We start from the raw sequence: 57,671 nt of genomic DNA, 5'->3' as shown, positions 1-57,671 counted from the left end.
TCAGCCTCCGACTTGGGGGCGGGCGCGCCGAGCCGGCAGCGCCCAGAAGATTTCGAGAATGTGGAGCAGCAGCGCGCCCAGCATACCGGCCGCGAGAGCCACGAGGAGCGCAAGTCCCTGCGCCATGGTGACAGGCGCAAGCCCGCCAATCCCGGCCGAGCCGGTCAGAAGCGCCGCCCAGACAAGGTTACGCACGACCATGCCTGTGCGCAGCGGCTGGCGCAGCTCATCACCCCGGCAGCCGCAGTCGATATGCGCACGCCCACGGCTGATGTTGATGGCGATGGCCCCGGCAAAGAGCGTGAGCAGCAGGGCCGCACTGAAGGCCGCAAGCGAAGCCGTCAGCGGCACGAGAAGCGCTGCGGCGAGCACCAGTTCAACCCACGGGAGCAGCCCCGCCACCACGCCCACCAGGGGGCGCGGGAGCAGCTTGTAATTGGCGACCACGCCCGCGAAGGCCGAACGGTTGCGCAGCTTGGGAAGCGCAGCGCCCACGAAGAGCAGCGCCGTTCCGAAGCGCAGCCCCCCTGCTCCGGTGGCAAGGAGAAGGCCTGTGTCGAGCACGCTCATGGCATCGGAGTGACCGGCACGACCGATCCCACGTTGCTCACCGAGGTCTTCTCGCTGCGATCAAGCGCGTTGAGGACTTCCAGACCGCCATCCTCGGTGATGAGGTAGAGCAAGGGCTCGGCATCCTGGCTGACCTCAACCGAGGTTACCGGGATCTTGAGCGGCACACGCTCCACGACTTCACGCTTGGTCAGGTCGACGACCCAGAGCTGTGTCCCCTTTTCCTTCTGCGTCCAGTGCTCGCCCGGGTGCATCAGCACGAAGAGAAGATTACTGGCGTGGTGCCAGGCCGAAACCACGCCGCCGCCAGGACGCCAGGCCAGCTGCAGGTCATCAGGGCGCGCCAGTTCGAGCCCCGCAGCCTCCTGGATCGGCCAGGCGGCGAGTTCCTTTGCCTCGCCCAGAGACACCTCGTGGATGACCCCGGTGTAGGACAGGAACACCCCCTTGCCCGCCTTGGGATCGATCGCGGCTTCCTCGAAAAGGGGATCGTTCTCGGCATCGAAGAACGCGGCCGAGCGCTTGAGTTCCAGCGCCTTGGCCGTATCGACAGAACCGATCGAACCGTCGCCGCAGATGACCGCAAAGCCGGTCTTTCCCCAGGCCATGGCGTGGGCGCAGCCGGGGGTGTCGACCACCTGCACATCGCCGCTTGCAAGGTCCACCACGTTGACCGAGGCCGACGGATCGAAGTTGTACATGTAGGCGCGCGCACCGTCGGTGCTGATCGAGAAGTTGGTGCGGCGCGGAACCATGAAGACCCGGCCCGGCAGGGTGATCTCTTCCTGGAGGTTGAGCGTGCGGCCATCGTAGACGCTGATCATGTCCTGGCGGGTGCCGCGGTTGCCCTTGGTCCAGATCGTCTCGGCCACGTAGATGCGCGACTGGTCGGGCGCATAGGCGATGTTGGCGAGGCCACCGAGCGACACGGTGCCCAGGAGCTTGCCGTCCTCGCCGTCGCGGATCTGCGCGCCGCCCGAACCGAAGCCGCCCGCCAGCACCAAACGGTGCGGACCGGGCGCGCCCATGACCGCCACGTCGCTGACTTCCTCTTCGAGTGGCGGCGGCAATTGGCCTTGCGCGGCCATGGCCGCACCTGGGAGTGCAAGCACCAGAAGGGCCGATGCAAGGCGAAGTGATGTCTTGATGTGCATGAAACCCCCGTTCCTGCGAATGCGCCGAGTACACATCGAAGGCGGTCTGGTCACAAGACTGTTTTTTGCACTGCAACCAATATGAAATATTGATCATCCTCAAACCGTCACATAGGCTTGTCCCATTCCAGACAGAACGACTGGGGCCGCACCAGAACAGATAAGGCCAGTGCCCCTGGAACAGGGAGTTACCTTACATGAAGGACGAAGTAGGCGTGCGCCTGCGCGCCGTGCGCGAGCGCAAGGACATCAGCCAGAGGGCCTTGGCCAAACTGGCCGGCGTACCCAGCAGCACGATCTCGCTGATCGAGGGCGGACGCACCAATCCCTCGGTCGGATCGCTCAAGCGTATCCTCGATGCGATCGGCATGACGCTCGGCGAGTTCTTCAACCTCGACGTCACCGAGGATCGAAGCATCTTCTTTAAACGAAACGATCTTTCGGAAATCGGGCGCGGCGGCGTCAGCTATCGCCAGGTCGGCCAGAGCGGCAGTTCCTCGATCCAGATGCTCTACGAAACCTACCAGCCGGGCTCGGAAAGTGGGCGGGTGATGCTCACCCATGAAGGCGAGGAAGCGGGCGTCATCATCTCGGGCAAACTGGAAGTGACCGTCGATGACGAAACCCGCGTGCTGCAGGTGGGCGATGCCTATCTCTTCTCCAGTCAGCTGCCCCATCGTTTCCGCAATACGGGCAAGGAACCGTGCATCGTGGTGAGCGCCTGCACCCCGCCCAGCTTCTAGAAAAAAGTCCCGGGCGCTGATGCAACTTGCTCAATATGCTGATCGCCAAATTGCAGAAAAGTCTATTTTGCGGTGCATTGCCGCATGTTTTTTGCGACGCAAGAAATAGACTTGTCGCAATGCCGCAATTGCCATCACTCTGTCATCAATTGCTCAAGCATAGGATGCCAGTTCTGTGGACGACCTCGCGAATTTCTGGATGCCCTTCACCGACAACCGCGGCTTCAAGGCGACGCCGCGGCTGCTCGCCTCGGCCAGCGGCTGCCATTACCGCGATGCCAAGGGCAACGAGATCCTCGATGGCACCTCGGGCCTGTGGTGCGTCAATGCCGGGCACGCGCGCGGCCCGATTGTCGCGGCCATCCGCGAACAGGCCGAAGAGCTCGACTTTGCGCCGACCTTCCAGCTCGGCCACCCCAAGGTGTTCCAGCTCGCACAGCGGCTGGAGACGATCTTTCCCAAGGGCATCAACCGCTTCTTCTTCGGAAACTCGGGCTCGGAGGCAGGTGATACGGCGCTGAAGATCGCCTACGCCTACCATGAAGCGCGCGGCGAACCGGCGCGCAAGCGCATCATCGGACGTCAGCGCGGCTACCACGGCGTGGGCTTTGGCGGCATTTCGGTGGGCGGCCTGCCCAACAACGCGCGCGGCTTTCCGCTGCTTCCCGGCTTCAGCCACCTTTCCGCAACGCTCGACATCGCCAACAACGCCTTCACGCGCGGCCAGCCGGACACAGGCGCCGACCTCGCCGATGAATTGCTCGGCTTCATCGAGGAGTTCGGCGCCGAGACCATCGCGGCGGTCATGGTCGAGCCGATGTCAGGCTCGGCCGGGGTCCTTGTGCCCCCCAAAGGCTATCTCGAACGCCTGCGCGCGATCACGCAGGAGCACGGCATCCTCCTCATCTTCGACGAGGTGATCACCGGCTTCGGGCGTCTGGGCGCGGCCACGGCCTCGCAGCGCTTCGGTGTCACTCCTGACATTATCACCACGGCCAAGGGCCTCACCAATGGAGCGGTCCCGATGGGCTGCACCGCTGTGCGCCAGGACATCTACGAGGCGGTCACCCAGGCCGCGGCGCCGGGGATCGAGTTCTTCCACGGCTACACCTATTCCGGCCATCCGCTGGCCGCCGCCGCCGCGCTTGCCTCGCTCGATGTCTACGAGGGCGAAGGCCTGTTCGAGCGCGCCGCCTCGCTCGAAGGCATCTTCGAGGACATCTTCCACGCCCTGGCCGATGCGCGCCACGTGATCGACGTTCGCAACCTGGGGATGGTGGCCGGGATCGAACTGGTCCCGCGCGAGGGCGCACCCGGCGCGCGGGCGATGGAACTGTTCCACGCCTGCTTCGACGCCGGTGTCCTGATCCGGGTGACAGGCGACATCGTCGCGCTGTCGCCGCCGCTCATCGCCACGCCCGATCACTTCGAACGGATCGCGGTCACCATCGCCGACACGCTGGCGAAAATTCACTGATAAAAAAGCGAAAACAGCACTATGGCGTCCGACCGCGAGACAGAGGGTTGCGGTCGAAGGCTCTTGGGAGAGGCCTGAAACGGGGGGGAAACGCAATCATGCGTTCACCAAATACAAGGGAGCTGACATGAAGACGTATTTGGGTCGGACGGCAATCGGCGCGATCGTGGCTGCCACGCTCTGCGCGCCCGCCTATGCACAGGTATCCGAGAACGGGGACGGCAGCATCGTCGTGACCGCGCAGCGGCGTGAACAGAACGCGCAGGACGTAGGGATCGCGCTCAGCGTCATCGGCAGCGATGAACTGGAACAGCGCGGCGTCACCAACGTCAACCAGCTGCAGGACGCGACGCCCAGCCTCGAGATCGAGCCCGCCTTCGGCGGCGGCGCGGCGCAATTTCGCCTGCGCGGCGTGGGCTTCCAGGACTACGCCTCGAATAACTCGCCCACCGTCGGCGTCTACGTCAACGAAGTCGCCTACCCGGTGCCGGTGATGACGCAGGGGCTCATCTTCGACGTCGCGCGGGTCGAGGTTCTGCGCGGGCCTCAGGGCACGCTCTACGGACGCAACACCACGGGCGGCGCGGTCAACTTCACCACCAACAAGCCGACCGACCACTTCACCGCGGGCGGCATGGTCGAATATGGCCGCTTCGATGCCCTGCGCGGCGAGGCCTTCGTCTCGGGCCCGCTCACAGACGGCATCAACCTGCGCGTCTCTGGCGCCACGCAGCAGGGCGGCGCCTACCAGTACAACCGCGATACCGGCGAAGAGATCGGCGATGCCAACCGCTGGGCAGGCCGCGCGCTGCTCGCCATCGAGCCGGTGGGCAGCGGCTTTTCAGGCCTGCTCGACTTCCACTACGGGCGCGACAAGTCCGACGCCATCGGCCTCTATCTCCTCAATGACCTGCCCACGCAGGCAGGTGCGGGGCCAGTCATTCCCGCCGACACCGACCGCTTCGCGACCGGCTGGGGCCTCTCGCCCCAGCTCCTGGCGGACACCGAACTTTCGGTGGGCGACGTGCCGGGCGTCGACAACGAGACCTGGGGCGTTTCAGGCAATCTCTCCTACGACTTTGGCAGCGTGACGCTGACCAGCGTGACCGCCTACGACTGGCTTCACCGCGAACAGTTCGGCGACTGGGACTCCTCCGCCTCCGTTGAAGCGGACACCTTCTTCGGCAGCGACGTCGACGTGTTCGCGCAGGAAGTCCGCCTCAGCAATTCGCAACCCGGTCCGCTGACCTGGGTGGTGGGCGCCTACTATTCGCAGCAGAACCTCGACGAGCGCTACTACTCCGACTTCGTCGATGTCTACGGCACCTACGCCCGCGTGAACTATGCGCAGAAGGTGGAATCGATCAGCGGCTTCGGCCAGCTCGAATACGCCTTCTCGCCGCGCTTCAAGGCCATCGCCGGGCTTCGCTACGAGTATGAGAAGCGCCAGCTTCAGGGCTTCGGTTCGGCCTTCGGCGGGGCGCAGGCCCTCCCGCCGACCGACGTCACCACCTCGATGAAGCCGCTGACCGGCAAGCTGGCCTTCGAATTCACGCCGAGCGACGACCTGCTGCTCTACGCCTCGGCCAGCAAGGGCACCAAGTCGGGCGGTTTCACCACGTACAACACCGGCAACGAGAGCGGCATCGAGCCCTTCGCGCCCGAGACGCTTTACGCCTACGAGGTCGGCTTCAAGGCCAACCCCTCGCGCACCTTCCAGATCAACGGCTCGTTCTTCTACTACGACTACCGCGACCAGCAGGTGCTCTCGGCGGTCTGGGGCGACAACGGCGCGGTCGGACGCTTTGCCAACGCGCCCAAGTCGAGCATCTGGGGCACCGAGCTTGAAGTGGTCGTGACCCCCATTGAGGGCGTTACCGTCACGCAATACGTGGGCTACAAGAAAGGACGCTACCTCGAGTTCTTCGATCTCGACGTGCCCGCTTCGAACCTGGTGGGCGAAGCCGTCTACACCGACCGCGCGCACACCGACATCCCCTTCCCCAACCTCTCGCTGGGCGGCTCGATGCGCTACGCGATCCCGATGGGCGACTACACGCTGACCCCATCGGCGACCTACTCCTTCCGCGAGGAATACCCCTCGTGGCTGGGTGAGACCTTCGACATCGCGGCCTACTTCGTGGTCAACGCCGAAGTGCAGCTGGCACCCAGCAGCGGGCCCTGGACGCTCAGCCTGTGGGGCCGCAACATCTTCAACGAAGAGTACGACCTCACCCGCAACTACTTCACCAGCGCGGACATCGCCCAGCCCGCGCGTCCGGTCAGCTACGGCGTGCGCTTCAGCATCGACTACTGATCCGCACCCTTCCGCCGTCCCAACCCCAGACCCCGCATGTCCGCTGCGACATGCGGGGTCTGTTGCGTCTGGACATCTTCGCCCGACGCGCAGAAAGGCGTTGATAGACATGGGTTATGGGCTGCCCAAGTCTTGGCAGCACGGCCCTGGCCGCCTTCTGGTATCCCCTCCGCTTCCTCCTGCAGACCTACAAGGATGCCCCCGCCCGATGCTGAAAGCCTGGTTCAAGACCCCGCTCTGGAAACGCGTGCTCGCCGCCCTTGTCCTGGGCATCGCGGCAGGCCTTGTGCTGGGCGAGCAGGCGAACGCGATCCGCTGGATCGGCGATCTCTTCATCCGCGCGATCAAGATGCTGGTGGTGCCGCTCATCTTCTTCTCGCTGGTCTCCGGGATCACCGCGGTGGGCGACATCGGGCGCCTGGGCAAGGTGGGGGGACGCGCGCTCCTCCTCTTCATGAGCACCGCGCTCATCTCGGTCTCGCTGGGCATGGGGCTCGCCACGCTGGCCCAGCCGGGCGAGGGGCTGTCCATTGCCCTTCCCGCAGGCAGCGCGGTGCCCGAAGCGCCCGACCAGTCGCTCATCGCGATGATCGTGGGGCTCGTGCCCGAAAACCCGATCATGGCCATGGCGCAGGGCTCGATCCTGCCCGTCATCGTCTTCTCGGTGCTGTTCGGTATGGCCATTCTCGTCTCGGGCGAGGAGGGCAAGCCGCTCGCCAGGGCGATGAACGCGGGCTCGGTCGTCATGCAGAACATGACCATCTTCGTGATGGAGCTGACGCCGCTGGGCGTCTTCGCGCTGATCGCCTGGGTCGCGGGCACCTTCGGCTTCGAGGCGCTGGTGCCGCTCTCCAAGCTGGTCGGGCTCAATTACCTGGGCTGCGCGATCATCCTAGGCATCGTCTACCCGCTGATCCTCAAGAGCATCGCGCGCCTCCCCGTGCGCGATTTCTATCGTGGCATCATCGATGCGCAGGCCGTTGCCTTCTCCACCGCCTCCTCCAACGCCGCGCTCCCCGTCACGCTGCGCTGCGTCGAGCGGAACCTCGGCGTTTCCAACTCCATCGCCAGCTTCACCGTGGCGCTGGGCGCGACGATCAACATGAACGGCACCGCGATGTACCTGGGCGTCATCGCGCTGTTCGGCGCGCAGGCCTACGGCATCGAACTGAGCTGGTTCTCCTACGTGATGATCGCCCTTACCTCGACGCTCGGCGCGATCGGTGCTGCGGGCGTGCCGGGCTCGGGGCTCGTGATGATGAGCCTGGTTCTTTCCTCCATCGGCGTACCGCTGGAAACCATCGCCTTCGTCGCAGGGATCAACCACCTCCTCGACATGGCGCGCACGATGACGAACGTCACCGGCGATGCCACCGTTGCGGTGGCAGTCGGCCGCATGGCGGGCGAGATCGACGTCGAGGAATACATCTCGGCCGATGACGTCTGAAGCAGAAAAACCGGGTGACCTCACCTTCCCCAACCAAGGCGGCGCGCGAAAGGTGAGGTCGACAGTTCGGGGAGCCCGAGGGCAATGGCCCTCGGATTCTCTCTCTTACCCCCCTTCAGAAAAAGAGGCGCTGCATCCCCGTGGACGCAGCGCCTCTTCTTCTATGACCTGCCCGGTCTGGGGGTGGGTGGGGTCACGCCAGGCAGGCCACCGCCTCGATCTCGACATCCCCGGCGACAAGGCCGCTGATGACGGTGGATCGGGCGGGAAACGGTTCGCCGAAGACCTCACGGTAGACCGCGTTGAAGCCGGCCATGTGCGCCGCATCGGTCAGCCAGGCGGTCACCTTGACGACCTGATCGAGCCGCGCACCCGCCTCGGCGAGCACGGCCTCCAGGTTCGCCAGCGCCTGGCGCGTCTGGACGGTGATGTCGCCGGGCACGATCACGCCATCGGCGCCGCGAGGCAGTTGGCCCGAGGTGAAGACGAGATCGCCCGCGCGGCGAAAGCGGCTGAGCGGGGGACGGGGCGGCGTGGTCATGGGAAAAGTCCTTCTTTCAATGTATCTCGCGGTTTGCGGCCAGCACCTGCTCGGCGACCCGCTCGCCGCAGCCCGCCGCAAAGGTCCAGCCCAGCATGCCGTGCCCGATATTGAGGAATATCCGCTCGCCCGCGCGCCGCACTTCGGGCACGCTGTCCGGGCGCATCGGGCGCAGGCCTGCCCAGCCCCCTGCGACCTCGTCGTAGCGCGCGGCCTGGGGGAGCCCTGCGCGCGCGCCCTCGACCAGCGCCCGCAGGCGCGCCGGATCGACCGCCGTGTCGTGCACGCCGAGTTCGGCCAAACCGGCAATCCGCATGGTCTCGCCCAGACGGCAGAACACGATCTTGCGTGCGGTATCGGTGAGGCTGACGTGCGGAGCATGGGCACCGAGCGGGGCGGTAAAACTGTAGCCCTTCATCGGCTGGATCGCCGCGCGAATGCCGAGCGGGGCAAGATAGGCGGGCGCATCGATGCCCAGGCACACCACCATGCGGCGCGCCCGGATAGTTCGCGGCGAGCCCCTCTCGGGGATCGTCACGCCGTCGGGCGACACCATCGGCGTACCGGCGGTAAAGTCGAACTGCGCGGTGACGCCGTGGTCGCGCGTCAGCACCTCCAGCAGGCCTCGGCAGAAAAGATAGGGATCCCCCACTTCCTCCTCCGGCGTCCAGAGCGCGCCGACGAAATCTCCCGCCTCGGTGAGCGCGGGTTCGATCTCTCGGGCCTGCGCGGCCCCGACGACATGCTGTTCAAAGCCAGCCTCGCGCTTCATGTGCGACACCTCTTCGGCCCGCGCCAGCGCCGCGCCATCACGGAACAGGTGCATCTTGCCGGGACGCACGTGATGGAAGGCGAAGGGGTGGCGCGCGCGCAGCTCGGCAAGGGCGACCTGCGATTCCACGCCCAGTTCCAGCGCCGCCCAGGTCTTCCGGGAAAACCGCGCCCCGGTGCAGTTGCGCAGGAACGCGAGGCCCCAACGCAGGAACTCGGGATCGAATGAGGGGCGTACGCGAAACGCAGGGTCAAGCCCGGCCAGCATGCCCGGCAGCTTGCGCCAGAGCGAGGGCTGCGCCAGCGCGTCGGTATAGGCAAAGCTGAGCTGCGCGCCATTGGCAAAGGAGGTTCCCCGCCCCGGCTCGCCTGCACGCTCGACCAAGGCCACACGAAGCCCGCGCCGCGCCAGCGCGTAGGCCGTGCACAGCCCCACGACGCCCGCGCCGAGCACGGCCACATCGACCGGCGCGTCATCTTGCCGCGCCTTCGCAGCGCGCGCACGCGTCTCTCCCTTCGCGGATCGCGAATGGTCCATCTCGTTCCTCGTCCTATCGTATTCGGCCCCGGCTAGGGCCTGGCCGCGCGTCCTGCGCAGAGCGTGGCTCAGGCCGGGCACGTGCCCGGTGTCGGCGCGTGGCGCAGGGCCTTGCCCGCCGCGATTCCCGTCGGCTTGCCCTCGCGGATCGCCTGCTGGCCATTCACGAAGAGCGCATCGACGCCCACCGTCAGCTCGCGCGGCGAAACGTAGGTCGCAACCGGCCGGTAGCCTTGCGGATCGAAGACCACGACGTCCGCCTTGTACCCTGCTTTCAGATGCCCCCGATCGGCGAGGCCAAACATGTCGGCGGTGCGGCCCGTGCTTGAATTGATGAAAGTGGCGAGATCGATCACGTGCTCGGCCTTCACGTACTTGGCGTATTTCTGCGGGAAGTTCGCGTACATGCGCGGGTGGCCTTCCGAGCCGTCCGAACTGGTGACGACCCAGGGCTGGCGCATGAAGGCGGCGATGTCGCGTTCCGCCATGTTGAAGGAGACAAGCTTGCCCGAGCGGTCCCCGTCACGGATGATGCGCACTGCAGCGTCGAGCGGGTCCAGCTCCCAGCGCGCCGCGATCTCATCGAGACGCATCGCGGTCCATTCGTGGCCGGGATGGGTGAGCAGCAGCGCGTGCGGGCCGCCTCGGCGGCGCATGTTTTCGGTCATCTCCGCCTTGATCCGCCCCAGCGTTGCCGGATCATCGAGGCGCCTTAGCAGTGCTTCGCGCCCGCCGTCCTGCGCCCAGCCCGGCAGGAGCGAGGCTTGCAGGCTCGTCCCCGAGGCTTCCCAGGGGTATTGATCCGCGGTCACGTTCTGGCCCTGTGCGCGCGCCTTCTCGATCTGCGCGATGATCGCGCCGGAGGTCCCGTGAACGTCGACGCCCAGCACCTTGATGTGGGCGAAGTGAACCGGCAGCCCCGCCTCGCGCCCGATGGTGATGGCCTCCTCGACCGACTTTTCGATGCCGATGGTATAGGTGGCCTCATCGCGCTGGTGGGTGTCGTAGATCCCGCCGCGCTTTGCCGCCTCGCGGGCCAGCGAGGTCACTTCGCCGGTCTTCGAGAAGCTTTGCGGCGCATAGAACAGCCCCGTCGAAAGGCCGAGCGCTCCCTCGCACATGCCCTTGGCGACGAGCGCCTTCATGCGATCCAGTTCCTCGCCCGTGGGCGCGCGCGCATCATTATCCAGCACCGCGCGGCGCACCGGACCAAAGCCCACGTAAGCCGCGACATTGGTGCCGAAGGTGCGCGCCTCGACATCGTCGAGGAAGGCCTTCACCTCGGGCGTACCGCCCCCGTCGACGCCTGTGAAGATCGTCGTCACGCCCTGCATCAGCCAGGGCAGGTTGAGACGCCCCTCGCCCCCCGCACTTTCCAGGAAACGCTGGGCGTGGGTGTGCGGATCGATGAAACCGGGCGCCACGATCTTGCCCGTGGCATCGATGACGCGGGCACCTTCGGGCAGCCTGCGCGCCGGGCCGACATAGACGATGGCATCGCCGCGCAGCACCACGTCACCTGTCACGGGCGATATGGAAGCGCCATCGTAGATCGTCCCGCCCCGGATCACGGTCAGGGTGCCATCCGGCTCGTGCCCTTCCCCATTGGCGGCGAGCGGTGCAAGCGCGGCGGCACCTGCCAGCAGGCCAAGCGTGGCTTTACGCAGCGAGCGTGTCTTCATCGCGTCTTCCTTTCATCGCCGCGCAGCAGCACGAGTTCGCCCGAACGCCCCCGGCTGAGGGTCAGGCGCGCCGGGTCCCGGGTCGGGGCGAGCCGCATCGGACCTGCATGGAACACGCCGTCATCCTCGGGCGCAAAATGCAGTACGCGCGGGCTCTCCACCAGCGGCGAGGCGATGGTGACGGCAAGCCCCTCCCCCTCGCGTGCCAGCGTGTAGTCGGCGTTCAGTTCCTCGGAATGGTAGGTGCCCGATGCGGGCATTTCGGGCATGCCAGGGCGGCGCACATCCGCCGCATCCAGCGCCTTTTCCAGCGTTGCGCTCGCCTTCCAGTCGCCCCGGTTGCACAGGAGCGCAAAGGACTGCCCGCGGTCGGGAAGGCGCAGATAGGCGTGCTTGAAAGCCTGCGCCGAGCCGCCATGCGTCACGATCCGCTCGCCGCCCTTGCGCCCGATATGCAGGCCGCCGCCATAGGCCAGACCCTTGCCATCATCGATCACCCGGCCATCGACCAGTCGCCCCGGCGTCAGGAGAATTTCGGCGACTGCGGGTGTCCAGACAGCGCCACCTTGCGCGACTTCGCGCTCCCACGCGGCCAGGTCGGCCATCGAAAGCATCAGCCCGCCCGAGCCCGAAAAGCGCGGGAAGGTATCACGCACGACGAAGCGATCGCCCTCAGGCAGATAGCCGTGGGCAAAGGTCCCCGCCACAGGGTTCGCGTTGTCGAGGAAATAGGCGTTGGGCATGCCCGCCGGGCGGAAGATCGCCTCACGCGCATAGTCGGCAAAGGATTGTCCTGAGACGCGAGCTACGATCTCGGCAAGGAGCAGGTACCCCCCGTTCGAATAGCTATAGGCGCTGCCCGGCGCAAAGGCCGTATCCTGTTGGCGAAAGAGCAGGTCGAGCGCCTGTGCGCGGCTCGCCTTGCCGACATCTTCCATCCCCGCGAGGCGCAGCAGCGAGAGGAAGTCGCGGATGCCCGAGGTGTGGTGCATCAGCATGCCCACGCTTACCGGATGCGCATAGGCCGGCAGTTCGGGCAGATACCGGCGCACGTCATCCTCCAGCGCCAGTTTGCCGTCCACAACCAGCGTAGCGGCGGCGAGCGCGGTGAACTGCTTGCTGAGCGAAGCGCCATAGAAGAGCGTGTCGGCATCGAGTGCGCGATGCGTGGACAGATCGGCCTCCCCCTGCGTGACAAGGCGGACCATGCGGCCCTTTTCAAAGGCACCGAACACGCATCCCGGCTGCGCGCCTCCCGCCGCTTCGGCTCCGCCGGAAAGGACGGCGCGGATCGCGGCCTCCCCCTGCGGCTCAGCTGCCGCGCTATCTGCCCCCAGCAGCGCCAGAGCCGCACAGGTCACGTGTGCGAGCGCGGCGAAGCGGGAACGGGGCGAACGAAGGGCAGTCACATCAACACCTTTTACAGGCAGGTATAGCGGGTCTGGCGAGGGCACGCCGATGGTGTGCCGCCTCGTTGCTGCCAAGGCAATGTCGGCTTCTTGGCCGGGGCATAACCCATGTCTATAAGGCGACACCCGCAGGGGCTGCCTCCATCGCCTCGGCCATGACCGCGCGCATCTCCTCCACGAAGAGGTCGATCAGGGCCAGAGCTGGCGGATCCTCCAGCGTGATCGCGTTGATCGGCGCGCGGACATCAGGGGCCAGCGCATGAAAGGTCAGGTCCGGCGCGCTGAGCGCCGCGGCGGTGTAAGCGTCGGTCACCGTCACCCCTTGCCCCTCGCGCACAAGGGCAAGCGCGGTGTAGTAGGTGTGCGAGGTCACGATCTCGTTGGGCACGATCTCGAGCCGGGTCAGCTCGTTGACGAAAAGGTCGGCCAGCGGCCCGCTGTCGCGCAGGCCGATGAAGTCCCGCCCGTCGAGCACTTCCATCGCCACCGGCGCCGCCTCTCCCACCAGCTCACCCTTGGGCGCGACTACGACAAGTGCCGCATTTCCCACGGGAACCTGGCGCAAAGGGACCTGCCGCACGACCCGGTAACCGATGGCAACGTCGCACTCACGCTCGAACAGGCTGCGCTCCACTTCGCGGCTGTGGAGGGTAGTGATCTCGAAAGTCACGTCCGGGTTCGTGCGGCGCAGGCGCGCCACCGCACGCGGCGCGACGACGAGCCCCAGTGAGGGCAGCACCGCGACCCGCAGATGCCCGCCCTTGCGCGCGCCGATATTGCGCGCCGCGCGCGACAGGCGCCCAAGCCGACTATAGACCTCGGCCACTTCGGCGAAGAGCTCGTGCGCCGCCTCGGTCGCCACCAGACGCCCTCGGGTACGCTGGAAGAGTTCGTAACCAAGTTGGTCCTCGGCATGGCGCAGGACCTTGCTGACAGACGGCTGCGAGACGTTGAGCGCGCGCGCGGCCTCGCTGATCGAGCCCTGCTCGTAGACCGCGTGGAAGATCTCGATGTGACGCAAGCGCATGTCCGCCCTCCTTTTCCTGGCAACCGCCGCTCTTATAGACAACGGTTATACCCTAAGGAAAAGCCATCATTGGACCATCCCCGGTGAATCCCGGATCACCGTTGCAGATTTGTGTCAGCGCTGACGGACGGCCTGACCCGAACCAACATCCAGGGGGATAGACCATGCTCTTGTCTGCACGTTCACACCGGCTGCGCGCCAGCCTGCTCATCACCAGTTGCCTGGCCGCACTTCCGCTGGCCGCCCACGCGCAGGACACCGCGCCAGCACCGGCCCCGGACGACGCCATCGCCAACGAGATCGTCGTCGTCGGCTCGCAGATCAAGAACCTCAAGACCGCGGGCGAACTGCCGGTCTCGGTGGTAAGCGACGACGACATCAGCGCAATCGCACCGACCTCGGCGGCCGACCTGCTGCAAGCCCTGCCCGCCAACGGCACGATGAACTTCAACGGCACCGACACCGTCTCGGGCGGCGTTCACTCGGCGCGCGGGGACGTGGCCTCGGTGAACCTGCGCTCGATCGGTTCGGGCAACACGCTGGTCCTCCTGAACGGCCGACGCCTAGTCCAGCACCCGGGCACGCAGACCGAGGATTCGGTGCCGGTTTCGACCGTCAACATGAACACCCTGCCCGTGCGCGGGATCAAGCGCATGGAAGTGCTGCATGATGGCGCCTCGGCGATCTACGGTTCGGACGCGGTGGCAGGCGTCATCAACACCGTCCTCGACGACAGCTTCGAGGGCCTGCGTGTTGGTGGCGAGCTGGGCTTTGCCGAGAACACCGACAAGATGAAGTACTCCGCCGACCTGCAGGGGGGCTGGACCTTCAACGAGGGGCGCACCCACCTCTCGCTCGCGCTCAGCTACTACGAGGCCACCAAGGTCTGGGCGAGCGAGCTTGACTATGCGGGCGCCAGCGACCGGCGCGGTTTCGTGGCCGACACACCCTTTGCCGGCGACCTCAGCTTCGACAACCGCTCCAGCAGCACGCCCTGGGGCCAGTTCACCGCCGCCAACGCGGTGCCCGGCCTCACCAGTTCGGGCGGCGTGTTCCACATCCAGCCCGGCTCCATGTCCGGGTGCAGCGGCGCCCTGTCGGACGGTCTGTGCATTGCCGATGGCAGCCTCCAGCGCGATCTGCGCTATGACATCAACTCCTCGCGCACGATGTCGCCGGGGATCAAGCGCGGCAACGCGTTTGCCTTCATCACCCACGACTTCGGCGACTTCGAGTTCTATTCCGAACTCAGCTACTACCGCGCGCGCACCGATGAGTACCGCGGCGAGAGCTCGATCCTGAGTTCGGCCCGCTTCAACATCTCGCGCGATGCCTACTGGAACCCGCTGGGCGCCGCAGGCAACCCCAACCGCGTGTCGGGTTTCGACATTCCCGAAGAGGGCGTCGACCTCACGCTGACCAACTACCGCGTGGTCGATGCAGGGCTACGCCACATCCGGGTCGACAACGACAGCTTCCGCCTGCTGGGCGGCTTCCGCGGCGCCTGGGGCAACTGGGACTGGGACACCGCCGGTCTCTATTCCGAGGCCACGACCAAGGACGTGACCTTCGACCGCATCTCCAACACGCTGTTCAGCCAGGCGCTCAACCGCACCGATGCAAGCGGTTACAACCCGTTCAACGGCGGTAACCTCGCCAATCCCAACTGGGGCGATGCCAGCGTCAATTCGCCCGAAACCATCGATAGCTTCCTCGTCGACGTTTCGCGCTACGCCAAGACCACGCTGGCCCTTGCCGACTTCAAGGTCTCCAACGGCAGCCTGCTCTCGCTTCCGGGCGGTGATGTCGGGATTGCGCTTGGCGTGGAATGGCGCCGCACCAGCTTCAGCGAGGACTACGACGACCGGCTCGACGGAACCACCAACTTCATCGATGCGGTCACCGGCGAGATGATCAACCAGTCCGACATCATGGGCTCGAGCGTGGCGGGCGATGCCAGCGGGTCGCGCAACGTCTATTCGGCCTTCACCGAACTCGCCGTGCCGCTCGTCAGCCGCGACATGGACGTGCCGCTGGTGCGCGCGCTCAACCTTCAGCTGGCAGGCCGCTTCGAGCACTATTCGGACGTGGGCAGCGTGTTCCGCCCCAAGTTCGCGGCATCCTGGTACCCCTTCGACCAGCTGCAGATCCGCGGCTCCTATGCCGAGGGCTTCCGCGCGCCGAACCTCGAACAGCTCAACACCGACGTCACCACCCGCGTCAGCACGGTGATCGACTACTACGCCTGCCAGGCGAGCGTGAACAAGGGCGACATCGCGAGCCTGGGTGCGTGCGCGGGCAACGACCGCGTGGAAGAACGCCGCTTCGGCAACACGCAGCTCAAGCCGGAGAAGAACGCCAGCTACTCGATCGGCGCGGTCTTCACACCCGCCCCGCGCTGGACCCTGACGGTCGACTACTGGCACATCAAGCAGCGCAACCTCGTCGGCATCTTTGGCGCCGAGAACATCGCCGCGCTCGACTATGTCTCGCGCCTTCAGGGAAATGGCGGCCTCTCGGGCGTCCACCGCGCCGATCCCACCGCCGATGACATCGCTTTCTACCAGGGCAGCGGGCTCGATCCCCTGGGCGAAATGGTCCAGATCGACGACATCTTCACCAACCTCGACACGCGCACCAGTGCGGGCATCGACTTCGGGCTCTACTATCAGCCGCCCGAGACCCCGATCGGCAGCTTCGACATCAAGTTCAACGCCTCCTATCTCGACAAGGCGTATCAGGGCCTTTCACCCCAAGCGCAGCAGATCCAATCGGTGCTGGGCGCCGAAGTCCCGCTCGAGGCCGTGGGTGATCTCATCGAGCGCGACGGGCGGCCCAAGTGGCAGGCCTCGGGCACGCTGACCTGGAAGAAGGACGGCTGGGCCGCAGGCCTGTTCGGACGCTACGTCGGCTCCTACTACGACACCGGCGTCGTGCAGGACGAGACCAACGCGTACTGGAAGGTCGACGACTGGTTCACCATGAACGCCTACCTCCAGCACACTTTCCAGGAGGGCGCCCTTTCGGGCAGCCGCGTGCGCTTTGGCGTGCGCAACCTGCTCGATTCCAAGCCGCCCTTCCTCGATGCGACCTATGGCTACGATGCGAGCCTGGCGAGCGCGGAAGGCCGCTTCTTCTACACCTCGATCCAGGCGAGCTTCTGAAGACGCGCTCCAGCCTGAGCCCTTCCGGGCGCAACTTGCGCCCACTCAGGTAAAGACAGCCGCCGGAAAGTGTACCTTTCCGGCGGCTGTCCGCATCCCCTCGGCCCCGGCGCCCACTGCCGGTTCCTTGCCGAACGTAATGTTCTTTTGCTGCCCCTCTTTCCCGGTTGGATTCATCGCGGGCCGCGGATAGACTCCGCGCCAAATGCGGACCCTCGAAGAGGATTGAATTTTGGTAGCTGAGCGTTTGGGGTTCCGGCAGGCCGCAGTGTGGCTTTCGGAGATTGTCGGCCCGGATTCGGGCTATGTGAATGTCGGGATTGTATACACCGTTGCGATCAGCCTGCTTTCGCTGGCGACGCCGATCTCGGTCCAGCTTCTCATCAACAGCGTGGCGCGCACGGCGCTTGTCGCGCCCTTGTGGATTCTCTCGGGCGTTCTGTTCGCGCTGCTGCTGATCGTGGCGGGCCTCAGCGCCTTGCGCATCTACCTCCTCGCCATCTTCGAGCGGCGCATCTTTGCCCGCATCGTCGCCGAGATCACGGTGCGCGCGGTCCACGCGCAGAACCCGTTCTTTGCCGATGAGAACCGCGGCCACCTGTTCAACCGCTACTTCGACCTGGCCATCGTGCAGAAGTCGGTGCCCAGCCTTGTGATCGGCGCCTTCACCATCGTCCTGCAGGGCGCGGTAGGACTGATGGTGACGAGCTTCTACCACCCCTTCTTCCTCGCCTTCAACCTGGTCCTGGTGCTGGCCTGCGGCGGCATCTGGCTGCTCTGGCGGCGCGGTGCGATCACGGGCGCGGTCGGCGTCAGCCACGCGAAGCACAACGCCGCGCACTGGCTGGAGACGGTCGGCGCCTCGAACGGCTTCTACAAGTCCGCACGCCACCTCAACTTCGCGATGGACCGCTCCGAGGCGGTCACCGCGGACTACATCCGCGCGCACAAGAAGTACTTTCGCTACAGCTTCGCGCAGACGCTGGGCTTCTTCCTCGTCTACGCCTTCGCAGGCGCGGCGCTGCTGGCGATGGGCGGCAACCTGATCCTCGCCGGGCAGCTTTCGATCGGCCAGCTGGTCGCGGCCGAGCTGATCCTCTCGGGCGTCTTCTACGGCATCTACCAGCTGGGCTGGTACCTCGACACTTTCTACGATCTGGTAGCGAGCTCAGAGGAACTCTCGCTGATCTTCGCGATCCCCCAGGAGCGCATCGACCGCTCCGGAACCGCGCCGAGCGATGGCGCGGTCCAGATGCGCAACGTGGAAATCCAGGGCACGAAGCTCAACTTCGCACTGGAGGCTGGCGCGCAGGTCATCGCCGTCGCCGCGCCCGATGTCGAAAACCACATCGCCATGCTGCTCAAGCGCCACGCCCACCCCGCACGCGGCCTCATCTCCATTGGCGGCAGCGAGATGGGCACTTTCGACATGTACCTGCTGCGCTCGGCCGTGACCGTGCTCAACCGCTCGAGCATCGTCGAGGTCACCATCCGCGAATACCTCGCGCTCGCCCAACCCCAGGGGATCGATGGCGCGGCGATGATGCGCGTCCTCGAAACCGTCGGCCTGAGCACCCGTATCTCGAGCCTGCCCAAGGGCCTCGACACCCAGCTTGCCGGTTCGGGCTCCCCGCTCACCACGGTCGAGGTGATGCAGCTCAAGCTCGCCAACGCGCTGCTCAGCGCGCCGCGTGTCCTGCTCCTCTCCCAGCTTTACGACATGATGCCCACCGAACGGCTCAAGGCTTCGCTGGAGGCGCTGCGCAAGGAAGAGACCACCGTGCTCTTCTTCACCGGCCGCCCCGAGGCGATTACGCCGGACGCCTACTACTGGATGGGCGCGAACGAGCAGAGGCGCTTCGACACACGGCAGGGGCTGACCCACCACGTGGCCGCGCAGGAGGTCCGCTCGTGACTCTCGAAAAGGCGCAGATCGCACACTTTCCCTCGCTGACGAGCCTGAAGCCGCCGCGCGTGGTCAAGGTTGTCGCCTGGCTCATCGCGATGGGCCTCGTCCTCTCCGTCGCCATTCTCTTCGTGCCCTGGCAGCAGACCGCACAGGGGCCCGGACAGGTCACCGCGCTCGACCCCGACGACCGTCCGCGCCAGGTCTCCTCGCTTGTCAGCGGCCGGGTCGACACGTTCTTCGTCCATGATGGCGACTACGTCGAAGCCGGAGACCCGGTGGTGCGCGTGGTCGATGTCGACCCCGAATACCTCACCCGCCTCTCCGCCGAAAAGGCGCAGGTCGAGGCGCAGATCCAGGCCATCGAACAGTCACGCGCGGTCGCCTCGATCGACGTGCGCCGCACCCGCCAGCTTTACGACGAAGGCCTGGCTGCACGACGCGATTTCGAGCAGACCCAGATCAAGGTTGCCGACGCCGAGGCCAAGCTTGCCGAGGCGCGTGCCAAGCTCAAGCAGATCGAGGTCCAGCTCAACCGCCAGTCCGCGCAGGTCGTGCCCGCACCGCGCAGCGGCCGTATCCAGCAGCTGAACGGCCAGGCGCTGGGTGCACTCATCTCCTCGGGCACCACCCTCGCCTCCATCGCGCCCGAACAGATCGAGCGCGCGGTCGAACTCTATGTCGACGGGCGCGATATTCCGATGGTCGAGCCGGGCCGCCGTGTCCGCCTTGAATTCGAGGGCTTCCCGGTGATCCAGTTCAGCGGCTGGCCCTGGTTTGCGCTGGGCATCTACGACGGTCAGGTCCGCTCGGTCGACCCCACCCCGCGTGGTGACGGCCTGTTCCGCGTGCTGGTTGAGCCCCTGCCCGACGCACCCGCCTGGCCTGACCGGCGCTTCGTGCGTCAGGGCAGCAAGGTCCTGGGCTGGGTCCAGGGCGACCGCGTGACGGTGGGCTACGAGCTGTGGCGCCAGGTCAACGACTTCCCGCTCAACTTCGGGCAGGAGAAGGAGGCCGTGCCCTACGCGGCGGCGCCCAAGGCCTCCGCCGAGAGCAGCGACAAGAAGTGATCATGCGCCCCGGACTTACGCTGGCCGCGCTCCTGACCACGGCCCTTGCCATCCCCGCAGCTGCCTCGGCCCAGAACGGAAGCCCGGGAACAGACGCGCAGGCCACCGCGCCTGTGGCCACGCCCGTGCTCACTCTCAACGAGGTGCTGCGCGCCTCGGCCCGTTCGGCCCCGCAGATCATCGCCGCGCTCAACCGCACCCGCCAGGCCGAGGCCCGCGCGCTTTCGGCCGAGGGTGCCTTCGACCTCGTCTTCTCGGTCGATGGGCGCAGCCGCGTGGAAGGCTATTACGACGGCACCTCGATCACCGGCGAGGCCAAGCAGCCGCTGCTGGACAACGGCGGCTACGTCTATGGCTCCTACCGCAATTCGCGCGGCGAGTTCCCGATCTACGAGGACAAGTCCTACACCAACCGCGCGGGCGAACTGAAGGTCGGTGCGCTCTACTCGCTGCTGCGCGATCGCCTCATCGATTCGCGCCGCTCCAAGACGCGGCTTGCCGACAACGACATCGACATCGCCCGCTTCGAGGCCGAGGCCACCGCCATCGGCGTGCAGAGCCGCGCGGTCTCGGCCTACCAGAAGTGGGTCGCCGCCGGGCTCAAGCTGCGCGCCTACGAGGCTCTCCTTGACCTTGCCCGGACCCGCAGCCGCGCGATCACGCGCCAGGTCGAACTGGGCGCGCGGCCTGAAATCCTGCTTACCGAGAACGAGCAGAACCTGGTCAAGCGCCGCGCGCTGGTGGTGCAGGCCGAGCGGGACTTCCGGGGCGCGGCCAACCAGCTCTCGCTCTACTACCGCGACCTCAACGGCAATCCCGTTGTGGTGCCCGAAGAGCGCCTGCCCGGGCAGGATCATGCCTTCGATTCGATGACGGTGAGCACCGACTTCGCGCTGGAAGAACGGCCCGACGTGCAGATCCTGATGGAGGAGATCGACAAGGCCAGCACCCAGCTCGCGCTGGCCGAGAACAACCTGCGCCCGCGCCTCGATCTCAAGGGCGAAGTCGCCAAGGACATCGGCTCGGAAGGCTTGGGCGGCTACAGCCGCACACCGACCGAGGTGATCGTGGGCGTCCACTTCTCGGTCCCGCTCCAGAACCGCGCGGCCAAGGGCAAGCTTGCCGAAACCAACGCCAAGATCGACGAGCTCAGCATCAAGCAGCGCTATCTGCGCGAGCAGATTCAGGCCGAAGTCGCCGGGATTTCCATTGCCGTCGACACCGCGCTGCAACTGATCGACACCTCTTCGGTCGAGCGCGATCTGGCCCGCAAGCTGGCCTCGGCCGAGCGGCGCCGCTTCGAACTGGGATCGAGCGACTTCTTCCTCGTCAACCAGCGCGAGGAAACCGCGACCGACGCCGAGGTCAAGCTGATCGAGGCGCGTGCGCGCATTGCCGCAGCCTACGCCGAACTCGCTGCCGCGACCGCCGACCGCGAGGCACTGGGTCTGGCAGGCATGGGCCCGTCCCCGATCCCCTGAGCCTTGCGCGTCAGGTTCCGCTCCATGAACTCTTTGCGCGCCGCGCTGGCGCGAGCCCGGCCGTGCGTCCACACCGCCCGTCACCGTAGCGCGAAGGGAGACAGCACGTGGGCACGTTCATCAAGGGCCGGATCGATTACCTGAGGGGCGAGGAGCAGACCGGACGCGAGTGGTTCGAGATGATCGACCATGGTGAAAACGCGGGCCGGACCTTGCGCGCCTTTTGCGAGATGGACGATGTCGGCCTCTCGCGCGATGTCTCGATGCTCCTCGATGCAAACGGGCGCCCGCGCGATGCCTTTTGCCGCGTCGTCAAGCACGGCGCGCGCGCGGGCACGAGCCTCTTCCTGTGCGAAGACGGCCAGCTCGAATGCGAGGGCGAGATCGCCGCGACGGGCCGCCTGTCGCAGCGCGTTGCGGTCGAGGGGCAACTTGGTTATCTCGGCCTGCACCCGCTCGTGGGCGATGCTCTCGTGGCGCTGTCGCGCGGGACCGACGACGAGGGCACCTTCCGCACCGTCCATGGCCTTGCCAACTCGGTCGCGCCTGCGGGCGATGAAGGGCTCTACGCGATGCCCACCGCGATCGATGTCGCCTACCTCGGCGAAGAGAGCGTCACCGTTCCGGCCGGCACCTTCGCCGCACGCCGCTACGCCCTTCGCTGGCATCCCGAGTGGGAGCCAGCCCAGCTCTGGGTCCATGGTCCCGACGCGCTTTTCCTGCGCCTGACCTGGGACCAGATCGGCGCGGCCTACGAACTCGTCGAGTTGCACGAGGGCCGCTAGGGCCCGATTGCCTAGTCGATGACCCGCAGCGCCTGCTGCGCAAAGCCCCGGAAGCGCGCCAGCCTCTCATCCAGACCGTCACCGCCATAGGCCCCTTGAGTCTCGCGCGCCTCCACCCGTGAGGCGCGCGGTGGCACGTCGAGCGCGGCCGCGGTCACGAACCGGATACGCCAGGCCAGGGCCGCCTCGTCCACGCCGCCGAGCGCGGCTTGCAAGGCCGCGCTGACCCGCCGCACACCCTCGGCGAAAAGCGCCCACACCTCGCTTCCCAGATCCCCGCCTGCGCGCGAGAAGATCTCGTCCAGCACCACGATCGCCCGCTGCCCCGGCACATGCGCCGCAGGCGCCCAGAGCGGGACCACCAGCGCATCCACCCCGCCCTCGAAATCCGCGCCTGCCAAGGCCTCCAGAAGCTCTGTGCGGCGGTCCGCAATCCGGGCCGCGTTGAGATGTGCAAGGCGCGCCAGCAGCCCGTCGACATTGCCGAAATGATAGCGGATGAGCGCCGAGTTCACCCCGGCGCGCGCCGCGATGTGGCGTACGCTCAGGGCATGGACACCTTCCTCGATCACGATCTGCTCGGCCGCGTGCAGGAGCTTGGTAGGAGTAGCGCCGAGGGCGGCGGCGGAGGGTTCGCTGACTTGGGACATGGCCTCTCCTAGCAAGGCTGCACCACCGAAAGAAGCTGCGGCTTGACGCCTGCCCACAGCCCATTTACACATATGTGTAATTCATGACCTGTGCGAGAGAGCCAGGCCGCCATGGGAGAGAGGCGATGATGGAACGCCGCGATGTGATCAAGCTGGGCGCGGGCGCCTCGCTCACGCTGGGCCTGCCAGTCCGGGCATTGGCCGCCGATACCCGCCCGGTCGACTTGTGGGTTGCGGACAGCCGCTATCCGCTCGCGGGCGCGCCGATGGCCCCTGCCCTGCGCGCCACCACTATCGACGGCGACGTCACGCACCTGTGGCGCGACCTCGTCGATCCGCTCTGGCGCCAGCCGGGCACCGGTATTGCCGGGCTAACTGGACGCGATGCCCTTTTCGTTCTCGAACAATTGGCCTGGAGCCGGGGCCGACGCGTGGTCGAGCGCGCCAGCTACGCTCCCGAAACTGCCCGCCTACCCCAACTCGTGCGCTGGCGCATCGCCCCCCACCATCCCAGCGCAAAGGCCCAGCCATGAGCGTTCTGCCCCCTGATCTCGACGCCGCCCGCTTTGCCGAGGCCCTGGCCGAGATGCGCCAGGCCATTGGTCCAGACTGGGTGTTTGCCTCAGACGAGGACCTGGGGCCCTACCGCGACAGCTTCTCGCCGGTCTGGGACACCCAGCAAGAGCGCCTCGCCTCGGCCGCCGTCGCGCCCGCCGACGTCGCGCAGGTCTCGTCCATCGTACGCATCGCGGGGCGCTTCGGCATCCCCCTCTTCCCGATTTCGACCGGCAAGAACTTCGGCTACGGCGGCCCCTCACCCAATGTCCACGGCAGCGTGATCGTGGACCTGAAGCGCATGGACAAGGTGCTCGAAGTCGACGAGGCGCGCGCCTTTGCGCTGGTCGAGCCGGGCGTCTCCTATTTCGACCTCTACCGCACCATCGAGGAGCGCGGCCTCAAGCTCATGATCGACTGCCCCGATCCGGGCTGGGGCTCGCCCATCGGCAACAGCCTGGAGCGCGGCATCGGCTATACCATGGGCGCCTTTCGCGACCACTTCGGGGCGAGCTGCGGCATGGAAGTCGTGCTGCCCGATGGCGAGGTCATGCGCACCGGCATGGGCGCGCTGCCCGGCGCGAAGACCTGGCAGGAATACCGCTACGGCTTCGGGCCGGACCCGGCGGGTCTGTTCGCGCAAGGCAACTTCGGCATCGTCACCAAGATGGGCTTTCGCCTCTATCCCCGGCCCGATCACTACCGCACCGCTCTGGTCACGGTGCCGCGCCGACGCGACTTCGTGAAGCTGGTCGAGCAGTGCAATATCCTGAGCGATGCGATGCTCTGCGGCGAGCCGGTCTACGCCAGCCCGCTGATGGCGCTCATGGGCAATCCGTCCTTCGCCGCCCTCGCCACGAAGAAGGGCGGCGCCTCGGACGCCGCGCTCGATGCCGCTGCCAGCGAGGCCGGCCTCCCCGCCTGGCAGGTCGATCTCCAATTCTTCGGCCCCGAGGCGACGACGCGCGCCAACTTCGCGCACGCGCGCGAGCGCATCCTGTCCGCCATTCCCACCGCGACCGTGATCGCGGGCGAAGACTTCCCGCTTCCTGCGACGAAGGAACAACTGGCCAACGTCGCCCAGCCCTACCGCAGCTCGATCCGCCGCCACGGCGCGCTTGGCGTCCCTTCCCTCGGCATCTGGAAGATCGTGCGCGAGGACGGGCACCTGGGCTTCTTCCCCGTGCTCGCACGCTCGGGCGAAGAGGTCTTTCGCATGCAGCGGGTGATGGGCGATGCGCTCCATGAATTCGATCAATTGCCCAGCTACTTCAATGCGGCGAGCGCCCCGCTCCACTGGCATCCCCACGCCTTCCAGATGGTCTTCGCCCCGCCCGTCAAGCGCGCCGATCCCGCCTTCAACGCGATGGTCGACACGGCCATGCGTCGGGCTGTCGAAGTCGCCGCCGAGCACGGCTGGGGCGACTACCGCGCCGCGCCGATCTACCAGGATGCCGTGTCCGACACCTATTCCTTCAACAACCACGCGCTGCGTCGCTTCCACGAAACACTCAAGGACGCGATCGATCCGGCGGGCATTATCGCACCGGGACGCGGCGGCATCTGGCCCCAACGCTTTCGCAAAAGGTGAGCGCCATGCGCACGATCTCCCCCCTCCTCCTCGCCGCCACCGGGCTGGCGCTCGCCACGCTGGCCAGCGCCCTGCCCGCGCAAGGCTCGCCGCCTGCCCAGGAAGAGGTCGCGCGCGGCAAGGCTGTCTTCGCGCGCCACTGCGCGGCCTGCCATGGGCGCGGCCCCGGTGATGACGGCTCTCCCAAGCTCCCTGGGACCGCAGCCCTTGCCGCGCGCTACCAGGGTAGCCTGCCCGGCGCCCTGGAAGAGCGCGAAGACCTCGACACCGAAACGATCCTCTACTTCGTACGCCATGGCTCGGGCCCGATGCCCATGTTCCGCAAGACCGAAGTGAGCGACGCCGATGTCGGGGCCATATCCGCCTACCTGTCAGCGAGTGCCGCATCGACGAAGAACTAGTTGCCGCCATCCACGCCCACTTTTCGCTCCGATCCCGAAAGAGCGACAGAACCTCTCCCCCTCCACTCTCTAAGCCGCGTCTGCCCACGAAATTCAAGAATATTGTATACATGCCATCCAGACGGGGGCGAAACAGACTTAGGCAGAGGCCCAAGCATATACGAAAAAGCCCCTTGTACTTTTCACGGACACTTAGGTCAGTTTACGCCATATCGGCTCTTTCTACATGCCTTCGCCACACCTGCACGAATTGACGACGTCTCATTTCTCTAACTAATCTCCCCTGACTCGACATTGCCGGATGAGTATTCGGCACCAGGCTCAGATAGTTCGCAACGCCAGACAGGCACCCTCCCCGGCACGCAGGTTTTCGGGCCTCTCCTTGCCGGGGGATGCTTCTGCGCGTCGTGTGCGGACCGGGCGGGAGGGACCCGGGTCGGATTCAAGAGGAGGGTGGAAATGGATACAGCACACAAGGGCAGACAGATCGACGAGGCCAACAAGGCGGGCTTTGGCCAGGAGGCGCGCACATGAGCCTCACACGCATCCTCGAGAACTTCGAAAGCGGCACCGGCCCCTTCCTGACCTTTGGCGGCGACATTGACCTCGTCAACGAAGCCTCACTCTCCAACGGCATCGCCTCGGCCTCAGGCTCGGCGCACCTGCGCATCGGCCCCTCGACGGAGGGAACCGCCTTCACCCGTTTCGACGGATACCGCACCGGAGACGACGCGGGCCTTGCGACGCGCATCACGATCTACCTCGACACCGATATGGCCAGCGGGGAAGGCTTCGAATATTCGGTCGCCGCCAACGGAGCGAATGGCCTGCATCTGCGCGACTTCGTCTTCCACGTCACGCAGGACACCAGTTCGGACGCGCTGCTGGTAGGCGTAAGCAACAATTCCAGTGCCGCCCCGCGCCAGGACCTCGAGAACGGCGCGCACCTGGAGGTCTCCTCCTCGGGTTGGTACACCTTCGAGCATGTCTTCCAGGAGAGTACCAGCGGCACTCTGGAAGTCGTGATGAACGTCTACGGCCCGGGCGAGAGCCTCCTCTTCAGCGAAACGCTTGGCGCGCCTCAGGATGACTTCGCGGCAAGCTACGGGGGCAATCGCTACGGCTGGTTCACGCGCATCGATGTCGCGAACGGTATCGCCGTCGACGACCTCTCGCTGGCGACGGTGGACACTGCCCCTGTCCAGGTCTTCGCCGGAACCACGATCCTGGGCGCCTACGCCAGCACCGCCGAGGCCAAGGCCGCCATTGCCGCAAGCGAGATCACGGGCGACACGCTCTTCATCGAAACCACCGGCAGTGATGACGGCTTCTTCCATGTCGTCCCCGGCATGTCGATCCAGGCCGCGCTCGATGCCAGTGCGGATGGCGACACGATTGACATCGCGGCCGGCAGCTATGCCGAAAATCTCGTGATCGCCACCGCCGTCAATTTCCTCGGCGCGCAAACGAGCGAAGGCGAACCGGCCGTCACCATCGGCACCGGCGCGGGCACGGCCCTCCTCGTCACGGCGGACGCCGCGTCCGGAACGCTCGACATTGCGAACATCGCGGCCGATGGGGGCGCCGTCGGCGTCTCGGTTGCCACCAGCGCACAACTGGCCGCGCTCAACCTCGACAACGTCCACATCGCGAACATGTCGGGCAGCGGCTTCAACGCCAACGAGACAGCCGCCGTCGCGGCCATCGCGATCACCGGTTCGCAGTTCGAGCGCAACGCGCTTGGCGGGTCCAACGGCACCGGCGACATCGTCTTCTTCGAGTACACCGGCGATATCACCTTGCGCGATGTCGCCATTACCGGCGCCGCGGCCGGAACCACCCCCCGCGCGGACAACGCCATCCAGATCGCGGGCTTCACCCAGGCGAGTTACGATGTCACCGGCCCCATCGGCAACGTGATCCTAGATGGCGTCCACGTCACCGGCGACTACGACAAGCCCCAGTTCATGGTGCAGGGCTACACCGACCTGTCCGGCCTCGAGATCACCGGCTCCAGCCTCACCGGCGCCAGCGGCTGGGGCTATCTGGCCTTCATCGACCCCATCTCGAGCGCCGACACCGGCACGGCGCCCGGAACACCGGGACGGCCGGGCGGCTACGACGGCAGCGGCGTCGACACCAGCACGCTCGACCTGTCCGGGCTGAGCGTCACCAACACCTCGCCCTCCCCGGCCGAATTCGACGTCTTCGTGCGCGGCCTGGCCGCCGATGATGTCCAGACCGGCACTGAAGCCAACGACGCGTTGGGCTTCCCCTCCGAGACCGACGAGGACCTGGGCGGTGATGACACTCTGTCCGGCCTTGGCGGCGACGACCTCCTCTTCGGGGGGCTGGGCGCGGACACGCTCGACGGCGGCGAGGACACCGACACCGCTTTTTACCGCGCACCCGCCAGTGCGGCGAGCCTTGCCGTCACGACCGATGCCATCGGCTTCGTCACCGCCTTTACCGGCGTGACCACACCCGAGGACGGCAGCGACGTGCTGAGCGGGATCGAGATCCTCTCCTTCGGCTTCGGCACGCCCACGCCGACCGTCTTCGACCTCACCGATCCGGTGCAACTGGTCGACGGGTCCGGGGCCCTTCTGGGCACCTTCGCCACGATCCAGGATGCCGTCGATGCCGCAGGCAACGGCCACGAAGTTCTCGTCAGCGCGGGCACCTACCGCGAGCAGGTTCTGGTGGAGGGCAAGAGCCTGCGCATCACCGGCGCGGACGGCGCCACTCTGGAGGCGCCCGATCACGCCGCGATTGCCAGCAACGGCGGCAGCTTTGCCCTTATCACCGCAGGTAGCGGGGCCGATCTTGTCGTGACCGGCCTCGACATCGACGGGCGCGGACAAGGCAACGGCTTCGTCAGCGGGACGTTCGCCGCCATCGCCTTTCTCGATGCCGATGGCGCTTATGTCGACGGCACGATCTCCGGCATGCGCGACAGCGTGCTGAGCGGCGCGCAGCATGGCTACGGCGTGCTGGCGCGCAGCACCGCAGGTGCGTCCCACAGTGTCGCAGTCGTCGATGCGACGCTCCTCGACATCCAGAAGAACGCCATCGACGCGCGCGGCGAAGGCCTGCACCTCTCGGTGACCGGCTCGCAGATCTCGGGCGCGGGCGCCACCGACCTGATCGCCCAGAACGGCATCGTTCTGGTCAGCGATGCCGACGCCACCTTGTCGGGCAACACCATTTCGGGCTTCGCCTATACGCCCGGCACCTGGAGCGCGGCGGGAATCCTGGCCTACGATGCCGGCGTCGTCGACATCACCGGCAATACGCTCACAGCGCCCTCCACTTCAGGTTCGGTCGGCATCTACCTCTACGATACCGAAGCCTCCGCAATGACCGGCAACAGCCTCACCGGGACCGGCTGGGCCCTCACGCAGGCGGGGACGTTCACGGCCGCGCATTCCGAAGACACCAGCGCACCCAACAGCTTTGCGGGCAACACGCTGAACCTCAACATCGCGCCCGATGCATCCTCCACGTCCTACCTCGTCAACGGCTCGCCGGGCGATGATGTCCTTGCGGGCAGCGACGGCGAAGATGTCCTTTCCGGCAATGGCGGCGATGACAGCCTCGTCGGCGGCAACGGCGGCGATGACCTCTCCGGCGGCGCGGGCAACGATACGCTGGAAGGTGGTGGCGGCAGCGACCTGCTCGATGGCGGCGATGGCGACGATATCATCCAAGCTGGCGGCGGACGCGACATCATCCGCTTCAGCGCAGGTCTGGACACCGTCAACGGCGGCGCCGGACAGGACACCTTGCTGCTCGCCGGAACGGCTGCGGACTACGCCATCCTCGTCCTCGGCCTCGACCATTTCCGCATCACCCGCCACGCCGATGGCGCCGTGACCGAGGCGACCAGCATCGAGACACTCGGCTTCGTTCCTGCCGACCCCTTGGTAGCAAACGACGACATCTTCGCCGTCACCGCTGGCGACCTGCACGTCCTTGACGTGCTCGGCAACGACATGGGCACCGGCATGATCATCGGGGCAGGCCTTACCGCAGGGGACGGCACGCTGTCCGTGACCGGCGCGGGCGATGCGCTCGAACTCGACCTGACCGCGGCCTATGCGTACCTCGATGCAGGCGAGACCGGCGCGGTCAACATCGCCTACCTGCTCTCCGATGGCGCCAGTTCCAGCGATGTCGGCTTCGTCACCGTCACCATCCTGGGCGTGGCCGACCCTGTGGGCCCTGTGGGGGACATCGATGGCGCGATCAACGCCGTCGCCGAGGGGCTCGCCGCCGGCGCGGCCACGGGCATCACCGCAAGAGCCATTGATCCCGACACCGCCAACTGGGTGAACTACAGCCTGCTCGACGATGCCGACGGGGCCTTCGTGATCGACGCGGCGAGCGGGGTCGTCACCACCGCGCTCACCTTGGACCGCGAGGGGGCGGGCGGCGCCTCCCGCGCGATCACGGTGGCCGCGACCTCAAGCGACGGAACGTCCTCGCAAGCAAACTTCACCATCGCCGTGACCGATACCAGCGACACCGCGATCTCGGCGATCAGTGACACCGACATAGCCCCCGACCGCGTCCTGGAAGGTGCCGCCGCAGGGACATTCGTCGGCCTCACCGCCTTCGCCAGCGACCCGGACCTTGCCGACACGGTCACCTACAGCCTTGATGACGATGCGGGCGGTGCGTTCATGATCGCATCGGACAGCGGCGTGCTCTCGGTGGCTGACGGCGCCCTCATTGATCGCGAGAGCGCGGCCAGCCTCGATGTCACCGTGCGCGCCACCTCCAGCGATGGTAGCCATGAGGTCCGCACGTTCACCATCGCCATCGCGGATGAGGACGAGTTCGACGTCTCCGCACCCTTCGACACTCTCGGCGCTCCGGGCGGCCTCGTGACCGAGAACGCCGGACTGGGTACGGCGACCGGCATCCACGTCAGTGCGCAGGATGCCGACGCCACGACCAACGGGGTCTCCTACTCGCTCCTCGACGATGACGGCGGGCGCTTCCTCGTCTCGGCGACCACCGGCGAAGTCCTTGTCGCGGGCAGCGTCGACCGCGAGGACGGTGCCAGCCGCTTCATCACCGTCCGCGCGACGTCCGATGACGGATCACACGCGGACACCACGTTCGAGATCCAGGTCGCAGACGTGAACGAGTTCGCGGTCACCGCGCCCGTGGACAGCGATGCAGGCGAGAACCTTGTCGGCGCCGCACCTTCCGAAGGGGACTATACCGGGATCACGGTGAACGCCCTGGATGGCGACGCCACTCTCAATGCAGTCACCTACACGCTGCTCGCAGGCGGGGACGACTTCGCCATCGACGCCCTGACCGGGGTCGTGACCGTGGGCGCCGGTTTCGACACCAGCGGACCGGTCACCCGTGCAATCACCGTCGAGGCCCTTTCAGCCGACGGATCGCGCGCGCAGGCCAGCTTCGACATCTCGGTGGGCTCTGCCTTCACCATCATCGATGGAACCAGCGGACGCGACAACCTTGACGGCACGTCCGGTCGCGATGTCCTCAACGGGTTTGGCGACAACGACAAGCTCTTTGGCCTCGATGGCAACGACGTGCTTTTCGGCGGAGACGGCAAGGACCGGCTCAACGGCGGATCGGGCGACGACGAGATGCATGGCGGCGCCGACAACGACACCTACTATGTCGATTCCCTGGGCGATAGCGTCATCGAGGACGCCTTGGGCGGCACGACCGACACGGTGGTCAGCGATATCTCGATCACCGAGCTCTTCGCCCATGTCGAGAACCTCGAACTTGCAGGGACAGGCAATCTCGACGCCACCGGCAACGCTCTCGACAACAAGATCACCGGCAATGGCGGCGCCAACGTCCTTGCCGGTGGCGACGGGCGCGACAAGCTCTATGGCGAAGGGGGGAACGACACCCTGATCGGAGGGGATGAGGTCGACATTCTCGATGGCGGCGCGGGCGATGACGTGCTCATCGGGAATGCGGGCCGCAACATCCTGACCGGAGGCGCCGGAGCGGACATGTTCGTCCTTGCCAACATGCCCGCCGATGCGACGACCTACGACAAGATCAAGGATTTCGATGCGCTGGACGGCGATGTCATCGCGTTGGAAGGCGCGGTCTTCACAGCGCTCGGGCTCACGGTCGAGGCGGGCGAAATCGTGATGGGAACCGAGGCGCTCGAGGCCGACGATTTCCTCATCTTCGATGCAGGCTCTGGCAAGCTCTACTACGATGCCGATGGCAGCGGTGCAGGCGAAGCGCAGCAGATCGCGCTTCTCGACGGTGTCACCACGCTGACCGAGGCGGACATCCTCATCCTCTGACCTCCTCACACCACAAACGGGCGCAAGGACCAAATCCTTGCGCCCGTTTGCAATGGTGTCGGCACTGCTCCCTCGGCAGGCTCAATCCGCCTTGGGGGTGCCCCGGATCACGGCCACTTCGTGGTAGAGCGGGACGTTGGGATCCTTGTCGAGCAGCGCCTGCGCCGCGCGGGCCGAGAGAGGTTCGTGGCCCAGCGGATCGGCGAAGAAGCGGCAGACGAACTCGCCCTCCAGATCGGTGCCGGTCAAGGCGCCTTCCAGCGTCACGAAGAAGGAGATGTCGGTTCCCGCATGCTGCAGGACAAGCTGCGAGGCCAGCTTCTCCGGCTCATACCCGTTGGCACGGAACATCTCGAAGATGAGATCGCTGCCGATGCGGCAGCCGAAATTCATGACCACGTCGGCCTTGGGCGCCTGCTCCTTGATGCGGCGCAGCAGGGCCTCGTTCAGCCCCAGGCCCACCGAGTTGTAGGGATACTCATCAAACATCGCCCAAGGGTAATAATGGGCGATGTGGTCCTGGGCCTCATCGTCGGCACCCTGCGGCAAATCGACCGCGTGCTCGGCCCGAAAGGCCGCGAAACGCTCGTCATTGGGGTCTCCCACCTGCGGCAGACAGCCTATCACGACGTCGGTCTTCGCGATCTTGGCACGGGCCTCATCGGTATCGATCAGGCTGACCGCGCCCTCGACGGGCTGGAAGCTGTCGGCGCGTTCGGGGGCGAGGTTGGCGACGTTGCGCTTGGCCAGTTCCACCAGGCGCGGATCGAGGTCGCTGCCGTAGAACACCTTGGCCCCGCAATGGCGCAGCACGAAGGCCACGTTGGTGCCGGTTCCGACGCCAACTTCGTAGACAGCCTTGCCTTCGAGGCCGGCGGCCTTGAGGCCTTGCTGGAACGTGATCGTCCAGGGATCGGTGGGATCGAACGCGTACCCGGGACGTTCGGTCGTCGCGGAGGGATCGTCGTGGCGTGAAATGACCTTGGAGCCATCTGCGTCAGACATTTTCATTCCTTTGTATCAGCATTGCCGGCCCCTGTGCGGGCGCTCTGCCGTTTCAGGGCCTGCACTCAGCGCCCGGGCCGCTCGCTCATGGCGTGCCCTGGGCGGGTCGCATGCCGCTGTGCTGCGGGCCTTGCCTCCCGCAGCGTACTGCCGGGCATCGCGAATCGATGCCCGGGAAATCTCGAAGTCGAATCGACGAAGCGTCAGTCGAGCGTCTTGGGGGCCGGACCGGAGAGGAGTTCGATGCGGCTGGCCAGCTTGCCCAGCGATCCGGTAATCCGCGCGTGATCGCAATCCGCGCCGACGAGGACACCGACACGGCTGCTCCCGGCCTTCTTGCCGACCAGCGCCTGCTTGATGCGCAGCACCGTCGGCGCGTGAGGAAGACCGTTGCAGTCAAGAGTAAGCGAACGTTGCATTTCTTTGCTCCTTACCGGCCGTAGGAACGGCGGCACGTCGGCGTCCACTCGGTGGCAAACCATGGAAAAGACACGGATTGCCGGACGGATACGCCCCGACGGCCAGCACGGGCCGGACTTGCGTTAGCCTGACGCGCACAGGCCTTCGGGCCTCGCGTCAGAACATAGCGCCCGCCGTGCCAAAGCACATGCAGCGAGCCTGATTATAGTTCTTGTTGGTACGACAGAACCACCACTGTACCTAAACAGCAGAACAGCCGAGCAATGCCCAGATAGACATGCGCTCCATCAAATGCTGTCGCCCTCTCCCGACGCCACAAGTCGCCACGCGACCTGAGCTAAAGGCGCCTAGTTCTTATAAAAGAATTTGTTTCTTTTTGCGAAACTCAACTTGAGGCTATGTAGGCTCCCCGGCCTTGTCAAGCGCATTCCCCCCTTTCCTGTCCGCCTGACCAAACCGTGAATTTTCGCCACTTTCACCTGCGCGATCAGCTGCGATAGCCCGGGTCGAGCCGCTCGAGCAGACGCAGGTGCGCCTTCCATTCAAGGCCGATCTCGCTGTCGTCCTGGTCGAGTTCGTCGTACTGGCTGACAACCCGCTGCGCGATCGCCGCGTCGACGCTTTGCAGCGGCCGCCCCATCGCCAATGCAGACTCCTGAATCTCGCACGCCTTGTCGAGATAGAACATCTTGGAAAACATGTGCGCCGCGCTCGCCCCCACGGTGAGAAGGCCGTGGTTGCGCAGGATCAGTGCGACATTGGAGCCCAGGCTCGCGACCACCCGCTCGCGCTCGTCGAGGTCGAGCGCGATGCCCTCGAAATCGTGGTAACCGATGCGGCCATAGAACTGCAGGGCGATCTGGTTGGTCGGGAGCAGCCCCTCGGCAAGACACGAGACCGCAACGCCCGAGCGCGTGTGCGTGTGCATCACCCAGGCCGCATCGTGGCGCCCGCGGTGGACCGCGCTGTGAATGGTGAAGCCGGCTGGGTTCACGCGGTAGGGGCTGTCGGAAACCTTGTTGCCATCGACATCGACCTTCACCAGCGAAGAGGCCGTGATCTCCTCCCACATCAGGCCATAGGGGTTGATGAGGAAATGCCCGTCCTCCCCCGGCACGCGCGCGGTGATGTGCGTGTAGATGATGTCGGTCATGCGGTAGTGCGCGGCCAGGCGATAGCAGGCCGCAAGCTCGACCCGGGTCTGCCACTCGGCCTCGCTCATGCCTGCGCCTTGCGAGCCCGGCGCCTTTTCCAACTGCTGCGTCTCTCGTCCCATCGAATATCCGTCCCTTGCCTGTGATGCCATTCGTGCGCGTGGCGCCGGGGAGCCGAAGATCCCGCACCGGGAAACAGCCGGTTCGGGTTTACTCATTGATATACGCTTGTATAACTCGACTAGCATCGAACGCACGCGAATTCCAGTCGAAGGTGCCTGCAGAGCGTCATGCCCCGGCACCGCACCGCCCATGATCGGGCCCCAACAGGCCCGCCGCAGCGCGCAAGTCAGGAGAGATGAAAGAACATGGCCCCCACCGGAACGATCCACGGTGTTCTGCTGAGCGATACCTTCGACCTCAAGACCTTCTACAAGCTCGACTTCGAGGGGGTCCACGAGGACGTGCGCCTGCTCAATCCGGACGAGGTGGAGGATCCTGCCGCGATCCGCTTCGCCGTGTGCTGGCTGCCGGGCCCTGACGCCTTCGCGCCCTACCCGAACCTTGAAATGGCGATGTCGGTGGGCGCGGGCGTTGACGACCTGCTCGCGCATGACGGGCTCAGCGAGGACATCGCGATCTGCCGCGTGCGCGACCCCTACCAGGCCGAACTCATGGCCGGATTCGCCGCCCACGAGGTCCTGCACCTCGAACGCGATTTTCCGGCCTATGCCGCCGACCAGGCCCAAGCGACCTGGAACCCGCGGCCCCTGCGCCCGCCCCATGCCTTGAAGATCGCGGTTCTGGGCCACGGTTCGATGGGGGCCGCCGTCACCCGCGCGCTCGCCGTACTCGGCTTCTCGGTCTCGGTCGCCTGCCGCAGGCCTCCGGCCACCCCGATCGAGGGCGTCACCTATTGCACTGGCGAGAACGCGATAAGCGAGGCGGCCAGCGGGGCAAATGTCCTCATCAACGTCCTGCCGCTAACGCCCGAGACCCACGGCATCCTGGCCCGCCCGCTGTTCGACAAGGTTGCGCCGGGCTGCTGGCTGATCCAGATCGGCCGGGGCGAGCATCTGAACGAAGCCGATTTCACCGCCGCTCTCGAAGGGGGACAACTCAAGGGCGCGAGCCTCGATGTCTTTGCCACCGAACCCCTGCCAAAGGAGCACGCGTTCTGGTCGGACCCGCGCATCCGCATCACCCCGCATATCGCCAGCGACACCACGCCCCACATCGTGTGCGAGCAGGCGCTCCAGTCCGCGCGCGATGTGCTCGCGGGCCAGCGTCCCAGCCTCGCGGTCGACCGCGCGCAAGGGTACTGAAGGATCCGCCTGCGGCTTGCCCATAAATTATTCGTGCGTATAACAGTAGGCATGACAGCCACGCTTCGCCCCCTAAGGACGGTCGCGGCATGAGCCGCAAGACCTTCCAGCGCCTCGCTCTCGACGAGCGGCGCCAGAGCCTCATGGAGGCCACGCTGACCTGCGTCGCGCGCCATGGTCTCGATGGGACGACGGTGCGGCGCATCACCGAGGAGGCCGGGGTGACCCCTGGCCTCGTGCGTCACTACTTCGGCTCCAAGGATGAGCTGATCAAGAACGCCTATGCCTATCTGATCGGCCAGCTGACTGCGCGGGCCAGCGAAAGTGCGGACACGGGCGAGGACGGACCGCCCGCCGCCCAGCAACTGCGCCAGTTCCTGCTCGGCAATCTCACCAGCCCCAATCTGTCCGAAGACAAGGTCTCGCTCTGGGCCACGTTCATCGGCCAGATCCGGCACGATCCCTTCTTCGCCGAGATCCACCGCGAGGGCTACCGCGAGTTCCTCGAGTTCCTCGAGCGGCTCGTCGAAGGCGTCCTCATCGACCACGGCCTGCCCCACCGCGGCCCGCAGTGCCGCCGCCACGCCATTGCCATCAACGGCCTGATCGACGGGCTGTGGATGGAGGGCTCGCTCAATTCCGGGCTCTACAACCGGGCGATCCTGCCCGACCTTGCCATCGAGGCGACCGAGCGGCTGCTTGGCCTGCCCGCAGGGGCGCTCGGCACGGCCGGGCCCGCCCCCCATGCCCCCGCTTCCCAGCTTCAGGAGGAAATCGCACCATGCGCTATGCCGGAATAACCGACCGCCTTGCCGATCTCGGCGGCGAGAAATGGGCCGTCCACAACGCGGGGCGCGCACGCATGGCCGCGGACGAGGAGATCATCGAGCTCACCATCGGCGAGCCCGACATCCCGGTCGATCCCGCCTTGATCGAGGTCACTTACGAATCGATGAAGCGCGGTCGCACCCACTATTCCAACGGACGCGGCGAAGACGGCCTGCTCGGCGCCCTCGTCGACAAGTACAAGCCGCTCTGGCCCGAAATCACCACCGACAACATCCTCGCCTTTCCCGGCACGCAGACCGCGCTCTACGCGGTCATCACCGCGCTCGTCGACGAAGGCGACGGGGTCCTGGTGGGTGATCCCTACTATGCGACTTACGCGGGCGTGATCCGCGCACCCGGTGCGCTGGTCCAGCCTGTCCCCCTTGATATCGCGAACGGCTTCATCATGCAGCCCGCCGACCTCGAAGCGGCGGTAACGCCCGAGAGCCGCGTGCTCGTGCTCAACACGCCGCACAATCCCACAGGCGCGCTTCTCGACCGGGAGACGATTGCGCAGCTGGGTCGGATCGCCATGGCGCATGACCTGTGGATCGTCTCGGACGAGGTCTACGAGGACCTCATCTTCACCGACGACGAGTTCGCCTCGCCGCTGGAGATCGCCGAGCTGCGCGAGCGCACCATCGTCGTCTCCTCGATCTCCAAGACCTTTGCCGCGACCGGCTTTCGCAGTGGCTGGGCGGTCGGCCCGGCCGAGTTCTGCACCAAGCTCCTGCCGATTTCGGAGACGATCCTGTTCGGCAACCAGCCCTTCATCGCGGACATGACCGAAGCGGCGCTGCGCGGCACGTTCGACACCGCCGAGCGCATGTCCAAAAGCTATGCCCAGCGCGTGAAGGTCATCACCCAGGAGCTCAAGGAATGCCCCACGATCACCGCGGGCAAGGTTTCGGGGGGCATGTTCATCATGCTCGACGTCGCCGACACCGGCCTTGATGCCGAGGCCTTCGTGTGGGGGCTGCTCGAACAGCAGGGCGTGGCGATCATGCCCGGCACCTCGTTCGGCGAGAATGCCAAGACGCTGATCCGCGTTGCGTTGACCGTGCCCGACGAGACCCTGCGCGAGGCGATGCGGCGCATCTGCGCCTTTGCCGCCTCGCTTCATGAAAGCGCGAACACGGTGCCTGCCCAATAAGGCCCGCTACAGCGTCCCGGCGCGTTCAAGCTTCCGGCGCGCGGTCCTCTGGCGCGTCCGCGCGCAAGGGACTGGCCTTCATCGCCTTCATGAAGGCCGCGACATGCGGCAGGAGCGGCGCGAACAGCGGATCGCGCCGGTGGCGCAAAAGGACTTCGGAAAAGAGCTTCACCCCCACCAGGAACTCCGCCGCCTCTTCGCGCGGGAGGAAGGCCTTGGCCTCGATGCGCGGGATCAGGCCGAGTATCTCGTCGTGGTTGGTCACCTCGAAGGTGACGGGCTCGGACGGCGCGGTCTCGCTTTCGGGCGCGGGGATGGGTTCGACGGTGATACGGTAGGAATGGGGCATGGCGCGGACTTTCGAGGCTATCAGTTGACGCAAATCAACTCACACACTCGATTGCCCGAGTCAACCAACATGCTATGCCTGCGCCATGACCGAGAAACTCGCCAACCGCATGCGCAACATCGCCGAGTCCTTCCAGGACCACCTGGCGCACATGCCCGCGCTGCGCGAACTCGCGCTCACGCCGTTCCAGGCCCGGCTCCTGCGTGTCATCGGACAGCGCCCGGGGGTCTCGCAGCTTGAGCTTGCCCGGCGCACCCAGCGCGACAAGGCGCAGGTCGCGCGCGCCATCAAGGAACTCGACACGCGCGGCCTCGTCGAACGCCGGGCCCATCCCGACGACTGGCGCAGCCAGTGCCTGTACCTGACGCCAAGCGCCTCCACCGCCCGCGAAAAAGTCGAAGACCAGCGCCGCGAAGTCGCGGCCATTGCCTTCTCCAGCCTCGATGAAGCCGAGCAAGACCAGCTCATGACGCTCCTTGGCCGGATCGAGAGCACCCTTGCCACGCATCCCGGCCTGTTTGCCAACGCACAGGCGGAGGTTCCCCCGGCCCAACCCGACGAAACCTGAAAAGCGGATATTCATCACCGGCATGCTGCCCAGCGCCAAAGTGTAATCCGCACGTCATACAGCTGTCGCAAAGGCCCGCCCGGAAAGCGCCGCCCCCGCGTGCGCCCCGTCTCCAGGAGGCCAACCATCCCTATATTTCGCCGCTTCGCCCCCGCTTTGCTGGGTACCGCCGTCCTTGGCCTGACGCCGCTGGCCGCCCAGGAACAGCCGGTCCCCCGCTCGGCCGGCACGCCCTATGCCGCGCGCAACCTGCCTGACCGCGTCGTCCTCACCCCCGCCGCCGACCCGACCACGGGCATGGCCGTCGCCTGGCGCACCGATACTGCGCAGGACGCCAGCGAAGCGCAGCTTGCCGTGGCCGTCGACGGCCCGACGCTGGAAGAGAAGGCCATCACCGTGACCGGCGCTCCCGGCACCTTGAAGGACAGCGCCAACGGTCCCGCGCTCTACCACCAGGACCGCTTCGAGGGCCTCACCCCCGACACTGTCTACGCCTATCGCCTCAAGGGCAGCGCCGGCTGGGGGGAATGGCGCCAGTTCCACACAGCGGCGACGGAAGCCGAACCCTTCCGCTTCCTCTACCTCGGCGACATCCAGAACGGCATCCTGACCTATGCCAGCCGCGTCATCCGCCAGGCCTTCCACGGCCACGGCGGGATCGAACTGGTCCTGCTCGCAGGCGACATCGCCGCCCAGCGCGACGACCTCGATCACGATGACGAATGGGGCGAGTTCGGCGAAGCGGGTGGCTACAACTGGGGCATCGTCCCGCAGCTTCCCGCCACCGGCAATCACGAATATGTCGATGTCATCCGCCCCGATGGTTCGGAGAGCCGCAAGCTGGGCCCCTACTGGCCGCTGCAGTTCGCGCTCCCCGACAACGGCGCGCCGGGCGCGAAGGCGACGACCTACTACGTCGACTACCAGGGCGTGCGCTTCATCGTCCTTGACGGCACCTCGGCCATCGATCTTGGCACGATGGAGCAACAGACCGCCTGGCTCGACGAGACCCTGGCCTCCAGCGCGGCCAAGTGGAACGTCGTGCTTTTCCACCAGCCCGTCTTCACCTGCGCGCGCCCCGAGGACATCAGCGAGGTCAAGACCGCGTGGAAGCCCGTGTTCGAGAGCCGCAAGGTCGATCTGGTGCTGCAGGGGCATGACCACTGCTACAGCCGCCTGACCTCCGAAGCAGGCCGCGAGGTCTCCGCCAAGAAGCGTGCCGATGGCGCGGTGCAGGGCCCTGTCTACCTCGTCTCGGTGACCGGCTCGAAGATGTACGGCCTCAACGACCGCGCCCCCAACCAGCCCGACCGCGTGGCCGAAGCGACCGAGCTCTACCAGGTGATCGACGTCGACGGTGATCAGATCAGCTTCCGCACCTACACCGCCTCGGGCAAGCTCTACGACGGCTTCGAGCTTGAGCGCCGCGCCGATGGCAACCACCTGACCGAGATCGACGAGCCCGTCATCGCCGAGCGGACCTGCCATGGCAGCGTCGGTCCCGACGGCGGCAAGTGTGTCGCCAAGCCGAAGTAAGTACATGGAAAGCCACGCAAGGTGGCGGCGTTCTGGCCACCACCTTGCGTGCCCCCGTCGCCACGGCCCTGCGCTGCCCGGGAGCCGTGCCGGTTTCGCCTTCTCTGCCCTGCGCGTGTAACCATGGGCACAGCGCAGGGCCCCTGCGTCAAAAATGGCTCGGAACAACTGCGCGCCTCGTCCGATGTGTTGTGCACACAATGGTCGAACGGGAAGGCGGAAGGTGGCAATGCGGCAGATCCTGCTTCCGGCGCTGACACTGGCCGCGGCATTCCCCACCACGGCCGAGGCGCAGGAAAACAGTGCAGAGAAGACAGTGCAGGGCGAGAGCCCTGCGGCAGGCGGTGCGCCCGCGGACCCTGAAGCCTCCGAAGGCACTGAAGACGCCGACGCGGACGCCAAGGTCGACCGGCTGACCCTCACCCTCGGCGCGACGCTCGTCACCAGCTATATTTCGCGCGGACTGGTCTTCGCGGCCGAGGCCAGCGTCCAGCCCTCGGCCCGGCTCAGTGTTGCGGTCCCCGAACTCGACACTGGCCCTGTATCGGACGTCAGCTTCCACGTGGGCACCTGGAACAACATCAAGATCGAACCCACGCCCGGAGGCGTCGATCCGGACGATTTCAACCGCTTTTACGAGGACGATGTCTATGCCGGGATCGCCTTTCAACTGGCCGAGGACTGGAGCGTGTCGGCGACCTATTACCGCTATGGGTCAATCAGCGGCGCCTTTGCCTCGTACAACGACTTCGAGCTGATCGTCACCTACGACGACACGAAGCTGTGGGGGGACACCCCGCCGCTCAAGAACTTCAAGCTGAGCCCCTCATTGCGCTCGGTCCAGGAGGGCAGCCGCCCCAACCGCCGCGATGCACTCTACCTCCAGCCCTCGATCACGCCGTCCTTTGACGTCGACCTCGGCGCGACCAGCGTCCATGTCGCCGTCCCGCTGATGCTGGGGCTCTCCGATCACTATTACGACGGGCGCGAGGGCGGCACCTATACATTCGGCTATTTCCGGACCGGTGTGCAGTTTTCCGGCAAGCCCGCGCCCGACACCCTGCCCGGCCTGACCCTGAGCGCTGGCGCGGACCTGTGGATCCCCAACACCAAGGTCGCCAGCGGCATCGATGGGCACCACATTGTGGGCTCGCTCGGTCTCTCCTGGACACATTGAGCCCCTGCCCTCACGGGGCCTTGCGCACATGCCGGAAACAAGAACGGGCCGCCGTAGTCGACGACCCGTTCCCCATGTTCTCGGGGAGTCGAACCCCACCCAGCGGGTACCTCGAAAGAAACATGCAACGCCTGATGGTACCTTTTGGCGGGGCAAACGCCAACCCAAAAGCGAATTAACCATGCAAATTGCGAAAATGCCTAATAAATATCACCAAACAATTTCCGAAATAAATTAACCTAACCAGCCTTGTAACTTGATCAACTATTGAAGAACTCGGACGAATGTATCCAATGATTCGCCAATACAACGATGAGTAGATTCGGCGCCATTTGATCCATTCGGCCACATGTACCTGTGTGTTTACCGGTTGAAGGCGGCGTCCCAAACGACGGGAGATCTGCGATGCTTCAACCCACTTATCCAGGTGTCTACACACGCGAATTGCCCAGCGGTGTCCGCACGATCAGCGGCGCGCCGACTTCGGTGGCGCTTTTTGTCGGCCCGACCCGCAGCGGCATCGATCTAAGACCTGTGCGCATACGCAACTTCGGAGACTTCGAACGTCAGTTCGGCGGCCTCGCGGCCACCAGCAGCCTGTCCTATTCGGTCATGCACTTCTTCGGCAACGGCGGGGGCGAGGCTTTCGTCATGCGCGTGCCCGTCAAGGGCTCGGTCAAGGCCCGCAGCCAGATCGAACAGGATGGCACCAACACCGCGGCCATCACGCTCGAAGCGCTCGGTTCGGGGGCCGCGGGAGGCGATATCCTCGTCACCATCGACGATTTCGGGATCGACGCAGCTCCGCTCGGCGGCGCGACAGCGGCGCAGCGCAAGCTCTTCAACCTGACCCTTGTCGACACCGCGCGTGGAACCTCCGAGTTTTTCGGCAACCTCTCGACATCCTCGACCGCCTCGCGCTTTGCCGCCCATGTCGTCAACGACACCGCGACCGGCTCCAAGCTCGTCAAGCTGAGCGTCGAGAGCATGGACGGTCCGGCCCCCACCACCACCGGCTCGGTCTACCAGACCAAGGCCTTGCCGGGCGCGGCCAGCTTCGCCGCCAACTCGCGCATCCGCATTTCGATCGCGGTCCCCAACGCGGCGGGATCGGGAGATGCGGCGGGCGATTCCGTCACCAACCTTGATGTCACTGTCGCGAACGCAGGCGATCCGCGGCCCGCGAGCAAGCTGGAAATGGCAAACCGGCTTGCCGCCGCGATCAATCAAGCCGTGCGCGACAACGCGGCCGCCAAGATGCAGGGGCACGAGATCGAAATCCGGCTCGTCGAAGCGGGCGGCGCGCTCCATCTCACCACCTCGCAGGGCGATGGCACGGCGACCAGCCGCATCGCCGAAGCCAAGATCACGCTTGCCGCTCCTCCCGGCGGAAACACCTTCTTCGACGATTACATCAAGGCGGCCGGGGCGAGCCAGAACGCCTCGCGTTACCGGCTTGGACGGCGCAACGATTCCTCGGGCCAGATCATCACCGCGCAAGTGGCCGCCGGTGCCGATGGCGATGACACCGGCCAGCCCGACGGGCCCGTCTTCAAGTCCGCAGTGACCGGGCTTCTCGAGCGCGATCCCTTCTTCAACCTCCTGTGCCTGCCCGATCTTGCCCGCCCCAGCGCCGCCGATCCGCGCGCCGCGCACCACGGCAATGCCGGCTCGATCTATGCCGATGCCGCGCTGCTGTGCCAGCGCCACCATGCCTTCCTGATTGTGGATCCCCCGCCAAGCGCCTTCGACACGGGGTCTGCCGAGGCGTGGAAGTCGCTGGGTTTCAGCTTCCAGTCGACCCATTCGGCCGCCTTCTTCCCGAATATCCGGGTGGACGATCCGCTGGCTCCCGGGTCAATTCTTTCGCACCCGCCTTCGGGCGCCATTGCCGGCCTCTTCGCGCGCACCGACGGGGAGCTGGGCGTATGGACCGCGCCTGCGGGAACCAGCGCGGTGATCAGCGGGGCCTATGGCCCCTCGGTCGAGCTCTCCGATGCCGATCAGGGACTGCTCAACCCGATCGCGGTCAACTGCATCCGCAAGTTCCCGGTCTTCGGCACCGTCAACTTCGGCGCGCGCACCATCGACGGCGCCAACGCGGCGGCCAGCGAATGGAAGTACATCCCCGTCCGCCGCACCGCGAGCCACATCCTGCGCAGCCTGTCCGAAGGCCTGCGCTGGGCCGTCCACAAGCCCAACGGCGAGGAACTGTGGGGCCAGCTGCGCCTGGCCTGCACCTCCTTCATGCAGGGCCTGTTCCGGCAGGGCGCCTTCCAAGGCGTGTCCCCGCGTGAGGCCTTCTTCGTCCAGTGCGATGCCAGCACCACCAGCCCGGCCGACATGGACCAAGGCATCGTCAACATCGTGATCGGCTTCGCCCCGCTCAAGGTGGCGGAATTCGTCGTCATCTCGCTGCGCCAGAAGACCGGCCAGTCGGCCTAACCGGGAGAGGACAGGAACATGGCCCAATTCTCCGTCAACGCACGCCGGCTGGACCCGTACAAGAACTTCAAGTTCCGGGTGAAATGGGACGGGCGCTACGTCGCGGGCGTCTCCAAGGTCTCGCTGCTCAAGCGCGCGTCCGAAGTCATCAAGCACCGCTCGGGCGGGGACCCGTCGACCAGCTTCAAGTCGCCCGGTCGGACCGAGTTCGAGCCGGTCACCCTGGAAGCGGGCGTCACCCACGACCAGGCCTTCGAACAGTGGGCCAACAAGGTGTGGAACTTCGGCTCGATGCCCGGCGGCGAAGTCTCGCTGGCCGACTTTCGCAAGGACATCATCCTCGAACTGCTGAACGAGGCAGGCCAGGTGGTGATGGCCTACAACCTCTACCGCTGCTGGGTGTCCGAGTACGAGGCCCTGCCCGATCTCGACGCCAACGCCAACGCGGTCGCGATCACCAAGCTCAAGCTCGAGAACGAGGGCTGGGAACGCGACTACGCGGTGACCGAGCCGAGCGAACCCTCCTTCGTCGAGCCGTGACGGCATGCCCATGGGCCCGGTCAACCATCTCGAATTCCTCCAGCGCTGGGACTGCGACGAAAGCGCCCCGGCCTTCCGGCGGCTCGACCGGCTGCTCGGACTGGACGCGGACATGCAGGACGCCGTCCACGACACGCCGGGTGGGCGCAACTTGCGCTATGTCCGGCTCCAGGCCGAATTGGGCGGGGGCGGCATGGATGCCCAGGCCGCCTGTCCAGCCTGCGCCGAACTGTGCGAATTTGCGCTCCCGCTCGGCGCCATGCTGGAAAGCGCCCCGCCCGCGAGCGACCGGGAAGTGGGCATAGAGACGCGCGGAGAACGCTGGCGCTTCCGTCTCCCGCGCATGAGCGACCTGGCGGCGTTGCCCCTGGGAACCGATCTGGGTCCTGCGCTTGCCGAGACCTGCCGCCTTGATGACCACGGCGCGCCCGTACCCGAGGCCGTGGTCGAGGCGCTGGGACGCGAACTCGACGCCGCCGACCCGCTGGCAACCCCGGTGGTCGAGCTGACCTGCAGCGCCTGCCAGACCCTGTTCAGCGCCTCTGTCGACCTTGCCTCCTTCGTCGCGCGCGAGATGGACCGGCTCGCCAACCGGCTCTTGCGCGACGTCCACCTCCTCGCGCGCGCCTACGGCTGGTCGGAAGACGCCATCCTGGCCATCCCGCCCGCCCGGCGGCGGCGCTACCTCGCGCTGATCGGGCAGGACAGCGTGCCCTCGCGCGCTTTGGCAGTCTGAGGCGCACCATGGCCGGATACTGGACTTCCCTCGAACGCATGCTCTCCGGACGCGAGGGCGAGGCGGTTCCCCGGCGCCGCGCGCGCTACGAGCCCGGGACTTACGACGCGCAGGTTTTCGGAGTGTCGCTCGACGAAGTGTCCGAGCCCGAGGCCCCGGCCGCGTCCACGCCTGCCCCCTCCCTGATCCGGGCCGAAGATCCGCCCCCGCACGAAGACTCGGCCTCGTCAGCCCCTTCGCCCGCGGTATCGCAGCCCCCTGCCTCATCGCCAACCGCGCCCGGATTTCCGCCAGACGATGTACGTGGCTCCCTCCAGCGCGCCGAACCTGCCCCGCCTGCACCCTCGCCCCGGGAGCACGCGGTTTCCTCACCTGCGCCCGAGCAAGTCCCGCAATCCGCCCGGACGACGGCCGCGCCGTCAGCTGCGCCTGCACCTGCCGAGCCCCCCGCGCGCAGCCGCGACGAGTTAACGCAGCCATTCACGGCCCAGACCGAGCCGATAGCGTCACCTTCCTCTCCTCCCGAGCCAGAGCAGGCGGAGGACGACGCCCCGCCCCGCCGCCTTGTCGAGGAGATCGACGAGCTGCGCGCCGACCTTGCCCGCCATGTCGAAGCCCGTCCGGCTCCGGTACCGGACAGCCCCCGGCCTGCGTCTACGCCAACGGACGAGGCGGGTTCCAAGTCCATGTCCCCTCGCCCGCTGGTAATCGAGATCGGCGAGATCGCCATCTCGCTAAACCGCCCTCCACCGCCCGCACCTCCCAGCCCCGCCCCCGCCGCTTCGCCCTCGCCTGTCGTCGCGCTCGATGCTTACCTCGCGCGCCTTGGAGGGGACAGATCATGAGCGCGCAGCTGGCCATTCCCGCAACCACCTACCTCCTCAAGACGATCATCGAGGACCGCCTCGCGGCGGCCTACCAGGGCCTGCCTACGCCCCCGGTTCTGGTAACCCCGCCGCCCCGCCCGGCCCAGTCCGCCCCCGGGAACGGCCAGCCGCAGCAGGCTGCGGAAAGCCCCAGCCTCACCCTCTTCATGCACCATGCCGGACCCAACGGCGCCTGGCGCAACATGCACGAGCCGGTGATGAACTCGGCCGGGCAGCGCATCCGGCGCGATCCCCTGGTGCTCGACCTGCAATACCTGCTGGCCGCCCACGGCGCGGACCTCGAACGCGAGGCCCTGCTTGGCATCGCGATGTCCGCGCTCCACCGCAACGCGATCATCCCGCGCCCGATGATCACCCAGATGCTGGGCCGCATCGCCGCGCCCAACCCGGCCGAAAAGCTGCTCGACCGCCTGCCATCGGCCCAACTGGCCGATCCCGACCACCAGCCCGAGACGATCACCGTCTCCCAGCTTCCCGTCGATATCGACACCTCCACCAAGCTGTGGTCCGCCTTCCAGTCTCCCATCCGCCCTTGCGCGCTCTACCAGGTCACCACCGTCTTCCTCGAGATCGAGGAGGCCTACCCGCCGCCCCTCGCGGTCGAGACGGTGCGCATCTCCGGGCGCCCCGAACCGAGCGGGACCGGCAGCCCCTTCGCGCCCGACGTCATCCTCTCGCGCGCGCCGCAGGGCGAGACATGAACGTCGCACCGCCCATATTCGATCTGGACGCGTTCCAGGAGCTGGCCGAAAGCTGGTCGCTCGCCGCCCTCGAACGCGTCGAAGGTGGTGGAGGGCATGCAGGCATGGACACCGCCTTCGAGCGTCTGGCCCGCGCGCCCACGCTGGCCGCGCTGGCCGATACCTTTGCCCTCTCGCGCACGGAAACGCAGGCCCTCGTCCTGCTCTTTGCCGCAGGGCACTCAGCCCGGGTCGCCTACGCGGTGCGCCGCCACTCGCCCCACAGCGAAGCGCGCGGCGTACCCACCTGGCTGCTGCGCGAGGCGGTGTGCGAGGCCGATCCGCGCCTGCTCGCTGCATCGGGGCCCTTGAGCCGGACCGGATGTCTCGAAATCGAGGGCGGCGTCCTTCCGGTCGAGGCCCATGTGCGTCTTGCCCCGGCGCTCGGCGAACGGCTCTGCGATCTTCCCTCTGTAGACCCACTGGTCGCAGCCCACATGCTCCCCCTGCACGGCGACGCGACGCAGGCCGACGAGGGCGCGTGCGCGCACCTTGCCCGCGCGCTTACACAACGCGACGCTGCGGGGCTCTCTCCGCTGGTCCCGGCAGGCGATGCGGAGTGCGGGGACATTGCCGCCCGACTCGCCCGGCTGGGGCTTGGTGCGGCACGCATTCTCGCCGGGGACATACCGGCCGAGCCCGACCGGCGCGCGCAGCTGGCCCGGGCCTGGAGCCGCGAGGCCGCCCTCGATGCGCAGGTGCTCCTCATCCTTGTCGAGCCGGGTGTCCCTGACACGCGCATCGCCGACTTCGCCGACAGGGTCCTGGGCCATGTCGTCCTTGTCGGAGCGACTACCGCTCTTGCCCCGCGTCGCGGGCTCAGCCTGCCCTATCGCGGGAACGACACAGGTCCTGGCGACCTCGCCGGATGGCAGGCCGCACTGGGGCCCCAGCGCAGCGCCCGCCTCGGCCCCGGCCTTGACGCCATCGCGCACCAGTTCGCGCTGCGCCGCAGTGAGATCGAGGCGCTGTGCCGCGAGCTGCCCCCCGCCCTCGACACCGCGCGCGATGGGCCCGAGGCGGCCCGCCACCTGTGGCACCGCGCCGCGCGCCTGGTCGGCCCCGAGAGCGTGCCCGGCGTCGAACTGGTGGAGCCAGCCTACACCTGGTCCGACATCGTCCTTCCCGAGCCGCTCGAGCAGCGTCTGCGCCGGATCGAGGGGCATGTGCGGCACGCCCGCCTGGTACTGGACGAATGGGGCTTTGCCGCGCGCATGGGCGGACGCGGGCGCGGGATAAGCGCGCTTCTGTCGGGCCCCTCGGGCACGGGCAAGTCCATGGCTGCCGAAGTGCTGGCCTCCGCGCTCGATCTGCGCGTCCTGTTCATTGATCTCAGCCAGCTTATCAGCAAGTACATCGGCGACACCTCCAAGAACGTCGCCGCCGCCTTCCGGCTTGCCGAGCGCAGCGGGGCGGTGATGGTGTGGAACGAGGGCGACGCGATCTGGGGGGCGCGCGGCAGCGTGGGCAACGCCACCGACCGCCACGTCAACGCCGAGGTCGGGGACCTGCTCCAGCGCATGGAGAACTTCCGGGGCTTCACCATCGTCACCACCAACCTGCGCCACGCCATCGACGAGGCCTTCACCCGCCGCTTCCGCTTCTGCGTGACCTTCCCCATGCCCTCGCAGGCCGAGCGCCTGCGCCTGTGGCAACGCGCTTTCCCCGAGACCGCCCCGCTCGCCCTGCTCGGGGAAAGCGACTGGGAGGCCCTGGCCCGTCTGCAGCTGACCGGAGGCGGCATCCGCAACATCGCGCTTTCGGCCGCTTTCCATGCCGCCGAACGCGCCGGGCCGATAGACCGCGAGATCATCGCAGCCGAAGTTGCCGAGGAATTCCGCAAGCAGGACCTCCCCGCCCCGACCCTGGCCTGGGAGGGAGCGCGAGCATGACCGGCAAGGCTCTCCGTCCGCAAGTGGAACGCCTCGCGATTGCGCGCCTCACCATCACGGCGGATTCCGCGCTCGACGCGCGGCGCCTTGCCGATGCCCTGCCCGATCTGCTCCGCCAGCGCCTGGAGAAGGGACCGGGAACCGCGCGCCCGGCCCGTGGCCGCCCGTCGCCCTGGAGCGAGGCTGCGGACCAGATTGCCCGTGCCATCGAGGCCCGGCTGGAGAGGCGCGATGGCTGAAAGCGCGCTTCGTCCTCGCCCCCTTCCCCAGGTCCGGCCCACGCCCCCTGCGCACGCAGCGGGCGGCGCCGTGTTCGCGCAGCGCAAGGCCACCGTTCCTGCGCCTTGCGAGCCGCGCGTTGCCGCGCCGCGCGATAGCGGGCACGCGCTTGATGCCCCCGTGCAGCGTTCGCTGGAGCACAGCTTCGGAGCGGACTTCTCGGCCGTGCGCATTCACGACGATGCCCGCGCGCACGACAGCGCCCGAGCAGTGGGCGCGCGCGCCTACACCGCGGGCAACGACATCGTCTTTGGCGAAGGTGCGTACCGGCCCTCGAGCGCCAGCGGACGGGCCCTCCTCGCGCACGAACTGGCCCACACCCTTCAACAGGACGGCGTGCAGATGAAGGGGCTTGGCCCTCTTCCTGCCAGCCGCGCGGGCGAACTGGAGCGTGAGGCCGACCGCGCCGCGCTCGCCGCAACATCGGGGCGGCGCGTGGGCAGTCTCACCCGCGTTGCCACGCCCGCCATCTTCAAGTCCGAAGGGGCTGTCCCGGCTGCGGGCGGGGACCTGCCTGAAAGCGCCGGTCCCGCGCTCGACACGGCCGGAACGCCGGTAGCCGAAGATCCTGCCCCCTACACCGTGCTGGAGGAAAACCCGGTCGGGCCAGGCGCGACCACCATGGTCGTGCAGATGGGCACGCTGCAGATGCCTCGCGTCAAGGGCAAGGGGGCCTGGGTCGAGCAGGCCTACAAGGCCCGGGCCAGCGGCGGCGGCCTGATCTTCCGGCCCAAGTTCAAGGGTGGGGGAAGCTACGGCGCGGCAAAAAGCATCGCCGCCTTCGCCGAAAAGCCGGGCGAAAAGTACAAGAACGTCTGGCTCAACAACTACGGCTTCACCACGCTGCCCGAAATGGCGCGGGCCTTCCGTGAAGCCGCGACAGCCGAGAACGCGGACCCGACCGTCAAGGCCGCCTACGAGGATCCCGCCGCGCGCCGCATCCTCGATGGCTACCGCACCTCGAACAACCTGCGCTCGGGCGGCTGTGACATCGACCATATCGTCGAGAAGCAGCTGGGCGGCACCAGCACGCCGGGCAACCTCCAACTCCTCGTCTCGGACAAGAACCAGGAATCGGGCCGCGAGACCTACAAGCACCTCAAGGCCGAGACCGACCGCGTGCTGTCCCCGGACCGGCTTTCGGTCATCGACTTCCAGATGCGCTTTAACGATGTCCAGATGCAGCCCGACGAGAGCGACGGGTCCTTCGTGATCGAGACAGCGCTGCGTTCGGGCAAGGTCAAGGGAGCCGAGGACGTCCAGGCCCGCGCAGGCGGCGTCGCGGTCTCGCTCGAGGCAGGGGGGAACCGCGAGGTGATCCACGCCCGCGCGGGCGAGACGACCGACATCGGCACCGGCGACCGGCGCCTGATCCCGGGCATGAAGCTCAAGACCTACACCCGCCATGCCCGCAGCAACGCGCGGGGCGGTACCGATACGCTCACCGCCGAACTGGCGTCCAAACCCGTCATCCCCGGTGCCAAGGACATCACGCTGGTGGCCACCGTCACGCAGGCGCCCCAGCAGGCGGACGGGGCAGGCGGACAGGCGGCCGAGCGCCGCGCCGTGGCGGCCGAATTTCGCAAGCTTGCCCTCCACGCACCGTCGAACCGGAACCTGCCGTTCCACTACCCCTACCTCAGCCCGGGTACCCTCACCCAGCTCAGCCTCGATGACAGCGGCAACCTGTCTGGCGAAGGGGTCATCCGCCCCTCGATCCGCTTCCTTGGTGATCTCAAGGTACGCTTTGGCCCGGACCGGCTCGATCTGGTGCAGGACCTCGATGTCGATGCGCTCAACAAGAGCGCCTACATGCGGCGCCTGTCGAGTTATTTCCGTTTCACGCGCGGCAGCCTCGCCTTCGACCTCGTCAACTTCCAGCCGCGCGGTGACCTGGGTTTCACTGTCGGTCCGGCCCGCAAGCCGGTGATTGATGGCAGCCTGACCGCCACGGTCTCGGGCGGCAACTTCATCGCGCGCGGCACGCTGACCCCGGCGCAGGACCTGCCCGGCATCACCGCCGCCGAGGGAAGCGTCACCTACCACAGCCAGGAGGGATGGTCGGGTCTCGTGCGCGCAACAAGCTCGGCTCTACCCCGCTCGGAAACCGACGTACGTCTTGGCTTTACCGAGCGCGGCGGCGTGCTCTCCCCCTTTGCCGAAGGGGCGATCACCACGCGACTGGTGCGCGATGCCCAGCTGCGCCTCGGCGTGCGCTGGTCAGGCGGCGCCATCGCCTATTCGGGCGCGGTGACCATCCCCGATCCGATGCCGCGCGTGCGCCAGGTGCGCCTTGCGGGGCGCTACACCGGCACGCGCCTGTTCCTGACCGGCGATGCACAATTCCAGTGGAAGTCGATCAGCGCGACGATGACCGTCAACTATTCCTGGCGCGAGGGGGACGAGGACGGGCGCTTCAGTGGCCGCGCGCGCGTTGCTCTTCGCCAGGGCAAGCTCGACGGGCACGTCGACCTCAGCTTCGACGAGCGTGGCCGTTACTGGGGCCAGGGGCGCGCCGCCTACCAGCTGACCGACACGATCCGACCCGCGCTCGACGTCACGCTCGAACGCGATGGGCGGATCAAGCTGGGCGGCTCGGTCGAGCTCTCCGATATCGCCCTCTCGCGCGCTTGGCCCCGGCCCGGCGGAGGCGAGAAGGAGGTCTTCCGGTTCCGCACACCCAAGTTCAGCGCCCCCACCCCCGTGCCGAGCGTGACTGCCTACGTGCAGTTCTACGCCGGGATGGGGGTGAAGTACGGGGTCGGCCCGGTCATGCTGACCCGCGCGGGCTTTGCAGGCTCGCTCTACCCGCTCGAAGACGACATGCAGATCACTGCCGAGATCCACGGCGAGGTCCGCGCGCCTGCCTTCGGCACCGTCTACGGGCGCCTCGGCGCCACCATCGGCGCCGAAGTCCTGCTGGGGGCGGTTGGGGCAAAAGCCAGCGTCGAGCTGATCCCCTCCCTCAGCGTGCGCGCCGAAGCTGTGGCGCAGGCCCGCGCACGCTATGCCGGCGGCAAGTTTGCCTTCGACTTCAACGCCTACGCCGAGGGCGGCTTTCGCGTGGGGCTCGATGTCGACATCATCGGCACGATCACCGCCGCCTATGGCTGGAAGGAGTGGGAGTGGCGCTGGAACGTCGGCGGCTGGAACGCGCGGCTGGGCCCGGACCTTCGCATCGATTTCGGGCGCATGGGCTACGATTCCGAGCGCGGTATCGCCTGGCCCTCGCTCTCGAATATCCGCGTCACCCCTGACAGCTTCGATCCCAAGGCGATGATGCGCAATCTGCTCGAAAGCAGCCGGGCAAGGAAGGCATAGGGCATGGCCGGATATCCCCGCTCCCCCAACGTGCTCAAGGGCGGCTTCGTGGTCATGGACGAGGCCGGAGCGAAAGTGCAGCGCGTCCACGCCTTCCAGTACAACCCGGACAGTCTCTCGCGCACGCTGGCCCCGCGCGGCGCGGGTTCCTCACCGGGCGACAACGCGCAGGCGCTGCGCCGCACCGGCCCTCCTGCCGAGACCATCGCGCTCGAAATCGAGTTCGACGCCACCGACGCGCTCGAACACCCGGACCGGCACGCGGAAGTCGTGGAGCACGGCATCGCCGCAGACCTTGCCGCGCTCGAAAGCTTTCTCACCCCGCGCGTCGAGACGATCACCGCCACCAAGGCTCTGGCCGACCAGGGCCTTATCGAAGTCCTTCCCGCCCCCGGCGAACTGCTCCTACTCGTACTCGGCCCGGCCCGCGTCCTGCCGGTGCGCATCACCGGCTTTGCGATCACCGAGGAGGCCTTCGACCGCCGCCTCAACCCGATCCGCGCCAAGGCCGCCCTTACCTTCCAGGTCCTCACCAGCGAGGATCTGGCCATGACCAGCCGCGCGGCCGAACTTTTCCTCGCGCATCTCAAGCGCCGCGAGAAGCTGGTGGCGGGGCTGGGCACGAGCCTCGCCGCCCTGGGACTGGAGAGCCTTGCATGACCGAATTCTCGCCCCAGAGCCGCTACCACGGCCTTGCCCAGCACTTCCTTCCCGGAGCCGATGGCGAGGACGTCCCCTACCTTGCGCGCCGGATCATCGCCGCGCCTACCTGCTATGATTTCGAGAGCCGCGTGCGCAGCGATGGCGCCCAGCGGATCGACCAGCTTGCGGCCGAGACCATCGGCGATCCGCTGCTCTACTGGCGGATCTGCGATGCCAACGGGATCGAGCGCCCCGAAAGGGGCACCCGCCCCGAGGGGCGCGAGATCGGCATTCCCCTGCCCCTCACACGCACGGGAGGCGGCGGTGGCTAAGGGCGTCCAACTCCAGATCCTGATAGGTCCCGTCGCGGTGCGCCCGGCGCCGCGCGCCGTGATGGAAGCCTTCACCGGCGCGCAGGTCACCCATGCGACGGGCCAGCGCTCCGGCTTCCAGATCGAGCTCACCTACGCCTCCACCTCGCCCATCGCGCGCGAGTTGCTGCCCGGCGGCGCCTTCGATCCGATGACGCGGGTCATCCTCGTCGCCTCTCTCAACGGGCGCGACCATGTCCTGAGCGATGGCCCGATAAAGCGGCTCGACACGGTCGCGGGCACGCGTCCGGGCGAGAACAAGCTCACCCTCACGGGCGAGGACGTGACCGGCTACATGGACCTTGTCGAATGGACCGGCATGCCCTTTCCCGCCATGCCGCCGGTCGCGCGCGTGGCGATGATGATCGCGAAGTACGCCATGTTCGGCCTCGTCCCGGTGACGATCCCGCCGATCTTCTCCTCGATCAGGATGCCCACCGACAAGTACGCGCACCAGAAGGGCACCGACTATGCCTATATCTCCGAGCTCGCGCAGAAAGCGGGCCACGAGTTCTATGTAACGCCCGGCCCGGTGGTCGGCACCAACACCGCCTACTGGGGGCCACAGGTGCGGATTGGTGTGGCCCAGCCGGCCCTGACGCTCGACATCGACGGGGCCTCGAACCTGTCGAGCATGACCTTTTCGGTCGATGGCAATGCCGCCGTGGTCCCCCTCGCCCACGCCAAGATCGCGCGCGCCTCGGTGCCTGTACCCCTGCCCAATGTCGCGCTCCTGAAGCCCCCGCTCGCCGCGCGCCCCGTCATGCCCACGAAGACACGCTGGCTGGAGAGCGAACGCAACGACCAGGCCGAGATACTCTCGCGCCTGGTGGCGGGAGCCGGGCTGGTCGATCCGGTGACAGCCAGCGGCTCGATCGAGCTTTCGCGCTACGGCCAGCCGCTGGAGGCGCGCAGACTGGTGGGCGTGCGCGGTGCGGGCCGGGCCAACGATGGCATCTATTACTGCCGCTCGGTCACCCACCAGCTGGCGCCGGGCACATGGACGCAGGCCTTCCAGCTCGCGCGCGAGGGCATGGTCGCCCAGCAGGAGAGGATAGCGGTATGAGCGAAGGCCCCAGCTATTTCGGCAAATACCGGGCGACGGTGCTCAACAACATCGACCCGCAGAGCCAGGGGCGCATCCAGGTCCAGCTTGCGGACCGCTATGGCCTGTTCCCCTCCACCTGGGCGATGCCTGCCTTTCCCTTTGCCGGGGATGCGCAGTCCGGGATGGTGGCGCTGCCCGCGCTCGGCTCGATGGTCTGGATCGAGTTCGAGGCGGGCGATCTCGACTACCCGATCTGGACCGGAGCCTTCTATCCCGATCCGGCAGGCTTTCCCGTGCTCGCCATGGCCGGGCACACGCCTCTCACCCCCAACATCCATTTCCAGACCAGCACCGGGACCTCAGTGACCTTGTCCGACAACCCTGCCCAGCAGGTCATGGTCAAGACCGCGACCGGGGCCATCATCAGCATTGGCGCGGCGGGCATGACGCTCAGCAACGGACAGGGCGCGATGATCTCGCTCACCGGCCCTTCGGTCATCATCAACAACGGCGCCCTGACGATCACCTGAGACCGCGCCCCGCACTGGCCCCGGCCTCGAACAGACGCACCGGAAGGTCGACAGGAAAGCAAAGGAGAGGAGAAGCCCATGCCCGGACCGGTCCTGCACACAGGCGCCAGCGCCCAGTGCCCCCACGGCGCGCCGCTCCAGATACTGGCTGCCAGCCCGCGCGTGAGCGTGGGGGGAATGCCCGTCGCCGTGCTCTCCGATCCCGGCGTCATCGCGGGCTGCCCCTTCACCCTTCCCAACGGCACGCCCCAACCATGCGTCACCACCAGGTGGCTGGTCGCCGCCACCCGGGTCATGGCCAGCGGCCAGCCGGTGCTGATCAATCCGCTGACAGCGCTGTGCTTCTCAGCCACGCAGGTGCCGCAAGGGCCGCCGATCATCACCGGATCGCAAAGCCGGGTCATCGCGCAGTGACCCGCCTTGCCTTCCCCTATGGCTTCGATGCCGAAGGCCGCAGCCGCACCCTTGCCTATGCCAGCGACGCGCACCTGCGCGACATGCTGGAACTTCTGATCCTGACCCGGCTGGGCGAACGGGTGATGCGCCCCGAGCTGGGCAGCCCTGTCCTGCAGATGGTCTTCGGCGCGGGTGAGGGCCCCGCAGCGCTTGCCTTGCAGGCCTCGCTCGAAGCGACCATCGCGCAGGAACTGGGCCACCTGCTCAAGCTCCATGACCTCACCACCCAGTTTCTGGACGACGAAGGCGTGCTGGAGATCGTGGTCCACTTCGAGGCGCGCGCACGGCCGCAGGTCTCGCGCCTTGTCGTGCACGCGGATCTGCCATGACGACAGATCGCATCATCTGCTGCGACCCGCAGCGCCGGACCGCACTGCTGGCCCCCGATGCCCCGGCCGATGTCAGCGGGATCGACTACGTCGAGGTTCATGCTGGCGCTACTACCGCCGATCCCACGATCCTGGAAGTCGTGCTGGTCAAACCCCTGCCGCTCCCGCTCGGGCGCATCACCCCGGACAACCTGCGCCTGACAGGCGGCGTGCGCTTTGCCCCGCCGCGTCCTGCCGCGCCCGTCGAGCACGATCCCGATACCGGCACCGTCAGCCGCTGGCGGATCACGCTGCCCGGCAACCAGCCGACCGACTTTTCCACCTACCGGCTCGAGATCGTGGCGGGCCCGGGAAGCGCGGCCCCGCCCGCCTTCCTCGATGCGCGCCTGTCGGGTGTCGATATCGACTTCAAGCTCGATTGCCCCGCCCCCGGCGACTGCCTCCCCGCCTGCCCGGAGAGCGACACACCCGCGCCCAGCACGGCGCGCTTCGATTACCGCACCCGCGACTACGAGACCTTCCGCCGCCAGATCCTCGACCGTATGGCCGAGCTTGTCCCCGACTTCGTCGAGGACGATCCGGTCGATCTCACCACCACGCTCGCCGAAGCGCTGGCCGCGCGCGCCGACCAGCTCAGCTACCGGCTCGACTGGGTCGGGACCGAGGCGTTTCTCGGCACCGCGCGCAGCCGAGCCGCTCTTGCCCGCCACGCCCGGCTCATGGACTACACCATCGGCGAGGCCGAAAGCGCGCGCACCTTTGCCGCCTTCACCTTCACGCCCGGCGGCGCGATTGCCGAGGGACAGGAACTGCCCCGTGCCACCCCGCTTCTCCCGCGCCTGCCCCAGCGTGAGGTGGTCATTCCCGCAGATGAAGCTACGCGCGTCCTCCCCACGGCATCCCTTGTATTCGAAACCGCCCACCCCCTGGCCTTGTGGAGCTGGCGCAACAGGATCGCCTTTCACACCTGGTCGGACGAGCAGTGCCTCCTCCCGCGCGGAGCCTGCGCGGCCACGCTCGTTGACGGCAGCGGCGCAGGCGCGGGAGGTCTTGCCCCGGGCGACTTCCTGATCCTCCTTGAGACCCGCTCCCCCACCACCGGCGCGCGCGCAGATGCCCGGCCCGAGCATCGCCACGTGGTGCGCCTGACCCGCGTCACTCCGGTCAGTGACGTACTGGCACCGGCCACCCGGCTGGTCACGGTGGAGTGGGACGCGGCCGACGCCCTGCCCTTCGACCTCGTCCTCCAGCGCGGGCGCGACGCCGCGTCCTCAGGTGCCCAAGACCGGATCTGCGCCGAGGTGCTGGGCAATGTTGCCTTCTGCGACCACGGCCTCTCCCTGCCGCCGGTCAGCCTCGACCTCACCCCGGCGGAAACGGAGGCTCTGCGCCCGAACCTTTCCCCGCCGACGCCCCCTGCCGAGCAGCCCTGGCGCCCCACGCTCGATGCAGGCCCCATTGCGCGCATCCTCGCGCCGCCCACAGAGCCCCGCGCTGCCGCCGCCTGGCTGGACAGAGACGCGCGCGAGGCCGTTCCCGCGCTGACGCTGGAGGATCCCTTCGCGCCCTGGTATCCGCGCACCGATCTCCTGCGCTCGGATCGCTTCGACCGCCATTTCGTTCTCGAAACCGGCCTTTCGGGGGATATTCAGCTGCGCTTTGGTGATGGCATCAACGGACTTGCCCCCGATCCGGGTCACGCCTTTGCACCAAGGGGGCGCATCGGCGGCGGTGCGCGCGGCAATATCGGCCCCGACACGCTCAGCCACATCGCTCTGCCCGAAGCCCTGGCGGGCATGGACATCGCGGTCACCAATCCGCTGGCGGCAACCGGCGGACGCGAACCCCAAACGCCCGGGGACATCCGCATCAACGTGCCCCGCGCCTACCGCACGCAGGAGCGCGCGGTGACAGAGGCCGACTATGCCGCCGCGGCCTGCACCCATCCCGCTGTGGCCAACGCGCGCGCGCGGGCCCGCTGGACGGGTGCCTGGCAGACCATCGCCATCACGCTGGACCTAGCCGGTGGGCGTACGCTCGACGCCGCGCTGAAGTCCGATATCGCCGCCCATCTCGAACGGGTACGCCTGATCGGCTTCGACATCGTCCTGCGCGCCGCGCGCATGGCCCCGCTCCGGCTCGATCTTCACGTCTGCGCCGCCCCCGGTTTCGTGCGCGGCGAGGTGGCTCGGCAAGTGCGCGCCGCGCTGCGCCCAACAGGCACGCACGGACACACGGGCTTCTTCCATCCTGACAATTTCAGCTTCGGCGAGCCGCTCTACATCTCGCGCCTGATCGCGTTCCTCATGGCCCTGGAAGGCGTTGCGAGCGTGGAGGTAACCCG

Annotated in this window: 46 protein-coding genes (1 of these 46 running past the window's edge); 34 read left to right on the top strand and 12 right to left on the bottom strand. The window is 67.0% G+C overall.

Annotation, left to right across the window (positions count from 1 at the left end):
• On the bottom strand, positions 1–570 hold the full coding sequence (locus LC060_RS03915) for a MauE/DoxX family redox-associated membrane protein (protein WP_226632884.1): 570 nt from the start codon (positions 568–570) through the stop codon (positions 1–3).
• Positions 567–1,724: an amine dehydrogenase large subunit gene (locus LC060_RS03910; protein ID WP_226632882.1), complete on the bottom strand. Its 1,158-nt coding sequence runs from the start codon at positions 1,722–1,724 to the stop codon at positions 567–569. Before LC060_RS03910 ends, LC060_RS03915 begins: the two co-directional genes overlap by 4 nt.
• 197 nt (positions 1,725–1,921) lie before the next feature.
• On the opposite strand from LC060_RS03910, the gene LC060_RS03905 reads away from it, so the two are divergent.
• From LC060_RS03905 to LC060_RS03890, 4 genes are all read left to right on the top strand, one after another.
• Positions 1,922–2,467, top strand: coding sequence for a cupin domain-containing protein (locus tag LC060_RS03905; RefSeq protein ID WP_039388413.1), 546 nt, complete (start codon positions 1,922–1,924; stop codon positions 2,465–2,467).
• A gap of 175 nt (positions 2,468–2,642) precedes the next feature.
• On the top strand, positions 2,643–3,944 hold the full coding sequence (locus LC060_RS03900; protein ID WP_226632880.1) for an aminotransferase class III-fold pyridoxal phosphate-dependent enzyme: 1,302 nt from the start codon (positions 2,643–2,645) through the stop codon (positions 3,942–3,944).
• 127 nt (positions 3,945–4,071) lie between these two features.
• The gene (locus tag LC060_RS03895) at positions 4,072–6,261 is read left to right on the top strand and encodes a TonB-dependent receptor (protein WP_226632878.1); all 2,190 of its coding nucleotides are present in this window, start codon (positions 4,072–4,074) and stop codon (positions 6,259–6,261) included.
• A 208-nt stretch (positions 6,262–6,469) separates the two neighbouring features.
• Positions 6,470–7,708 carry a dicarboxylate/amino acid:cation symporter gene (locus tag LC060_RS03890; RefSeq protein ID WP_226632876.1) on the top strand — a complete coding sequence of 413 codons (1,239 nt, stop codon included), beginning with the start codon at positions 6,470–6,472 and terminating at the stop codon, positions 7,706–7,708.
• 193 nt (positions 7,709–7,901) lie between these two features.
• Here the strand turns inward: LC060_RS03890 and LC060_RS03885 are convergent, their stop codons facing one another.
• The 5 genes from LC060_RS03885 to LC060_RS03865 form a co-directional block, all read right to left on the bottom strand.
• Positions 7,902–8,249: a RidA family protein gene (locus tag LC060_RS03885; RefSeq protein ID WP_226632874.1), complete on the bottom strand. Its 348-nt coding sequence runs from the start codon at positions 8,247–8,249 to the stop codon at positions 7,902–7,904.
• A gap of 16 nt (positions 8,250–8,265) precedes the next feature.
• The gene (locus LC060_RS03880; protein WP_226632872.1) at positions 8,266–9,558 is read right to left on the bottom strand and encodes an FAD-dependent oxidoreductase; all 1,293 of its coding nucleotides are present in this window, start codon (positions 9,556–9,558) and stop codon (positions 8,266–8,268) included.
• A 68-nt stretch (positions 9,559–9,626) separates the two neighbouring features.
• Positions 9,627–11,240 (bottom strand): N-acyl-D-amino-acid deacylase family protein, encoded by a 1,614-nt coding sequence (locus LC060_RS03875; protein ID WP_226632871.1) that lies wholly within the window; start codon positions 11,238–11,240, stop codon positions 9,627–9,629.
• A complete protein-coding gene (locus tag LC060_RS03870) occupies positions 11,237–12,649 on the bottom strand; it encodes a serine hydrolase domain-containing protein (RefSeq protein WP_226632869.1) in 1,413 nt (470 codons plus the stop codon). The genes LC060_RS03875 and LC060_RS03870 overlap by 4 nt, the downstream gene beginning before the upstream one ends.
• Positions 12,650–12,761: 112 nt before the next feature.
• Positions 12,762–13,676, bottom strand: a complete 915-nt coding sequence (locus tag LC060_RS03865; RefSeq protein ID WP_226632868.1) for a LysR family transcriptional regulator — start codon at positions 13,674–13,676, stop codon at positions 12,762–12,764.
• A gap of 164 nt (positions 13,677–13,840) precedes the next feature.
• Between LC060_RS03865 and LC060_RS03860 the strand changes: the two genes are divergently transcribed.
• From LC060_RS03860 to LC060_RS03840, 5 genes are all read left to right on the top strand, one after another.
• Positions 13,841–16,840 (top strand): TonB-dependent receptor domain-containing protein, encoded by a 3,000-nt coding sequence (locus LC060_RS03860; RefSeq protein WP_226632866.1) that lies wholly within the window; start codon positions 13,841–13,843, stop codon positions 16,838–16,840.
• A gap of 232 nt (positions 16,841–17,072) precedes the next feature.
• Positions 17,073–18,755 (top strand): ABC transporter ATP-binding protein, encoded by a 1,683-nt coding sequence (locus tag LC060_RS03855; RefSeq protein ID WP_226632865.1) that lies wholly within the window; start codon positions 17,073–17,075, stop codon positions 18,753–18,755.
• Entirely contained in the window at positions 18,752–19,816 is a 1,065-nt protein-coding gene (locus LC060_RS03850; RefSeq protein WP_226632863.1) for an HlyD family secretion protein, read from the top strand. The genes LC060_RS03855 and LC060_RS03850 overlap by 4 nt, the downstream gene beginning before the upstream one ends.
• A 2-nt stretch (positions 19,817–19,818) precedes the next feature.
• Positions 19,819–21,297 (top strand): TolC family protein, encoded by a 1,479-nt coding sequence (locus LC060_RS03845; RefSeq protein WP_226632861.1) that lies wholly within the window; start codon positions 19,819–19,821, stop codon positions 21,295–21,297.
• 107 nt (positions 21,298–21,404) lie between these two features.
• Positions 21,405–22,082: a hypothetical protein gene (locus LC060_RS03840; RefSeq protein WP_226632859.1), complete on the top strand. Its 678-nt coding sequence runs from the start codon at positions 21,405–21,407 to the stop codon at positions 22,080–22,082.
• 11 nt (positions 22,083–22,093) lie between these two features.
• Here the strand turns inward: LC060_RS03840 and LC060_RS03835 are convergent, their stop codons facing one another.
• Complete coding sequence (locus tag LC060_RS03835) at positions 22,094–22,732, bottom strand: TetR/AcrR family transcriptional regulator (protein WP_226632857.1); 639 nt, start codon at positions 22,730–22,732, stop codon at positions 22,094–22,096.
• 125 nt (positions 22,733–22,857) lie between these two features.
• Here LC060_RS03835 and LC060_RS03830 point away from each other — a divergent pair, with 125 nt between their 5' ends.
• The 4 genes from LC060_RS03830 (at position 22,858) to LC060_RS03815 (ending at position 31,596) form a co-directional block, all read left to right on the top strand.
• Positions 22,858–23,265 (top strand): hypothetical protein, encoded by a 408-nt coding sequence (locus LC060_RS03830; protein ID WP_226632856.1) that lies wholly within the window; start codon positions 22,858–22,860, stop codon positions 23,263–23,265.
• Positions 23,262–24,878 carry an FAD-binding oxidoreductase gene (locus LC060_RS03825; RefSeq protein ID WP_226632854.1) on the top strand — a complete coding sequence of 539 codons (1,617 nt, stop codon included), beginning with the start codon at positions 23,262–23,264 and terminating at the stop codon, positions 24,876–24,878. Before LC060_RS03830 ends, LC060_RS03825 begins: the two co-directional genes overlap by 4 nt.
• 5 nt (positions 24,879–24,883) lie before the next feature.
• Positions 24,884–25,279 (top strand): c-type cytochrome, encoded by a 396-nt coding sequence (locus tag LC060_RS03820; protein WP_226632852.1) that lies wholly within the window; start codon positions 24,884–24,886, stop codon positions 25,277–25,279.
• Between the two features lie 530 nt (positions 25,280–25,809).
• Positions 25,810–31,596: a beta strand repeat-containing protein gene (locus tag LC060_RS03815; RefSeq protein ID WP_226632850.1), complete on the top strand. Its 5,787-nt coding sequence runs from the start codon at positions 25,810–25,812 to the stop codon at positions 31,594–31,596.
• 81 nt (positions 31,597–31,677) lie between these two features.
• Here LC060_RS03815 and LC060_RS03810 read toward each other — a convergent pair whose 3' ends face one another.
• The 3 genes from LC060_RS03810 to LC060_RS03800 form a co-directional block, all read right to left on the bottom strand.
• The gene (locus LC060_RS03810) at positions 31,678–32,601 is read right to left on the bottom strand and encodes a hypothetical protein (protein WP_226632848.1); all 924 of its coding nucleotides are present in this window, start codon (positions 32,599–32,601) and stop codon (positions 31,678–31,680) included.
• Positions 32,602–32,804: 203 nt separating this feature from the next.
• Positions 32,805–33,020 carry a hypothetical protein gene (locus tag LC060_RS03805; RefSeq protein WP_226632846.1) on the bottom strand — a complete coding sequence of 72 codons (216 nt, stop codon included), beginning with the start codon at positions 33,018–33,020 and terminating at the stop codon, positions 32,805–32,807.
• Between the two features lie 488 nt (positions 33,021–33,508).
• Positions 33,509–34,297 carry a class II aldolase/adducin family protein gene (locus LC060_RS03800; protein WP_226632844.1) on the bottom strand — a complete coding sequence of 263 codons (789 nt, stop codon included), beginning with the start codon at positions 34,295–34,297 and terminating at the stop codon, positions 33,509–33,511.
• Positions 34,298–34,543: 246 nt separating this feature from the next.
• Between LC060_RS03800 and LC060_RS03795 the strand changes: the two genes are divergently transcribed.
• The 3 genes from LC060_RS03795 to LC060_RS03785 all read left to right on the top strand — a co-directional run bounded on the left by LC060_RS03795 (position 34,544) and on the right by LC060_RS03785 (position 37,481).
• Positions 34,544–35,500: an NAD(P)-dependent oxidoreductase gene (locus LC060_RS03795; RefSeq protein WP_226632843.1), complete on the top strand. Its 957-nt coding sequence runs from the start codon at positions 34,544–34,546 to the stop codon at positions 35,498–35,500.
• 89 nt (positions 35,501–35,589) lie between these two features.
• On the top strand, positions 35,590–36,300 hold the full coding sequence (locus LC060_RS03790) for a TetR/AcrR family transcriptional regulator (protein ID WP_226632841.1): 711 nt from the start codon (positions 35,590–35,592) through the stop codon (positions 36,298–36,300).
• Positions 36,282–37,481 carry a pyridoxal phosphate-dependent aminotransferase gene (locus LC060_RS03785; RefSeq protein ID WP_226632839.1) on the top strand — a complete coding sequence of 400 codons (1,200 nt, stop codon included), beginning with the start codon at positions 36,282–36,284 and terminating at the stop codon, positions 37,479–37,481. Before LC060_RS03790 ends, LC060_RS03785 begins: the two co-directional genes overlap by 19 nt.
• A 25-nt stretch (positions 37,482–37,506) precedes the next feature.
• On the opposite strand, the gene LC060_RS03780 is transcribed toward LC060_RS03785, so the two are convergent.
• The gene (locus tag LC060_RS03780; protein ID WP_226632831.1) at positions 37,507–37,830 is read right to left on the bottom strand and encodes a DUF3861 domain-containing protein; all 324 of its coding nucleotides are present in this window, start codon (positions 37,828–37,830) and stop codon (positions 37,507–37,509) included.
• 85 nt (positions 37,831–37,915) lie between these two features.
• Between LC060_RS03780 and LC060_RS03775 the strand changes: the two genes are divergently transcribed.
• From LC060_RS03775 to LC060_RS03690, 18 genes are all read left to right on the top strand, one after another.
• Complete coding sequence (locus LC060_RS03775) at positions 37,916–38,398, top strand: MarR family winged helix-turn-helix transcriptional regulator (protein ID WP_226632829.1); 483 nt, start codon at positions 37,916–37,918, stop codon at positions 38,396–38,398.
• A gap of 156 nt (positions 38,399–38,554) precedes the next feature.
• Complete coding sequence (locus LC060_RS03770; RefSeq protein ID WP_226632827.1) at positions 38,555–39,934, top strand: purple acid phosphatase family protein; 1,380 nt, start codon at positions 38,555–38,557, stop codon at positions 39,932–39,934.
• Positions 39,935–40,163: 229 nt separating this feature from the next.
• On the top strand, positions 40,164–41,111 hold the full coding sequence (locus LC060_RS03765; protein ID WP_226632825.1) for a hypothetical protein: 948 nt from the start codon (positions 40,164–40,166) through the stop codon (positions 41,109–41,111).
• A gap of 405 nt (positions 41,112–41,516) precedes the next feature.
• A complete protein-coding gene (locus tag LC060_RS03760) occupies positions 41,517–43,556 on the top strand; it encodes a phage tail sheath C-terminal domain-containing protein (RefSeq protein ID WP_226632823.1) in 2,040 nt (679 codons plus the stop codon).
• Positions 43,557–43,574: 18 nt separating this feature from the next.
• On the top strand, positions 43,575–44,096 hold the full coding sequence (locus LC060_RS03755) for a phage tail protein (RefSeq protein ID WP_226632821.1): 522 nt from the start codon (positions 43,575–43,577) through the stop codon (positions 44,094–44,096).
• 4 nt (positions 44,097–44,100) lie between these two features.
• Positions 44,101–44,832 (top strand): hypothetical protein, encoded by a 732-nt coding sequence (locus LC060_RS03750; protein WP_226632819.1) that lies wholly within the window; start codon positions 44,101–44,103, stop codon positions 44,830–44,832.
• Between the two features lie 8 nt (positions 44,833–44,840).
• The gene (locus tag LC060_RS03745; RefSeq protein WP_226632818.1) at positions 44,841–45,677 is read left to right on the top strand and encodes a hypothetical protein; all 837 of its coding nucleotides are present in this window, start codon (positions 44,841–44,843) and stop codon (positions 45,675–45,677) included.
• On the top strand, positions 45,674–46,420 hold the full coding sequence (locus tag LC060_RS03740) for a DUF4255 domain-containing protein (RefSeq protein ID WP_226632816.1): 747 nt from the start codon (positions 45,674–45,676) through the stop codon (positions 46,418–46,420). Before LC060_RS03745 ends, LC060_RS03740 begins: the two co-directional genes overlap by 4 nt.
• A complete protein-coding gene (locus LC060_RS03735; RefSeq protein WP_226632814.1) occupies positions 46,417–48,351 on the top strand; it encodes an ATP-binding protein in 1,935 nt (644 codons plus the stop codon). The genes LC060_RS03740 and LC060_RS03735 overlap by 4 nt, the downstream gene beginning before the upstream one ends.
• Entirely contained in the window at positions 48,348–48,590 is a 243-nt protein-coding gene (locus LC060_RS03730; RefSeq protein WP_226632812.1) for a hypothetical protein, read from the top strand. Before LC060_RS03735 ends, LC060_RS03730 begins: the two co-directional genes overlap by 4 nt.
• Positions 48,583–51,951 carry a DUF4157 domain-containing protein gene (locus LC060_RS03725; protein ID WP_226632810.1) on the top strand — a complete coding sequence of 1,123 codons (3,369 nt, stop codon included), beginning with the start codon at positions 48,583–48,585 and terminating at the stop codon, positions 51,949–51,951. Before LC060_RS03730 ends, LC060_RS03725 begins: the two co-directional genes overlap by 8 nt.
• A 3-nt stretch (positions 51,952–51,954) precedes the next feature.
• Positions 51,955–52,611 (top strand): hypothetical protein, encoded by a 657-nt coding sequence (locus LC060_RS03720; protein ID WP_226632808.1) that lies wholly within the window; start codon positions 51,955–51,957, stop codon positions 52,609–52,611.
• Entirely contained in the window at positions 52,608–52,925 is a 318-nt protein-coding gene (locus tag LC060_RS03715) for a hypothetical protein (protein ID WP_226632807.1), read from the top strand. The genes LC060_RS03720 and LC060_RS03715 overlap by 4 nt, the downstream gene beginning before the upstream one ends.
• The gene (locus LC060_RS03710; protein WP_226632804.1) at positions 52,918–54,030 is read left to right on the top strand and encodes a hypothetical protein; all 1,113 of its coding nucleotides are present in this window, start codon (positions 52,918–52,920) and stop codon (positions 54,028–54,030) included. The genes LC060_RS03715 and LC060_RS03710 overlap by 8 nt, the downstream gene beginning before the upstream one ends.
• A complete protein-coding gene (locus LC060_RS03705; RefSeq protein WP_226632801.1) occupies positions 54,027–54,542 on the top strand; it encodes a phage baseplate assembly protein V in 516 nt (171 codons plus the stop codon). Before LC060_RS03710 ends, LC060_RS03705 begins: the two co-directional genes overlap by 4 nt.
• A 78-nt stretch (positions 54,543–54,620) precedes the next feature.
• On the top strand, positions 54,621–54,956 hold the full coding sequence (locus LC060_RS03700) for a hypothetical protein (RefSeq protein WP_226632799.1): 336 nt from the start codon (positions 54,621–54,623) through the stop codon (positions 54,954–54,956).
• Positions 54,953–55,327, top strand: a complete 375-nt coding sequence (locus LC060_RS03695; RefSeq protein ID WP_226632797.1) for a GPW/gp25 family protein — start codon at positions 54,953–54,955, stop codon at positions 55,325–55,327. Before LC060_RS03700 ends, LC060_RS03695 begins: the two co-directional genes overlap by 4 nt.
• On the top strand, positions 55,324–57,671 hold the 5' portion of the coding sequence (locus LC060_RS03690) for a hypothetical protein (RefSeq protein ID WP_226632795.1). The gene runs 148 nt beyond the window's last position; the window shows 2,348 of its 2,496 coding nt (coding positions 1–2,348); it begins with the start codon at positions 55,324–55,326; the stop codon falls past the right edge of the window. The genes LC060_RS03695 and LC060_RS03690 overlap by 4 nt, the downstream gene beginning before the upstream one ends.

Source organism: Novosphingobium profundi (assembly GCF_020524485.1).
In the GTDB taxonomy this organism is placed as follows: domain Bacteria; phylum Pseudomonadota; class Alphaproteobacteria; order Sphingomonadales; family Sphingomonadaceae; genus Novosphingobium; species Novosphingobium profundi_A.
This window is presented reverse-complemented; position numbering and strand designations above follow the sequence as displayed.

What these genes read in the sequence shown, in the direction of transcription:
- LC060_RS03915 (WP_226632884.1), bottom strand. Translation starts at nt 570, where the DNA reads ATGAGCGTGCTCGACACAGGCCTTCTCCTTGCCACCGGAGCAGGGGGG.
- LC060_RS03910 (WP_226632882.1), bottom strand. Translation starts at nt 1,724, where the DNA reads ATGCACATCAAGACATCACTTCGCCTTGCATCGGCCCTTCTGGTGCTT.
- LC060_RS03905 (WP_039388413.1), top strand. Translation starts at nt 1,922, where the DNA reads ATGAAGGACGAAGTAGGCGTGCGCCTGCGCGCCGTGCGCGAGCGCAAG.
- LC060_RS03895 (WP_226632878.1), top strand. Translation starts at nt 4,072, where the DNA reads ATGAAGACGTATTTGGGTCGGACGGCAATCGGCGCGATCGTGGCTGCC.
- LC060_RS03890 (WP_226632876.1), top strand. Translation starts at nt 6,470, where the DNA reads ATGCTGAAAGCCTGGTTCAAGACCCCGCTCTGGAAACGCGTGCTCGCC.
- LC060_RS03885 (WP_226632874.1), bottom strand. Translation starts at nt 8,249, where the DNA reads ATGACCACGCCGCCCCGTCCCCCGCTCAGCCGCTTTCGCCGCGCGGGC.
- LC060_RS03880 (WP_226632872.1), bottom strand. Translation starts at nt 9,558, where the DNA reads ATGGACCATTCGCGATCCGCGAAGGGAGAGACGCGTGCGCGCGCTGCG.
- LC060_RS03875 (WP_226632871.1), bottom strand. Translation starts at nt 11,240, where the DNA reads ATGAAGACACGCTCGCTGCGTAAAGCCACGCTTGGCCTGCTGGCAGGT.
- LC060_RS03865 (WP_226632868.1), bottom strand. Translation starts at nt 13,676, where the DNA reads ATGCGCTTGCGTCACATCGAGATCTTCCACGCGGTCTACGAGCAGGGC.
- LC060_RS03860 (WP_226632866.1), top strand. Translation starts at nt 13,841, where the DNA reads ATGCTCTTGTCTGCACGTTCACACCGGCTGCGCGCCAGCCTGCTCATC.
- LC060_RS03845 (WP_226632861.1), top strand. Translation starts at nt 19,819, where the DNA reads ATGCGCCCCGGACTTACGCTGGCCGCGCTCCTGACCACGGCCCTTGCC.
- LC060_RS03835 (WP_226632857.1), bottom strand. Translation starts at nt 22,732, where the DNA reads ATGTCCCAAGTCAGCGAACCCTCCGCCGCCGCCCTCGGCGCTACTCCT.
- LC060_RS03830 (WP_226632856.1), top strand. Translation starts at nt 22,858, where the DNA reads ATGATGGAACGCCGCGATGTGATCAAGCTGGGCGCGGGCGCCTCGCTC.
- LC060_RS03825 (WP_226632854.1), top strand. Translation starts at nt 23,262, where the DNA reads ATGAGCGTTCTGCCCCCTGATCTCGACGCCGCCCGCTTTGCCGAGGCC.
- LC060_RS03820 (WP_226632852.1), top strand. Translation starts at nt 24,884, where the DNA reads ATGCGCACGATCTCCCCCCTCCTCCTCGCCGCCACCGGGCTGGCGCTC.
- LC060_RS03815 (WP_226632850.1), top strand. Translation starts at nt 25,810, where the DNA reads ATGAGCCTCACACGCATCCTCGAGAACTTCGAAAGCGGCACCGGCCCC.
- LC060_RS03810 (WP_226632848.1), bottom strand. Translation starts at nt 32,601, where the DNA reads ATGTCTGACGCAGATGGCTCCAAGGTCATTTCACGCCACGACGATCCC.
- LC060_RS03805 (WP_226632846.1), bottom strand. Translation starts at nt 33,020, where the DNA reads ATGCAACGTTCGCTTACTCTTGACTGCAACGGTCTTCCTCACGCGCCG.
- LC060_RS03800 (WP_226632844.1), bottom strand. Translation starts at nt 34,297, where the DNA reads ATGGGACGAGAGACGCAGCAGTTGGAAAAGGCGCCGGGCTCGCAAGGC.
- LC060_RS03795 (WP_226632843.1), top strand. Translation starts at nt 34,544, where the DNA reads ATGGCCCCCACCGGAACGATCCACGGTGTTCTGCTGAGCGATACCTTC.
- LC060_RS03790 (WP_226632841.1), top strand. Translation starts at nt 35,590, where the DNA reads ATGAGCCGCAAGACCTTCCAGCGCCTCGCTCTCGACGAGCGGCGCCAG.
- LC060_RS03785 (WP_226632839.1), top strand. Translation starts at nt 36,282, where the DNA reads ATGCGCTATGCCGGAATAACCGACCGCCTTGCCGATCTCGGCGGCGAG.
- LC060_RS03780 (WP_226632831.1), bottom strand. Translation starts at nt 37,830, where the DNA reads ATGCCCCATTCCTACCGTATCACCGTCGAACCCATCCCCGCGCCCGAA.
- LC060_RS03775 (WP_226632829.1), top strand. Translation starts at nt 37,916, where the DNA reads ATGACCGAGAAACTCGCCAACCGCATGCGCAACATCGCCGAGTCCTTC.
- LC060_RS03765 (WP_226632825.1), top strand. Translation starts at nt 40,164, where the DNA reads ATGCGGCAGATCCTGCTTCCGGCGCTGACACTGGCCGCGGCATTCCCC.
- LC060_RS03760 (WP_226632823.1), top strand. Translation starts at nt 41,517, where the DNA reads ATGCTTCAACCCACTTATCCAGGTGTCTACACACGCGAATTGCCCAGC.
- LC060_RS03755 (WP_226632821.1), top strand. Translation starts at nt 43,575, where the DNA reads ATGGCCCAATTCTCCGTCAACGCACGCCGGCTGGACCCGTACAAGAAC.
- LC060_RS03750 (WP_226632819.1), top strand. Translation starts at nt 44,101, where the DNA reads ATGCCCATGGGCCCGGTCAACCATCTCGAATTCCTCCAGCGCTGGGAC.
- LC060_RS03745 (WP_226632818.1), top strand. Translation starts at nt 44,841, where the DNA reads ATGGCCGGATACTGGACTTCCCTCGAACGCATGCTCTCCGGACGCGAG.
- LC060_RS03740 (WP_226632816.1), top strand. Translation starts at nt 45,674, where the DNA reads ATGAGCGCGCAGCTGGCCATTCCCGCAACCACCTACCTCCTCAAGACG.
- LC060_RS03735 (WP_226632814.1), top strand. Translation starts at nt 46,417, where the DNA reads ATGAACGTCGCACCGCCCATATTCGATCTGGACGCGTTCCAGGAGCTG.
- LC060_RS03730 (WP_226632812.1), top strand. Translation starts at nt 48,348, where the DNA reads ATGACCGGCAAGGCTCTCCGTCCGCAAGTGGAACGCCTCGCGATTGCG.
- LC060_RS03725 (WP_226632810.1), top strand. Translation starts at nt 48,583, where the DNA reads ATGGCTGAAAGCGCGCTTCGTCCTCGCCCCCTTCCCCAGGTCCGGCCC.
- LC060_RS03720 (WP_226632808.1), top strand. Translation starts at nt 51,955, where the DNA reads ATGGCCGGATATCCCCGCTCCCCCAACGTGCTCAAGGGCGGCTTCGTG.
- LC060_RS03715 (WP_226632807.1), top strand. Translation starts at nt 52,608, where the DNA reads ATGACCGAATTCTCGCCCCAGAGCCGCTACCACGGCCTTGCCCAGCAC.
- LC060_RS03705 (WP_226632801.1), top strand. Translation starts at nt 54,027, where the DNA reads ATGAGCGAAGGCCCCAGCTATTTCGGCAAATACCGGGCGACGGTGCTC.
- LC060_RS03700 (WP_226632799.1), top strand. Translation starts at nt 54,621, where the DNA reads ATGCCCGGACCGGTCCTGCACACAGGCGCCAGCGCCCAGTGCCCCCAC.